The sequence below is a fragment of the Halorubrum sp. B53 genome (genome assembly GCF_059752395.1).
Map to the genome: position 1 here is coordinate 1 of NZ_MWTH01000004.1, position 54,368 is coordinate 54,368.

Annotated in this window: 70 protein-coding genes and 1 pseudogene (1 of these 71 running past the window's edge); 28 read left to right on the top strand and 43 right to left on the bottom strand. The window is 57.8% G+C overall.

Annotated features, from left to right (window positions below; translation table 11 throughout):
* Positions 1-780: FAD-dependent oxidoreductase (locus B4V06_RS02675; RefSeq protein ID WP_498167253.1), on the bottom strand; the 780-nt coding region annotated here is incomplete at its 3' end.
* A 78-nt stretch (positions 781-858) separates the two neighbouring features.
* Between B4V06_RS02675 and B4V06_RS02680 the strand changes: the two genes are divergently transcribed.
* A complete protein-coding gene (locus tag B4V06_RS02680; RefSeq protein ID WP_205252794.1) occupies positions 859-1,203 on the top strand; it encodes a winged helix-turn-helix transcriptional regulator in 345 nt (114 codons plus the stop codon).
* 101 nt (positions 1,204-1,304) lie between these two features.
* Complete coding sequence (locus tag B4V06_RS02685; RefSeq protein ID WP_205252795.1) at positions 1,305-1,859, top strand: peroxiredoxin; 555 nt, start codon at positions 1,305-1,307, stop codon at positions 1,857-1,859.
* Positions 1,860-1,901: 42 nt separating this feature from the next.
* Here B4V06_RS02685 and B4V06_RS02690 read toward each other — a convergent pair whose 3' ends face one another.
* The 20 genes from B4V06_RS02690 to B4V06_RS02785 form a co-directional block, all read right to left on the bottom strand.
* The gene (locus B4V06_RS02690; RefSeq protein ID WP_271932968.1) at positions 1,902-3,062 is read right to left on the bottom strand and encodes a hypothetical protein; all 1,161 of its coding nucleotides are present in this window, start codon (positions 3,060-3,062) and stop codon (positions 1,902-1,904) included.
* A gap of 169 nt (positions 3,063-3,231) precedes the next feature.
* Entirely contained in the window at positions 3,232-3,768 is a 537-nt protein-coding gene (locus B4V06_RS02695) for a hypothetical protein (RefSeq protein WP_271932969.1), read from the bottom strand.
* Positions 3,765-3,920, bottom strand: a complete 156-nt coding sequence (locus B4V06_RS02700; protein ID WP_271932970.1) for a hypothetical protein — start codon at positions 3,918-3,920, stop codon at positions 3,765-3,767. Before B4V06_RS02700 ends, B4V06_RS02695 begins: the two co-directional genes overlap by 4 nt.
* Positions 3,920-4,606 carry a DUF6166 domain-containing protein gene (locus tag B4V06_RS02705; protein WP_271932971.1) on the bottom strand — a complete coding sequence of 229 codons (687 nt, stop codon included), beginning with the start codon at positions 4,604-4,606 and terminating at the stop codon, positions 3,920-3,922. The genes B4V06_RS02700 and B4V06_RS02705 overlap by 1 nt, the downstream gene beginning before the upstream one ends.
* Positions 4,607-4,708: 102 nt before the next feature.
* A complete protein-coding gene (locus tag B4V06_RS02710) occupies positions 4,709-4,990 on the bottom strand; it encodes a hypothetical protein (RefSeq protein ID WP_271932972.1) in 282 nt (93 codons plus the stop codon).
* Positions 4,991-5,043: 53 nt separating this feature from the next.
* Positions 5,044-5,409, bottom strand: coding sequence for a DUF7568 family protein (locus tag B4V06_RS02715; protein WP_271932973.1), 366 nt, complete (start codon positions 5,407-5,409; stop codon positions 5,044-5,046).
* Between the two features lie 2 nt (positions 5,410-5,411).
* Positions 5,412-5,711 carry a hypothetical protein gene (locus B4V06_RS02720; RefSeq protein ID WP_271932974.1) on the bottom strand — a complete coding sequence of 100 codons (300 nt, stop codon included), beginning with the start codon at positions 5,709-5,711 and terminating at the stop codon, positions 5,412-5,414.
* 53 nt (positions 5,712-5,764) lie between these two features.
* Entirely contained in the window at positions 5,765-5,986 is a 222-nt protein-coding gene (locus B4V06_RS02725) for a DUF8129 domain-containing protein (RefSeq protein WP_271932975.1), read from the bottom strand.
* 121 nt (positions 5,987-6,107) lie between these two features.
* Positions 6,108-6,803, bottom strand: a complete 696-nt coding sequence (locus B4V06_RS02730; RefSeq protein ID WP_271932976.1) for a nucleotidyltransferase domain-containing protein — start codon at positions 6,801-6,803, stop codon at positions 6,108-6,110.
* Positions 6,804-6,805: 2 nt separating this feature from the next.
* Positions 6,806-7,471, bottom strand: a complete 666-nt coding sequence (locus B4V06_RS02735; protein ID WP_272045152.1) for an RNA polymerase subunit sigma-70 — start codon at positions 7,469-7,471, stop codon at positions 6,806-6,808.
* A 37-nt stretch (positions 7,472-7,508) separates the two neighbouring features.
* Entirely contained in the window at positions 7,509-7,790 is a 282-nt protein-coding gene (locus B4V06_RS02740) for a DUF7389 domain-containing protein (RefSeq protein WP_271932979.1), read from the bottom strand.
* Between the two features lie 19 nt (positions 7,791-7,809).
* Positions 7,810-8,214, bottom strand: a complete 405-nt coding sequence (locus B4V06_RS02745; RefSeq protein ID WP_498167262.1) for a DUF6166 domain-containing protein — start codon at positions 8,212-8,214, stop codon at positions 7,810-7,812.
* A gap of 79 nt (positions 8,215-8,293) precedes the next feature.
* Positions 8,294-8,689, bottom strand: a complete 396-nt coding sequence (locus B4V06_RS02750) for a DUF7567 family protein (RefSeq protein WP_498167467.1) — start codon at positions 8,687-8,689, stop codon at positions 8,294-8,296.
* A gap of 77 nt (positions 8,690-8,766) precedes the next feature.
* The gene (locus tag B4V06_RS02755; RefSeq protein ID WP_498167265.1) at positions 8,767-9,132 is read right to left on the bottom strand and encodes a DUF7568 family protein; all 366 of its coding nucleotides are present in this window, start codon (positions 9,130-9,132) and stop codon (positions 8,767-8,769) included.
* Positions 9,133-9,135: 3 nt separating this feature from the next.
* Complete coding sequence (locus tag B4V06_RS02760) at positions 9,136-9,627, bottom strand: DUF7995 family protein (RefSeq protein WP_498167470.1); 492 nt, start codon at positions 9,625-9,627, stop codon at positions 9,136-9,138.
* 197 nt (positions 9,628-9,824) lie between these two features.
* A complete protein-coding gene (locus B4V06_RS02765) occupies positions 9,825-11,861 on the bottom strand; it encodes an AAA family ATPase (RefSeq protein WP_498167268.1) in 2,037 nt (678 codons plus the stop codon).
* Complete coding sequence (locus B4V06_RS02770; RefSeq protein WP_498167271.1) at positions 11,854-12,789, bottom strand: hypothetical protein; 936 nt, start codon at positions 12,787-12,789, stop codon at positions 11,854-11,856. Before B4V06_RS02770 ends, B4V06_RS02765 begins: the two co-directional genes overlap by 8 nt.
* Positions 12,789-13,295, bottom strand: a complete 507-nt coding sequence (locus B4V06_RS02775; RefSeq protein ID WP_042661777.1) for a hypothetical protein — start codon at positions 13,293-13,295, stop codon at positions 12,789-12,791. The genes B4V06_RS02770 and B4V06_RS02775 overlap by 1 nt, the downstream gene beginning before the upstream one ends.
* Complete coding sequence (locus B4V06_RS02780) at positions 13,292-14,098, bottom strand: hypothetical protein (protein ID WP_498167274.1); 807 nt, start codon at positions 14,096-14,098, stop codon at positions 13,292-13,294. Before B4V06_RS02780 ends, B4V06_RS02775 begins: the two co-directional genes overlap by 4 nt.
* Before the next feature lie 60 nt (positions 14,099-14,158).
* A complete protein-coding gene (locus B4V06_RS02785) occupies positions 14,159-14,581 on the bottom strand; it encodes a DUF8025 family protein (protein ID WP_498167277.1) in 423 nt (140 codons plus the stop codon).
* A 245-nt stretch (positions 14,582-14,826) separates the two neighbouring features.
* Between B4V06_RS02785 and B4V06_RS02790 the strand changes: the two genes are divergently transcribed.
* Positions 14,827-15,987: a Fic family protein gene (locus tag B4V06_RS02790; protein ID WP_498167279.1), complete on the top strand. Its 1,161-nt coding sequence runs from the start codon at positions 14,827-14,829 to the stop codon at positions 15,985-15,987.
* Here the strand turns inward: B4V06_RS02790 and B4V06_RS02795 are convergent.
* The 6 genes from B4V06_RS02795 to B4V06_RS02820 form a co-directional block, all read right to left on the bottom strand.
* Entirely contained in the window at positions 15,984-16,634 is a 651-nt protein-coding gene (locus B4V06_RS02795) for a DUF6735 family protein (RefSeq protein ID WP_498167282.1), read from the bottom strand. The two genes, B4V06_RS02790 and B4V06_RS02795, sit on opposite strands and share 4 nt — an antisense overlap.
* A gap of 68 nt (positions 16,635-16,702) precedes the next feature.
* The gene (locus B4V06_RS02800) at positions 16,703-17,083 is read right to left on the bottom strand and encodes a hypothetical protein (RefSeq protein WP_498167285.1); all 381 of its coding nucleotides are present in this window, start codon (positions 17,081-17,083) and stop codon (positions 16,703-16,705) included.
* 106 nt (positions 17,084-17,189) lie between these two features.
* Entirely contained in the window at positions 17,190-17,378 is a 189-nt protein-coding gene (locus B4V06_RS02805; RefSeq protein WP_049983731.1) for a DUF8012 family protein, read from the bottom strand.
* A 144-nt stretch (positions 17,379-17,522) separates the two neighbouring features.
* Complete coding sequence (locus B4V06_RS02810) at positions 17,523-18,410, bottom strand: biosurfactant protein 1 (RefSeq protein WP_498167288.1); 888 nt, start codon at positions 18,408-18,410, stop codon at positions 17,523-17,525.
* Between the two features lie 99 nt (positions 18,411-18,509).
* Positions 18,510-19,436, bottom strand: a complete 927-nt coding sequence (locus tag B4V06_RS02815; RefSeq protein WP_498167291.1) for a transcription initiation factor IIB — start codon at positions 19,434-19,436, stop codon at positions 18,510-18,512.
* A gap of 225 nt (positions 19,437-19,661) precedes the next feature.
* Positions 19,662-20,558, bottom strand: a complete 897-nt coding sequence (locus tag B4V06_RS02820; protein ID WP_498167294.1) for a DNA-binding protein — start codon at positions 20,556-20,558, stop codon at positions 19,662-19,664.
* Between the two features lie 732 nt (positions 20,559-21,290).
* Between B4V06_RS02820 and B4V06_RS02825 the strand changes: the two genes are divergently transcribed.
* The gene (locus B4V06_RS02825; RefSeq protein WP_498167296.1) at positions 21,291-22,214 is read left to right on the top strand and encodes a helix-turn-helix domain-containing protein; all 924 of its coding nucleotides are present in this window, start codon (positions 21,291-21,293) and stop codon (positions 22,212-22,214) included.
* Positions 22,211-23,023 carry a DUF6036 family nucleotidyltransferase gene (locus tag B4V06_RS02830; protein WP_498167299.1) on the top strand — a complete coding sequence of 271 codons (813 nt, stop codon included), beginning with the start codon at positions 22,211-22,213 and terminating at the stop codon, positions 23,021-23,023. Before B4V06_RS02825 ends, B4V06_RS02830 begins: the two co-directional genes overlap by 4 nt.
* A gap of 165 nt (positions 23,024-23,188) precedes the next feature.
* Here B4V06_RS02830 and B4V06_RS02835 read toward each other — a convergent pair whose 3' ends face one another.
* From B4V06_RS02835 to B4V06_RS02870, 8 genes and pseudogenes are all read right to left on the bottom strand, one after another.
* The gene (locus B4V06_RS02835) at positions 23,189-23,512 is read right to left on the bottom strand and encodes a DUF7558 family protein (RefSeq protein WP_498167302.1); all 324 of its coding nucleotides are present in this window, start codon (positions 23,510-23,512) and stop codon (positions 23,189-23,191) included.
* Positions 23,512-23,802 carry a DUF8069 family protein gene (locus tag B4V06_RS02840; protein ID WP_498167304.1) on the bottom strand — a complete coding sequence of 97 codons (291 nt, stop codon included), beginning with the start codon at positions 23,800-23,802 and terminating at the stop codon, positions 23,512-23,514. The genes B4V06_RS02835 and B4V06_RS02840 overlap by 1 nt, the downstream gene beginning before the upstream one ends.
* 220 nt (positions 23,803-24,022) lie before the next feature.
* Positions 24,023-24,463, bottom strand: a complete 441-nt coding sequence (locus B4V06_RS02845) for a DUF8030 family protein (protein WP_123115086.1) — start codon at positions 24,461-24,463, stop codon at positions 24,023-24,025.
* A 74-nt stretch (positions 24,464-24,537) separates the two neighbouring features.
* A pseudogene (locus tag B4V06_RS02850) lies at positions 24,538-25,509 on the bottom strand (phage NrS-1 polymerase family protein); the annotation flags it as partial.
* A 311-nt stretch (positions 25,510-25,820) separates the two neighbouring features.
* On the bottom strand, positions 25,821-26,003 hold the full coding sequence (gene xseB, locus B4V06_RS02855; protein WP_277524657.1) for an exodeoxyribonuclease VII small subunit: 183 nt from the start codon (positions 26,001-26,003) through the stop codon (positions 25,821-25,823).
* Between the two features lie 2 nt (positions 26,004-26,005).
* On the bottom strand, positions 26,006-27,049 hold the full coding sequence (gene xseA / locus B4V06_RS02860; protein ID WP_277524659.1) for an exodeoxyribonuclease VII large subunit: 1,044 nt from the start codon (positions 27,047-27,049) through the stop codon (positions 26,006-26,008).
* Positions 27,050-27,133: 84 nt separating this feature from the next.
* The gene (locus B4V06_RS02865) at positions 27,134-27,694 is read right to left on the bottom strand and encodes a TATA-box-binding protein (protein WP_277524661.1); all 561 of its coding nucleotides are present in this window, start codon (positions 27,692-27,694) and stop codon (positions 27,134-27,136) included.
* A 75-nt stretch (positions 27,695-27,769) separates the two neighbouring features.
* On the bottom strand, positions 27,770-27,937 hold the full coding sequence (locus B4V06_RS02870) for a DUF1931 domain-containing protein (protein ID WP_277524665.1): 168 nt from the start codon (positions 27,935-27,937) through the stop codon (positions 27,770-27,772).
* 127 nt (positions 27,938-28,064) lie between these two features.
* Here B4V06_RS02870 and B4V06_RS02875 point away from each other — a divergent pair, with 127 nt between their 5' ends.
* Positions 28,065-28,358, top strand: coding sequence for a PadR family transcriptional regulator (locus B4V06_RS02875; RefSeq protein ID WP_277524667.1), 294 nt, complete (start codon positions 28,065-28,067; stop codon positions 28,356-28,358).
* A 118-nt stretch (positions 28,359-28,476) separates the two neighbouring features.
* Here B4V06_RS02875 and B4V06_RS02880 read toward each other — a convergent pair whose 3' ends face one another.
* Both B4V06_RS02880 and B4V06_RS02885 read right to left on the bottom strand, forming a co-directional pair.
* Complete coding sequence (locus tag B4V06_RS02880) at positions 28,477-28,866, bottom strand: SHOCT domain-containing protein (protein ID WP_277524671.1); 390 nt, start codon at positions 28,864-28,866, stop codon at positions 28,477-28,479.
* A 30-nt stretch (positions 28,867-28,896) separates the two neighbouring features.
* Positions 28,897-29,463: a DoxX family protein gene (locus B4V06_RS02885; protein ID WP_498167311.1), complete on the bottom strand. Its 567-nt coding sequence runs from the start codon at positions 29,461-29,463 to the stop codon at positions 28,897-28,899.
* A gap of 111 nt (positions 29,464-29,574) precedes the next feature.
* On the opposite strand from B4V06_RS02885, the gene B4V06_RS02890 reads away from it, so the two are divergent.
* The 3 genes from B4V06_RS02890 to B4V06_RS02900 are packed head-to-tail and all read left to right on the top strand — an operon-like array spanning position 29,575 to position 31,164.
* Positions 29,575-29,925 carry an ArsR/SmtB family transcription factor gene (locus tag B4V06_RS02890; RefSeq protein ID WP_144927678.1) on the top strand — a complete coding sequence of 117 codons (351 nt, stop codon included), beginning with the start codon at positions 29,575-29,577 and terminating at the stop codon, positions 29,923-29,925.
* 3 nt (positions 29,926-29,928) lie between these two features.
* Positions 29,929-30,204, top strand: a complete 276-nt coding sequence (locus tag B4V06_RS02895) for a DUF7521 family protein (RefSeq protein ID WP_211087819.1) — start codon at positions 29,929-29,931, stop codon at positions 30,202-30,204.
* 27 nt (positions 30,205-30,231) lie between these two features.
* Entirely contained in the window at positions 30,232-31,164 is a 933-nt protein-coding gene (locus B4V06_RS02900; protein WP_498167316.1) for an alpha/beta fold hydrolase, read from the top strand.
* Between the two features lie 4 nt (positions 31,165-31,168).
* Here the strand turns inward: B4V06_RS02900 and B4V06_RS02905 are convergent, their stop codons facing one another.
* The gene (locus B4V06_RS02905) at positions 31,169-31,489 is read right to left on the bottom strand and encodes a YHS domain-containing protein (RefSeq protein WP_119712794.1); all 321 of its coding nucleotides are present in this window, start codon (positions 31,487-31,489) and stop codon (positions 31,169-31,171) included.
* Between the two features lie 415 nt (positions 31,490-31,904).
* Between B4V06_RS02905 and B4V06_RS02910 the strand changes: the two genes are divergently transcribed.
* From B4V06_RS02910 to B4V06_RS02925, 4 genes are all read left to right on the top strand, one after another.
* Positions 31,905-33,377, top strand: coding sequence for an ABC1 kinase family protein (locus B4V06_RS02910; RefSeq protein WP_498167319.1), 1,473 nt, complete (start codon positions 31,905-31,907; stop codon positions 33,375-33,377).
* 72 nt (positions 33,378-33,449) lie between these two features.
* Entirely contained in the window at positions 33,450-34,178 is a 729-nt protein-coding gene (gene budC / locus B4V06_RS02915) for a meso-2,3-butanediol dehydrogenase (RefSeq protein WP_119713009.1), read from the top strand.
* Between the two features lie 179 nt (positions 34,179-34,357).
* On the top strand, positions 34,358-34,858 hold the full coding sequence (locus B4V06_RS02920; protein ID WP_310921675.1) for a CBS domain-containing protein: 501 nt from the start codon (positions 34,358-34,360) through the stop codon (positions 34,856-34,858).
* A gap of 59 nt (positions 34,859-34,917) precedes the next feature.
* On the top strand, positions 34,918-35,553 hold the full coding sequence (locus B4V06_RS02925; protein ID WP_487331461.1) for an adenylate kinase: 636 nt from the start codon (positions 34,918-34,920) through the stop codon (positions 35,551-35,553).
* 259 nt (positions 35,554-35,812) lie between these two features.
* Here B4V06_RS02925 and B4V06_RS02930 read toward each other — a convergent pair whose 3' ends face one another.
* The 4 genes from B4V06_RS02930 to B4V06_RS02945 form a co-directional block, all read right to left on the bottom strand.
* A complete protein-coding gene (locus B4V06_RS02930; RefSeq protein ID WP_498167323.1) occupies positions 35,813-36,913 on the bottom strand; it encodes a succinylglutamate desuccinylase/aspartoacylase family protein in 1,101 nt (366 codons plus the stop codon).
* The gene (locus tag B4V06_RS02935) at positions 36,910-37,527 is read right to left on the bottom strand and encodes a methyltransferase family protein (RefSeq protein ID WP_498167326.1); all 618 of its coding nucleotides are present in this window, start codon (positions 37,525-37,527) and stop codon (positions 36,910-36,912) included. Before B4V06_RS02935 ends, B4V06_RS02930 begins: the two co-directional genes overlap by 4 nt.
* Before the next feature lie 5 nt (positions 37,528-37,532).
* Positions 37,533-39,905 carry a copper-translocating P-type ATPase gene (locus B4V06_RS02940; protein WP_498167328.1) on the bottom strand — a complete coding sequence of 791 codons (2,373 nt, stop codon included), beginning with the start codon at positions 39,903-39,905 and terminating at the stop codon, positions 37,533-37,535.
* 123 nt (positions 39,906-40,028) lie between these two features.
* A complete protein-coding gene (locus tag B4V06_RS02945; protein WP_058365418.1) occupies positions 40,029-40,226 on the bottom strand; it encodes a heavy-metal-associated domain-containing protein in 198 nt (65 codons plus the stop codon).
* A 132-nt stretch (positions 40,227-40,358) separates the two neighbouring features.
* Here B4V06_RS02945 and B4V06_RS02950 point away from each other — a divergent pair, with 132 nt between their 5' ends.
* The 5 genes from B4V06_RS02950 to B4V06_RS02970 all read left to right on the top strand — a co-directional run bounded on the left by B4V06_RS02950 (position 40,359) and on the right by B4V06_RS02970 (position 46,093).
* Positions 40,359-40,949, top strand: coding sequence for an AsnC family transcriptional regulator (locus B4V06_RS02950; RefSeq protein WP_310909315.1), 591 nt, complete (start codon positions 40,359-40,361; stop codon positions 40,947-40,949).
* A gap of 93 nt (positions 40,950-41,042) precedes the next feature.
* Positions 41,043-43,649, top strand: a complete 2,607-nt coding sequence (locus B4V06_RS02955) for a heavy metal translocating P-type ATPase (protein ID WP_310909316.1) — start codon at positions 41,043-41,045, stop codon at positions 43,647-43,649.
* 17 nt (positions 43,650-43,666) lie between these two features.
* On the top strand, positions 43,667-43,891 hold the full coding sequence (locus tag B4V06_RS02960; RefSeq protein WP_080508364.1) for a DUF7123 family protein: 225 nt from the start codon (positions 43,667-43,669) through the stop codon (positions 43,889-43,891).
* On the top strand, positions 43,888-44,889 hold the full coding sequence (locus tag B4V06_RS02965; protein WP_142980868.1) for a DUF63 family protein: 1,002 nt from the start codon (positions 43,888-43,890) through the stop codon (positions 44,887-44,889). The genes B4V06_RS02960 and B4V06_RS02965 overlap by 4 nt, the downstream gene beginning before the upstream one ends.
* Before the next feature lie 28 nt (positions 44,890-44,917).
* The gene (locus B4V06_RS02970; RefSeq protein WP_142980867.1) at positions 44,918-46,093 is read left to right on the top strand and encodes an NAD(P)/FAD-dependent oxidoreductase; all 1,176 of its coding nucleotides are present in this window, start codon (positions 44,918-44,920) and stop codon (positions 46,091-46,093) included.
* Here B4V06_RS02970 and B4V06_RS02975 read toward each other — a convergent pair.
* Complete coding sequence (locus tag B4V06_RS02975) at positions 46,082-47,077, bottom strand: universal stress protein (RefSeq protein ID WP_142980866.1); 996 nt, start codon at positions 47,075-47,077, stop codon at positions 46,082-46,084. The genes B4V06_RS02970 and B4V06_RS02975 overlap by 12 nt on opposite strands.
* Before the next feature lie 79 nt (positions 47,078-47,156).
* Between B4V06_RS02975 and B4V06_RS02980 the strand changes: the two genes are divergently transcribed.
* The 10 genes from B4V06_RS02980 to B4V06_RS03025 form a co-directional block, all read left to right on the top strand.
* Positions 47,157-47,483: a DUF63 family protein gene (locus tag B4V06_RS02980; RefSeq protein ID WP_498167334.1), complete on the top strand. Its 327-nt coding sequence runs from the start codon at positions 47,157-47,159 to the stop codon at positions 47,481-47,483.
* A 165-nt stretch (positions 47,484-47,648) separates the two neighbouring features.
* Positions 47,649-47,846 (top strand): heavy-metal-associated domain-containing protein, encoded by a 198-nt coding sequence (locus B4V06_RS02985; protein WP_498167336.1) that lies wholly within the window; start codon positions 47,649-47,651, stop codon positions 47,844-47,846.
* Between the two features lie 53 nt (positions 47,847-47,899).
* Positions 47,900-48,886 carry a transcription initiation factor IIB gene (locus B4V06_RS02990; RefSeq protein WP_498167339.1) on the top strand — a complete coding sequence of 329 codons (987 nt, stop codon included), beginning with the start codon at positions 47,900-47,902 and terminating at the stop codon, positions 48,884-48,886.
* Entirely contained in the window at positions 48,883-49,548 is a 666-nt protein-coding gene (locus B4V06_RS02995; RefSeq protein WP_498167341.1) for a plastocyanin/azurin family copper-binding protein, read from the top strand. Before B4V06_RS02990 ends, B4V06_RS02995 begins: the two co-directional genes overlap by 4 nt.
* An 89-nt stretch (positions 49,549-49,637) precedes the next feature.
* On the top strand, positions 49,638-50,201 hold the full coding sequence (locus B4V06_RS03000) for a TATA-box-binding protein (RefSeq protein ID WP_498167344.1): 564 nt from the start codon (positions 49,638-49,640) through the stop codon (positions 50,199-50,201).
* A gap of 207 nt (positions 50,202-50,408) precedes the next feature.
* Positions 50,409-50,699: an NADH-quinone oxidoreductase subunit J gene (locus B4V06_RS03005; RefSeq protein WP_498167473.1), complete on the top strand. Its 291-nt coding sequence runs from the start codon at positions 50,409-50,411 to the stop codon at positions 50,697-50,699.
* 128 nt (positions 50,700-50,827) lie between these two features.
* Positions 50,828-51,130, top strand: coding sequence for an NADH-quinone oxidoreductase subunit NuoK (nuoK, locus tag B4V06_RS03010; RefSeq protein ID WP_498167346.1), 303 nt, complete (start codon positions 50,828-50,830; stop codon positions 51,128-51,130).
* A 125-nt stretch (positions 51,131-51,255) separates the two neighbouring features.
* Positions 51,256-53,850: a heavy metal translocating P-type ATPase gene (locus B4V06_RS03015; protein WP_498167349.1), complete on the top strand. Its 2,595-nt coding sequence runs from the start codon at positions 51,256-51,258 to the stop codon at positions 53,848-53,850.
* 50 nt (positions 53,851-53,900) lie between these two features.
* Positions 53,901-54,227, top strand: a complete 327-nt coding sequence (locus B4V06_RS03020; protein ID WP_119712909.1) for a heavy-metal-associated domain-containing protein — start codon at positions 53,901-53,903, stop codon at positions 54,225-54,227.
* A protein-coding gene (locus B4V06_RS03025) for a methyltransferase family protein (RefSeq protein ID WP_199708864.1) crosses the window boundary here: on the top strand, positions 54,221-54,368 show its start. The gene runs 548 nt beyond the window's last position; 148 of the gene's 696 nt are visible here — the first part of the coding sequence; the start codon lies at positions 54,221-54,223; its stop codon lies off the right edge, out of view. The genes B4V06_RS03020 and B4V06_RS03025 overlap by 7 nt, the downstream gene beginning before the upstream one ends.

Genomic DNA, 54,368 nt, shown 5'->3' on the forward strand with positions numbered 1-54,368 from the left:
GCCCTTCTGACCAGGGTCAGCACCACTGTCGGTAGCCACATCCTGAACCTGCTGGAAGTCGTTACTGGTCACGACGTCGATTCCTTCCTCGTTGAAGGCTCGTTGCATCTCCCGGCCAAGCTGACCTTCCATATCTGAGAGCACGTGATCGGAGCGCTGGAGAACCGTCACGTCGACGCCGACGCGGTGCAGGATCTGGCCCCACTCCAGCGCGATGTACCCGCCACCGAGCATCACCATGCTCTCGGGGAGGTCGCGCTCCTCGAGGATGGTCTCGCTGGTGTAGTAGTCAACGTCGTCGAGGCCGTCAATGGGCGGCGCCCACGGTGAACTGCCGGTCGCGACGAGCGCTTTCTCCCCAGTGATGCGCGCGCCCTCGTCGGCGCCGTCGACGACCTCGATGGTCGTATCGTCGACCAGCTGGCCGTACCCCTCGTAGATGTCGGTCTCGAAGTGCTCAGCGACGTCGACGTAGTTCTCCTGCCGGAACCGTTCGATGAGTTCGCCGGTGCCGTCGAGGGCGTCGGCCCAGTCGACAGTCGGCTCTTCGGGATATGTGACGGCGTCGAAGGGGTTCTCCGACGCTGCAGCACTACTCTCGGCGACGGCGAGCAGATGCTTACTCGGGACACAGCCGACGTTCACGCACGTCCCGCCGATGGGCAAGCCCGTATTCACCATCGCCGTCGAGAGGTCCCGCCGGCTTGCTTCAGTGATCGCGGCGAAGGCTGCGGCGCCCCCACCGAGAATCACGAGATCATAGTCGGAGGTGTGAGTCATCTATACCGATACTTTACGACAGGAAGTTCTTATACTCCAGAGTCCGAAGCTATGGAGTAGGTTGGAGGCCACGAAGCTATGGCAGATACTACTTCATCGGCGCCCGCGTGCGATATCGACGGGACGTGCTACTGCCCGCTCACAGGAGTTATCGACACGTTGAGCCGAAAATACGCGATGCAACTCGTCAGCATCATCGGCGCACACGACTCACTGCGGTTCGCGGAGATCGAAGACCACCTTCCGACAGCGAGCACGTCGACAATCTCGAAACGCCTCGACGAGTTCGAGGAAGCAGGACTCGTCTCACGGACGCAGTACAACGAAATTCCGCCACGCGTCGAATACACGCTAACTGATGAGGGGGATGAGATTCGTTCGAGATTAGAACCCCTTCTTGAGTGGGCGACGGCGAACTCCTGACGTACGGACTCCAGTGAATTTCATCCCACATCTGAGGCTCCTCCATTCAGGTGGGGGTGTTAGCCCCAAGACTATCCTTTCTTCGTGTGCTACTGTGACGCATGATAAACAAGGGAGCGTCTGCACCGTCATTTACTCTTCCAGGTCTCCGTGACGGAGAACAAACCGAGTACAGCCTGGATGAGACAACTGCGGATGATCGGGCTGCGTTGCTGGTATTTTACCCGTTTGATTTCAGTCCTGTTTGTACAAACGAACTGTGTGCGATTCGCGATGCAGAGTGGTTTCAGCTGACGCCGGCGCTCGATGTCTGGGCAATTTCAGGTGACAGCGTCTACGCCCATCGAGCATTCGCCGAGGAATACGGCCTCAATTTCCCGCTACTTAGTGATAGTTCCGGGCGGGTTGCCGAGTCGTATGATGTCTGTTATGACGAATGGGAGAACCACGAGCGCGTCCCGCAGCGTGCCGTGTTCCTTATCGACTCCGAGCAAACGATTCGATACGCCTGGGCGACAGAAGATGCACTCGAGAAGCCGGATTTCTTCCCTGTCAAAGACGCTCTTGAGACGCTGGAAGCGGAACGCGATGAACTCGGTCCTGAGGATGTCGAATTAGTAGTCGAATATAACGAGGAACCGGAACCTCTCACGTAAACTGCTATTTGAGGATCGTTTCAGTGAACGCCGCTCCGACAATCAGCTCATCGCATCTTGGAACCGCTCACGGAGCGCATCCTCACGCTCCTCGAACTGGTCGACCTTCTCCTGTAGATCATCGTTGACGCGCTCGATGCACGCGAGCGCCCGCTCGCCGGCAAGCGACGCCTGCGACCCATCATCGCCATCCGCTTCCAACTGCTCCTCGTAGGCTCGCTCGACCCGCTCGATGGTGCCCTCTGGGTTGAACAGGATGTCGTTGGCCGTGCGAACGTAGCCGTCCAGCGACGCACCCTCCTTGCCTTGGAAGAAGTGGGTGAGCGCGTATGTCGCGCCGGAGTGCAGTGTCCACATATCGATTTCGAACGGCGACGCTGCGTTCGCCTCGGCATCTTCGGCAGCACGCTCTGCGAGATAGTCCGGGAATCCTAGCAGGCTGTAAAACTCGGTGACGGTGAACGGGAGCTCCGAGAAGTCGAGGTCGATGTCCTGGGCGTCCCGGATGAACTCGAAGAGGTCGTCGGCGACGAGTTCGACCTGTGCGAGGATCTCCTCCCACCAGGTCCGGAAGTTCCGCACGTCGCCGACATGCTTGATGACCTCCTTGTCGGTGAGCGAGCGCATCGTATTCGAACAGTACCCGTCCTGGGCGAACCCCTCCACGTAGACGGCGTGCTCGCCGAAGAAGTCGTACCCCGACGTGACGCCCATCGTGATCGGGTCCGACCGGCCGGGGAGGCGCACCTCGAGGCCATCGAACATGATGTCCATATGGACTTCGCCGCCGCCCCGGTAGCGCCGAATCTCGCCGAACATCACCTCGCCCAGCGGCGTCTCGTCGATGGTCTCCTCGCGGAGGACCTCCTCCAACGGCCCGTAGACGTCGATTGGATTGATAATCGCGTAACTGTCCGTAGGGACGTGAAATAGTGGGTCTGTGTCGGGCTCATCGTCTGTCGCGTGGTCGCGCGCTCTCGTCGGCTCGACCAAGGCGTTGAAGCGCTCCGTTTCGACCCACTCGTCGGAGTAGGGATTCCAGTATGCGACTGTTGTCTCGACGGCCTGCGGGAGGTCACGAATCGCCTCGGCGAAGGTTCTCGGTTCGTCGACCGTTTTCTTCCTGCGGTACCAGTCAGGTAGTTCTGTATCGGTTCGTCCATCGACGCCAGCGAATACGGTTTTGGATTCTGGGTCTTTCATTGCAATCACCTCGAAATTGAATTCGTCACCAGCGACGGCGCTCTCATCACGCGCCCTGCGCCCCTCTCACGGGCGCAAAAACAACCTCTTAACCAACATCCCGCCCACGAATCCAGTACTGTTGGTTAAACATCTGGACGGTCTCAACACCTGGCTTCGACTCTCAGGTTCACTCGTCGGCTTGGCGTCGACGGCGCACCTGTTCAGGATTCGGTACCCACGGATGTGTGTCCCAGCAATGGAGGGCGTGCTCTCGTGCCGTGTCGAACAGCGCCTCACACGACCCACATTCGTAGGCGGTCTCGGGCCAGCGTTCTGTGACGAACATTGCCGTCACCGTCGACCTGACTGGATCTGGTGCGGCCGACCGCTGAACGTAGTCATAGCCGATCACTGTCCGTCGACGAAGCGCCGATTGCGCCAGCCGGTCGGGCTTGTCCGCCGGGAGATACACCCACCGGACGAACGCCTCTTCTGAGTCCTTCGCCGAGGGTTGAAGGATGAACCACCGGTCATGATCGTCGCGGAAGAGATACCGTTCTGTTCCCCGATTTTGGAGATAGAGCGGATCGCCGCGCCCGGCAATCACCCGCAGACCGATGGACGGGGAAATTGGGGTGAGGAGTCGCTCTTCCAGCGTGAGCGAGCGGGACTCACCGGCCGAATTCTCGGTCTCGAAGTCGTCAAGCGTCGCTTCGTCAGTCATGATTCGCCGGGATTCGTCTCGCCGGTGTCTTCCCCGCCTGTTCGCTCATGCCGGTCGTTGTATCGCTTGAGTTCTCGACCGATACGCTCCAGCCCCGTGACGGCGCGTTCGATGAGCTGGTACGTGGCCCGCGAGAGTCGGATGTTCTCCATCAGGTCCCCTCCTCTGGCTCGATGAGGTCGTTACTCTCAGCGACGAGTGCCTGAACGGCTGAAGCAGGATCGTTCTCGACCGGAAGTGTTCGATGGTCGAGTGGGGCGGGATACGCCCGGTCCCCCTGCGCACAAAGTATGATCAACCACTTTTCGCTCCCTTCGGCGAGGACGACGTAGTGGTCGATATCCCGACGTTGGAAGACTGTCCGATCTGTCCGGCTCACCGCACTCCAGTTCGCCGGCAGTGACGCCGACGGGCCGCCACCGTCCGGCGTGAGGGCGTGGTGGTCCTGGAACTCACCGAGTGCAGCTTTGATGTCGTCACCGGTAAGATGCCAGCAATCAGCCGGGCCATCGCACGCCAATTGACTGATCACCTCGTTTCGGAACTGGATGTAGTGTTGGTGAGCGACGTTCTCGTCGTCATAGTAATCGAGGAGGAGCGCACAGGCGAGCTGCGCCGGCCCGCTCCCCACGTAGCCCCAGTCGAATCCCGCCGGGCTGTGTCGCACGAGCTCGAGGCTTCGATCCGGGGTGAGACGCTCGTGCTCTGTGAGCTTCAGCACCACCGGAGTTCCGTCGACGCGCATACCCACGTACTCGACGTGGTCTGCGTTGGTCTGGCATTGCTCACTATCATCCTGTACTGCCGCTCGTGGATGGTTGGTTGAATCCGTCTTCATAGGTCGAATGCGGGTTATTGGATTCCCCGCACCCCTCTTGGGGGTCGAAAAACTCTGCCGGACGAGCGTACTCGAGGAGACTGATACGCTCTCGCTGAACGGTCAGTAAATGTAGAAGATTATCTTGTCCGGGCTCTCCCCCATGCTGAGGCCTGTACCGACGCAGTAGCTATCCGCATCTTCGATGGCTTTGATGATGGGCAAGAGGTCTTCGGTGCCGTTCTTCGCCTCGACGGGTTCCTTAATCTCATCCGCGTACTGATCCAACTGGGTGACCTTGGACTTTGATGGGTCAACATTCGCTGTTCCGTGCTCAAGGATTGTTTCAGGAACATCGAGATCCATTGTTTCGTCGACCGGCTCACCGCACTCTGTACAATCCATGGTGGATCTCACGACGCCGGTTTTCTAAGGCTTTGTCTGTTCTACTGGGGGAATTAGCACTCGGCGCCGTAGACGATTGCTGAGCGGCTTTCGTAGCCGCACTCCCGACACTCGAACCACCGTTGGACTTTCGCGTCGTCAGCATTCTTCTGGCCGACGACGACCGCGTCGTTCGGACACTCCGGGCAGCGTAGCACGGGCTCGGGACGCTTTTCGAGTTCGTCACGAAGTGATGTGGCTTCCTTCGTCACGAATCCGCGCGACCATACGGGATAGCCGTCGACGAGAATCGCGGCCCGCCACGTATGCACGTACGAGTCCGGCGCTCGATGAAGCACCGCGTGTGCCGTGGTTTCTGTATTCCGGTACGTCAGGGTCGGAGTACGGCTCTCTCGGGTCCAATTGATCAGTCGTGTCATAGTTACTCCTCGAAAAGACAGCGAGCAGCTGTGTCGTCGCCGGCAAGCGTCTGCTGGTCCTCGGCTGTGTCGGCGAAGAGACTGGACTGCTCACCCTCGGATGGTTGCTCAACTTCAGGCCGGTCGTCGACGCCGAACTCACTCGCCTCGGGCCGATCGAGACGTGAATCCCGGTCGCGATGATCCACGTCAGCACCGTAATCCTCGAGTGAGGTCTCGACGCTCGTTTCGGTCACTTCGAGCTGGCCATCATCACCGAACGCGGTCTGCTGTTGAATCTCGATCTCGGGCCGCTCGCTCATTTGGATTGAGCCTCCACCCACCGAGGCTCCGACAGACACCTCCGAGTGTCGCGTCAGTCGTCTTGTGAGCGGATCTCGGTGGCCCGCTGTTTGAGTCGGCGGAGGATTTGGAGCCGTTGCTGATTCGCGTTCTCGTAGGCGACGCACGCTTGCAGCGTCTCCATGTCGGTGATCGTCACGATACCGGCGTTGATGAGTCGCGTATTCGGCGGTTCGAGCCGTTGTGCTGGCGACAGTTCGTTCGGGTCTGGGTATTGTTCTCCTGTGTCGCTCACGGATGGTCGCCTCCGCTCCTGCTGAGGCGAGGACAAACAGCATCAGTTCTCCCTGGTCGCTTCTCTCTCAGTGACAGCTATGCACAGATGCCGTCGGTGCTGGACTCACGTGGGGGCTGTCTCACGTTTGTTGTCGTTTGAGGAACTCGAGGAGCGTCTCGATGTCTTCGGCTGATGCTGACGATTGGCCGAACATGCTCTTGAATCGGTGATCCAACCCGCCTTCTTCGATGAAGGCTTGTGCATCACCGAGTTGTTCACGAAGCGCATCAGCGTCTCCGCGATGCAGATGTGTTTCGACCGTGTCGAGGTCAATTGAGGGAATCGCTGCAAGCACATCCGCGAGATCCGTTTTTCGACCACTATGGAGTTTGGCGGCGACGAGCACTTCTCCATCCGCTGCGCGTGCGGTCGTTGATCGAGTCCCGCCTGAAATCACCGTCGGAGAACTGTGTGTGCGCAGATAGTCGAACGACCACTCTGCCTTGGTTTGTCGGCAGCCGAGGCCGTTCACGAGAATATCCACGCCGACCGGATGTGGCAGCCCTTCAGTGCGCTCAAAGAGTTCGATTTCACGATTATAGATGGTTTCCTCCGGTGGGACTTCGAGGTCAGCCTGCCGTTCGAACCCGCGCGCTTCGAGGAATGCAACGACTTCATCGTAGTCGTCCGGAGCGATGACGAGGTCAAGGTCAGTCGAGAACCGCGGTTCGAACTGGCTGATCGCGTACCCACCAATGAGGACGAATCCAATGTTTGACTGCTCCAGTTCATCGAGGACTTGGATGAGCGTCTCACTGCGGTCTTCCTGGCTCATGCTCAGGCGGGCTCCCGGCGATAATTCGCATCGGTGTCGACGTCGTCGTACATTCGGCCGAGCATGTCGAGGGCAGACTGAAAGGTTGCGTAGTACTCGTTCGCGAATGCCACGGTTTCCTGAAGCGGGATGACAGGCCGTCCGTCGACCATCTCGGCATCGATCTGTGGCCGGGGCTCGAGGACGACCTGAATGGCACCATCAAGGTCTTCAGCGGGCTGGCGTTCTTCCGCAGTCGGGATTCCGAACCGATCGAAGAACGTCTTCCAGGCGTCGACGTCCTGCTCGCGAACAGCGATGAACAGGGGATAATCTTCCGGGTCGCGAGCGACCTGATAGCCACCGCGAGTCCAGACGTATACTGCATCGATGGATGTGAATGCATAGTTCAGGCCGGCGAACTGGGGGAGGACGTACGCCTCCGAGATCGACGGCGGCGAGATGTCTGCTGCGGCCGTCAGGAACTCGAGACCGACGTCGCGGACCGTCTGATCGAGGAGCTGGAGGCCATCATCGTACGCGACGTAGTCCGCCTCCTCAAGGCGATTCACGACGCGCCGAATCGTCTCGCGGTTCTCGTCGATCTTTCGCGCGACGCCGGAGATGGAATCTCCTTGGTCAAGCGCGAGGATGACCTTGAGTTCCTTTTCACCGCATACTTCGTACATCCTATGCTTACACAATTCTGTGCAACACGCAAAAGAATTACTCTTCGTGTAGATCTGCTGGCTGGATTTGGCGAGCGTCCTCAGCAAGATCGTGGATGTACTCCCGGAGGATTTCCATGTCCTCGCGGGCATCTTCGAGCGTCTTGCCTTTCGCTTTGGCCACGATTTTGTCCTGATCGCGGGTGCCAGTCCCGCGAGTGAGCTTCACGGTGAGTGAGACGCCGACATCGCTTCGCTCGACGTACTCGGTTGGTGCCTGTCGCTCAGTGTTCTCCGTCGATTCGGCGGGCGTGTGCGACTGCCGAGTGGGTTCTGCCATGGATTGCTCTCTGTGATCGTTAGTTGATGGTCGGTGCGACTGGCTCGTCAGTCGTCTCACGAAGGGCTGCGTCGATCTCGCTAGAGGTGAGTCGCCAGTACTCGTCGGACCCCGCGCAGCCCAGTTGGCTCACGACCTCGGTTTTGAATGCCTGGTAGTGGTCGAGAGCGAACGCTTCGTCATCCGTGTAATCGAGGAGGAGTGCGAGCGCGAGTTGTGCCGGACCACTACCACCGTATCCCCATTCGAACCCCGAGGGACTGTGGTTCACCAGCGCGAGACTCCGCTCTGGTGTGACCCGTTCTTGGCCGGGACGTTTCTCAACGATAGCCTGCCCGCTCTGCCGATACCCGACGTAGGCGATGTCGCAGTCGCTCGCTGGGCGTGTCTGTTCAATCGAGTGTGTGTCGCTAGGTCTACTCATCGGTCTGTTCGGGAGCTACTCGTTCGAGCACCCCCGCACCCCTCAGGGGGCGAAAAACAGCCACAGGAACTGCTTTCCCCTACGCGAGATGGGAGACATCGGCTGGTTCGTCGACATCGTCGAACTCGCCTTGTTCGACCGGCTGCCAGTCATCGCCGGGTGCTGGACTCCACCAGTCGACCTTGTAGGCACCCGGTGCGCCGAGGATTTTCACCCGTGCCGACCCATCGGGTAGATCGCGACGGAGCTTTTCGTCGACGTGGAGGTTCCACGTTGAGTGGGTGTCGAAGCAGGCGAGGACGGCCTCCTCGTAGCCGCGTGTCTCTCGGGATTCTTGGAGTTCGACCTGTGTGTTGCAGTTCTTGCAGAACACTCCCTCAAAGGGAATGTGACTGAATACCTCGTGCCCGCAGACGGGACACCAGAGGAACTCGAACAGTGCTTCGCTGTGGCGGTCGATGACTTCCAGACTAATCTATGGATCTGGCCCGATTGAGACGGGCCACCCATTCCGGCCCAAAATAAACGTCACCGTAGATCCGCACCAATCAATCAGCGCTCGGCGCCGTACACGATTCTCGAGGATGCTTCGTACCCACAGCTCCGACACTCAAACCAGCGATGAACCTTCGCGCCGTCAGCCGTTTTTCCGCCGATTGCCACGTCGCTGTTCGGACACTCGGGACAACTCAGTTCGGGCGCTGGCCGTTCCCGGAGCTCATCACGGAACGATTTCGCGTCTTTCGTCTCGTACCCCCGCGACCACACTGGGTAGCCGCCGACGAGGATTACGCCACGCCACTTGTAGCGGTACGAGTCCGGTGCTCGGTGTAGGACAGCCCGAGCTCCGGTCTCGGTATTCCGGTATGCAAGTGTGGGTGTGCGACTCTCGCGCTTCCAATTTGTGATCCGGGACATCTGTTAGAAGTGGACGTCGGCGGGCACGATCCAGAGCTCCTCGCTCTCCTCCAGCACTCGATCCAGCTGCTCACGGTGACGGATACCGTTTGCGTATTCGTTGTACAGGAAGATCGTTGGCCCGTCGTAGGCGCCGACCTGGTGGAAGGCGTGCCGAGCGAGATCTTCGTCGCGCATGATCTCCTCATCGGAAAGTTCGTCAAGTGCCTCCCTCACCCGTTCGAGATTCCGCTCGAACTCCTCTTTCGTCGCCTTCCAGCCACGCTCAAGCAGGTCTTGGCCGTCGTCAGAGTCGATGGGGGCCGCGGTCGGGAGCTCACCCCATCGCGCTGTCCCCGCAACGGACGTGTCCTCCTCATCAAAACAGACGTAGTAGTCGAAGACGGCGCCGGCGTGTGGGTCCGCACCGACCAGGCGGTCGAACACCGTCTTTCCGGTGGCCAGGGCGTCGTCGTGGGTCGATGCTTCTACGAGGGCGTAAATCACCATGTGCATCTCGAACACCTTGAAGCGCCGACGCACCGGGAGTGATTGCTCATTCGCTCCTGCTGCGCCGGCACCCATCGCCGGCGCTCGAAAAACCCATCTCGAACTACGTGCGTTTCAGACTTTTCCGCACGCTCAACGGATGGAATGCTCCCAGATTGCTACCTTTGTTTTGGCTGTTAAATCCCTATGAACGGTGGTCTAAGTCAGAAATCCTCAATCTGATATTTCTCATTCAGCGCTGAACGATCCGATAACGCTGAATCTGTCACCGTCACAATCACCTGATACTCCGGCAATTCTTCTGGCAACGCCAATACAAAGTTTGTAATATCGGGTGCATTTCCTGTGTCCGGGATATCGAAATATGGAGAGTCAAATATGAACATCCGGATCGGCAGCGTGTTCGACTGCTCTGCCAGCTGCTTCAAGACGGCCGTATGGAACAGTAAGGCCAGAATCTTCCCCTCGTTCGAGTACTCGTTATGCCGATCGGACGGGACATCATTCCCGTCCTCGATCACGACGGTGAAATCGTAGCCCCCCTGTGGATTGAACACAACATTCTGGGCATCGGCAAACCGACCGTGTTCGAAGTAGGAGAGAAGGTCATTCATCTCCTCCCGTAAGTTGTTCTTGAGATCAGTTCGCTCTTCCTCAATATGCCGACGAACGATCCGCTCGAAAGTTTGCAACGCTTGTCGTTTCTCCACCTTCTCACGGCGGCGTTCGTACGCCCCTTCTAAATCTTCAATACGTTCAGTAGTGTCGTCAAGTTCGTCCTCCTTGGCATTGATCTCCACTTGGACCGATGTCGCATCCCGCTCCAGCGAAGATATTTCTGTCTCCAATTCATCCCGCCGGTCGATTAACTGGGTGACATCGCTCTCCGCGATCTGTGATTCTATCGTTTCCAGCTGTTCCTGATGATCTTGAATCCGTGACTCAAGAAGATCTAGTTCCCCCTCGAGTTTTCGTTCCCGGGATCGCAGCTCGGTCAGTTGCTCTTCCACCTCTTCGCGTTCCATGGCCGATTCACGTACGTCCCGCTCGGTGGCCTTTTCAATCCTCTTGTCTGGGACCTCCTTACGACACAGCGGACAATCTCCATCATTCAACAGCCGGCGGCGCTGCGAATCATCGACATCGTTTGTACAGATTGGGCACCGTTCCGGGATGCTCATCATCTCCTGCAGGTCCTGAGCTGTTGAATGAACCTCTTCTCCCATCTCCATCTCCTCATATCGCTCGATACTCAGCCGGGTTTCCCGCAAATCACCGCGTGTCTCCCGTTTTTCGGACTCCAAGTTGTTTATTTGCCGTTGCAGCCGCAGCTTCTCTGACTCCAGCTGTTCCAGCTCATTATCCTGTTCTAGCGTTTCATTGATAGAGCGAAGTTCCGCTCGACGATCCGCTAATTTTGTTTCAATCTCCTTCTTGTTCTCCTGCAATTCGGCCAGCCGTTCCGCCAATTTCTTCTCTCGGCTCTGGGCGGTTTTAAGCTCTTCTGCGGCTGTTTCTTCTTCTTCGGTCAGCTCATACTTCTCAGATCGACGTTTCTTGCTCTGGTTGATCGCAGCGGCTAGGTTAATGCCGAACAGAAGGTCAATGAAATCCTCTTTGTCCTGCCAGCGGAGGAACTTCTTGTACTCTGGCGCCATCAAGCAGAACAATGAGAAAATGTTGTACCGACCAAACTCCCGGGATTCAACCGGCCAGATACCGAACGCCTCGGAAACATCCTGCTGTGTGTTCCGGGCTTGGAAGGGGATGTCATCCTCCGACGATGGATCTGTATTCAGCTTTGGCCGATCGTCACCTGAATACCCGCGGCCGTCCCGGTTTAAAAGCCGTTGAACCAAATAGTGGTTCGTATCGACCGACCAATTCCCGGTTGTTTCTAGCGAGTCCTGCTCGGACTGGATCGGATCGGTCAGTGTAATTCGTTGTTTTTCCTGACGGCCGAACAGGTTAAACCGAATTGCCTCAAGGATCGCAGTCTTTCCCTGATCATTTGGGCCGTAGAGAGCTGTATCAGTGTCATCTAGCCGGACCACCCGGTCATCCAGATTTCGGAACTGTTGCGCCCGAATCCGCCGTATCGTTACCCTATCAACGGGAAACTCCGGTTCGTGGTAGTTCGCTTCGAGCAGCTGGCGGCACTCGTCAATCTGATCCGGCTCCATGTCCTCTGCCTCCAACGCCTCAATGATACTCACAATGATCTCCTCACGCTCAGGCATGTGCGAACTCCCCCGTTAACTCGTCTAAGAACTCGATTTCGTTCGCTTTGAATTTTCTCCGCGGGCCGACGAGGAGTTCTGCTCCAGTCGAGGCCTTCTGGAGACGGTCCCCCTCACTAATATATTGAACAAAGTCATCATGCGTCATGTGGGCGATTTCGTCGATTACCGTTTGCTGGGCATAGTTCCAAGATGAGAGCATCATACTATCGGCGTGTTCGATCCGGTCGTAGAACTCGTTCACCATGATTTCGCCCGCAGGCGCTAATTCGACACCATAGCGGCGTTCGTGTTCTCCGACCTCCCCCGTCCCCTTCTGACCGATAACAGGTTCCTCAATTAGTTGCCAGGCGAACAAGCGGTTCTTATCTTCGTAGACGTCGGACGAGAAGGGGCCGGAGCTACGTTTCGTGAAGCGGTAACGGTATCCAGTACGGTCAAGCATTCCGAGATCGCCTTCTAATTCTCCGATGGCAGCGTAGTCATCTTGTTGCGCGATCCTACGGTTCACGAGGTAGACCAGCTTCTGTAGGCGGTACCGCGATTCAATCATTCCAGTGTCGGACCGGTCGCCGTAATCCTTCACCAGCTTCAGTAGCATTGCGAGGTCAATGAGCTCGTCAATCCGGAACCGGAGCTCGTTCCACGTTTTCACCAATTCGTCGCTGGCGATCGTCCCGTCGCGGAATGCAGCCAGTTGCTCCTCCGAGAGCCCGAAACTGCTGAGGGTTGAGATGACGCGGTCGTCCGAGAACACCTCTCGATTCAGGAACGAGTAGTACTCCTCTCCGAATTCCTCAAACTCGCTCCTAGTCGCCATGGCCTCGCCGTAGACTTCGGTGATGATCCGGACGTATTCCTGCCGTTGCTCGGGATCCAATTCGAACCGGTCAACTGCGCGTTCGAGGACTTTCCATTCGTTCGGCATCAGGGCACCCCCAGTTCATCACAAACCTCGTTGTTCCACTCGATCACCTTTTTCGTCCCACCTGAACAGGCCGGATTCGCTGTGTTCAGGTGGCCCAGCGCGTACGCCACGAGGTATTCCTTTGACGGAGCGACGGAAACTCGCGGATAGCGAGATCCAACTGTTTCCGCCTTGTCAGAGCCGTTGACGCAGAGAATAATCTCGCCTTCATTTGGGTAACTCCGCGTCTCAAGATAGTGCTTGAGATGAGGATACGGTTCGTTTTCAAGGCATTCCTGCCAATGGATGATCCAGACGCTGTTCTGAATCAATTTGTCTCGGTCTACGAGGTTGTCTAGTGAGTGGAAGTATTCCTGGATCAGGAGCTTGTCGCCGTGGATTCCGTCCCGGATCTCCTGCACGATGTCGGTGAAGTCTTGGCCGTAGCAGCCGCCGCTCTTGGTGAGAATCAGTAGATTTTCTTCGTGCGGGACGGCATCTTGTGGCGAGTTATACCGGGTAATCATTTCTGTTCTCCAGCGATAATCCGGAGCCTTCGTTGGATCGATTCCAGTTTTTGATGCTCCTGCTCCAAACGTTCATTCTTGTTCTCTCCTTGTCCTTTGATAATGGTTTCCTTCGACAGTTCACTGTGCGTCTCAAAATCGTCCCTCCATGTCTCGAAATCACGTCGTAGCTGTCTCCCGTGAACCGTCTTTGCGTTCGATAACAGTTCTGATAAATCGTTCATCCGATCAGTGAATTCATCATATGCGTCTTGCTTGGCGTGGCTACGATCGTCCTCGTTGACCCATGCGAGGGAGTCTTGCCACGCTGTGACTGTCCCAGTGATAGTCTCGCGGTCGGGTTGTTTGTCAACGACCCGTGCGTGGTACCCGACGGCGAGTAAGGCGGCGAATAGGGTAGTGAGCATTACGGAGAAGACGTAATCCAGACGGCCGATACCAGTTCTACCGGTTGTGGCGAGAATGAGGAGGAGGTAGCCAAATGTGATGACAACGCCTGATGCGGCGATGTAGCCAAGGATGGAAATGGCGAGGCGACGCACTTGTTGGAGTGGTGGGGAAAAGGTGCGTTTCCTCATTTTGGCTGTGAACAGGATGAGGATGCCAAGGAAGATGACAGAAGTAGCGGCGTAGACGCCAATGAAGAAATTGGGGTTTGATATTTGGAGGAGGAGGGAGCTGGAGAACTGGAAGGTAAGAAAGACGGAGGCGAATTCAAGGAGAAGAACTTGAAGGAACAGATGGATCCCGTGACCGAATGTTATGTGATCGATGAGGCGTTGGATTGTCCGCTGAGCCTCCATATGGATTCCATGGATGCACCTGACATATAAAAAAGTGGACCTGCCCCAGAGTTTCCTTTCTCAGGCCTCCTCCACTCGTTCGACAGTGATGGTCAGGTCGCCCGATTCGTAGTCGGCCTCGAAGTCGACGGTGAACGCATCCGAGTCGTACGCGGCGTGGTAGGCACGGTGTCGTTCGAGCGACCCCGTCGCCTTGAAGTGGAAGAACGCAGCTGCAGTGTAGGGCTTGCTCTGAGTCTCGACCTGCGTCTCGACAGAGGCCGGGAGCGCGATTTGTGGTGTGTCCGTGTCGATACTCGCAGCGAACGCCTTCGCTTCCTCGACGGTCGCCTGCGAATGTGCGGGCGTCTCGCCGGTTAGCACGTTTACCGGCGTCTCGGTATCGTCTGTGAACAGGACATCGTGGAAAGTGCGTGTCCCGAGGACTGCGTCGGGATCTAACTCGCAATCGTGGAATGGGTCGTCATCTGGTTTCTCGGGCATCCAATCACGAGCCTACGGTGGGGCTCAGTCCTTTCTGCCCCAGAAAAACCACCATCTGCTTCGACACAGATCGGTCTACGAATGTATAGAGGCAAGCCACGCCACGCAAATCTACTGGCGAAGCTCTGGCTGATTTGGATAGGCTATTCGAGACAGAGCTATCTTAGAGTATACTTCCACAAATTTGGATAGAGAATTAGCCATATCGTTATCTATATCTGTGTCGGGGCGTGAATTGGATAACAATGCGGCCTGAAGACTTTGCTGAAAACCCGCCTGGCGAGGTTGAGATGGTCGATGGGATTTTTGCCTTCAGCCCGGATCCGCTCCCACCGGATCTTGGGGCGACCCATGACCTCCTTACCGAGAACGGGGATGCGATGTACGCCGTGGGCCAGCTCTCGGATTTGGACACGTGGCTCGATTCACCGGAGGTCATTCTGAGTCCGCTCATCCACCGCGAGGCTGTGGATTCCTCGAATATTGAGACGACGACGCGGCTCACACTCTCGGATATTTATCGGCGAGAAGCTGGCGAGGAGCCTGGGACGACTGCAACAGAGCGTGCTGACATCACGGAGGCCCAGAATTATGTTGAGGCGATCACAACAGGGATCGAATCGCTTCGGGAGGGTGCTGCGTTGGATCGGGAGTTACTGTGCCGGCTACACGAAATTTTGTTACAGGGGGCCCGTGGTGAGCAGAAGAACCCAGGCGAATTTCGTGAGGATCTTGTGGGTATCGATGAACCAGGGACACCACTTAGTGAGGCACGGTTTGTCCCAGCACCGCCGGCGAGTATTCCGTATGCTCTCCGGAGTCTGCTCCAGTACATCCGATCAGGGCCGACATACGCACCGTTAGTCGATTTGGCGCTTATACATTATCAATTTGAGACGATCCATCCATTTCAGGACGGTAACGGACGGCTCGGTCGCCTCCTTGTGATGCTGGCGCTCTACAAGTGGGATCTACTACCTGGCCCGTATCTCTATCCCTCGTCGTATTTCAACGCGAATCGTGATGCCTATCTCAACAGACTCCTAGCCGTGAGTCGCGACGGGGCCTGGACGGAGTGGGTATCGTTCTTTGTGCAGGCGATTGCCGAACAGGGTCGTGAGGCGTATACTGTTGCTCGAGAACTGCTTGCTCTCCGTGATCGCTACCGGGAGCAGTACCAGAGCCAAGGTGTCGTCATTCGGGAACTCATCGATTTTATCATCGAACATCCCTATCTCACCGAACCACAGGCAGTCTCGGCGCTCGACCGGTCACAACCGGCGGTCAATCAGGCTATCCGCCGCCTCTGGGATGACGATGTGTTGCGAGAGACAACTGGTCAACAGCGCAACCGTCGATATGAAGCCCCCGCAGTATTGGAGGTCGTCGAACCGTACAATCCTTAATCGGGACGAACCGGGTTGTGAGAGGAGTTGGGGATGAGCAACTCCTGGCGCTTCCCGATCCACTCGCCGAGCTTCTGCTTGAGGTACTGGCGAGCCGTCGACTGGGTGAACACACCCTTGTTGACCATATCGCCAACGACGTCTTTCAGTGCCCGGAACTGCCCCTTCAGATGTCCGTCGCCGACCGGCTCGCCGTCGTGCCACCGAACGGTCGCGAGCGCGCCGTTCCCGACCGTCTCGCCGTGGTCGATTGTCTCCGAATCGTACTGCAGCCCGAACCACAGCGTCCGATAGGCGGTCACCTCGAACGTCGTCGACACCACGAAGAACGCCTCGTGGTGGAGATAGTCGAGATGGTCAGCGACGATCTCGTCGAGGGTAAGCCCGGTGGCGCGGGGCTTCGGCTCGACGACCGTCGACGGGCGGTCTTCGCCGGCAAGGTAGCCGTCGACGGCATCTGCCTCGAGGCCATCGGCCAGCTCTGCGAGAAGCTGTTTCGCCCACTTGGAGTCGGTGTCTTCGCCACCGAACGGCGACTCAGCCGAAATCCGGTGCTTGAGCTTGAGATTCGCTGCACCCCAATGAGAGTAGTGGAGCGTGTACTGTCCGTCAGTTCGTTCGTACGCAACGAGTGCGCGGTGGCCCATTGAACAATCACCTCGTAGGACGACCCACGACTGGATCGCCCCGCACCCCTCCCAGGGGACGAACAACGCTACTCGTCGATCAGGTCGGGGGAACTGAGGTCCGCGTACAGCACCTCACCGTCGCGGACGACGTACCGTTTCGCCAGCACGGGAAATCGGCACTTGGTAAATCCGGCTGTCTGGATGTCGAATTCTTCGTCCGGTTCGAGATACTCCGCGAGCGACCGGAGGAACTCGTGGGTGACGATGCCACCGTCGTAGTCAGGAAGCCCGTTCTCACGAGCCTCGTACACGTCGAAGCTGTCGTAGCCCCAGATGATCAGTTCGCCGTCGTCGTCCACCTCCCAGTTGAGCGTCCCGAAGCAGTGGTTCTCACAGAGCTGGCGGACGGCCTGTGGGTCTGTCACGAGCGCGCCGGTCGATGTCGTTGCGGCTTGGAGTGTTGCCATGGGTTGTTCTCGGGAGCTGTCTCGCGCCCCCGCACCCCTTCAGGGGGCGAGCAACTGCTCACGCTGTGACGGCCACATGACGTTGCGCTGCCGATGCATCGAGCTGTCAGGATTCTCTGTTGACGTCACCGTCCCTCGTCGTATTCGGTTGGGTGAGAACATCCACCTGCTCGAGGAGCGTCGTCGCGGTGCTAATTCGCTCTTGATCAGCGGGCTCCAATTGGTCGCTGTCGATACTGGTGAGGCTACTGAGCGCGCGGTGGAGTCGATAGCCGGGGGTGTCTCGTGGGTCCATGTGTGCGCCTCCGCCAATTTACGGCGCGAAAAAACACCGGCGGGCAGTCAGCAGGTGAGGTATCGTCGGGTGGTCGCGAGCTGGCTTCTGTTAACCAACAACTCCGAGCCGAGACCAGGATTGTTGGTTAATTTGACGTCGTCTTTACTGACCGGCTTCGGGTTCGGGCCCGTAGCGTGGCGTGCCGCACCGCTGACAGCCCCACATTGGCTGCCCGGTCCACTCGTCATCGGGGACAGCCTCGAACTCGCGGAATCGATGCTTAGTCTCCCGATCACACTCTCGACACTCGAGGTGAGTTCTGTTTGGGCACTCGCGTCGTGGCTGTTCGGTATCGGTCTTGTCAACGGATTCTTGGAGCGCAATCGCTGGCACCAGCCAGAGGTCGTCGTCTGCATCCTCACGAAGGCTTGCAAGACGAGCTTCGGTGCGAACCTCGCTCCCGGTTTCGTCGTAGAGAAACGTCGCGTGCTCGCCGTCGTGACGGGACTGCGTCGTCTCTGTCCACGCCGTCCGCTCACGAGCAGCCGCGAGCAGCTGATTACCACATTCAGACGTGACCCGTGTCGCCGAGGGGAGCGAGGGCCACTGATCAACAAGCTGTGGGGCCGGTTCCTCGTCGAGATCGTAGATTAGCTTGCGGTCATCGATTACTGGGTCATCATCTCCCTTCGCGAGGAGGGTGGCCGCAGCAGATCCCTTCCCGACGGCGCCGTAGAACGTCGACGCCTCTACGAGCAGCTGGATGACGTGGAGAAGAGTCCGTTCGGCATTCGATGTGTCCTGGTCGTCGGCTCCTTCGAGATGGTTCGTGAGACAGAACCGGCACTTCGACTGGCCAGCGGGGATTGACGCTCCACAGGAAGCGCACTCGGTCTCATCTGCTGTCGGGTCGTCTGGATAGTCCATGTCGACGCCACCGGAGCGCTGCCGCCGGGGCTCGCCACTACTACTGGCGAGTTGGTCGTCGGGAACGTGGGTCGCTTCGCCGAGCGGTCGGAGGGCTTCGTAGTCGGCGTACTGGTCGGTCATAGAATGATCTGGCCGTATCATGCTTCGTCTTCGGATTTAAACAATGGCTCTCACATCAATCAGACAACAAAATACAACCGAAAATCAGCAGTGGGGGCGTTAGACAGCCAGTTCGTCCAGTGTGTCGCGGTGGGTCCGCACGGTGACCACCGAGACGTTCGCAACGTCGGCGACGTCCGACTGGGTGAGCCACCGTCCGTCTTCGCGTCCGGCCTTGTACAGACAGGCTGCGGCGAATCCGGATGGCCGAACCCCCGTGGTTGCTCCGGTCGATTCGGATGCTTCCGCCAACTGCCGAGCCCGCTGCCGGATTTGACCGGAGACGTCGAGCTCCGAGGCCAACCGCGGAACGAACGCACTCGGCGTCACGGGCTGGGCTGGCAGGCCAAGTTCCGTATTCAGCGTCGTATATGCGTTCGTCACCCGCGATTGCTCGACGCGCGCCGACTCGGTGATGTCGTCGAGCGTTCGTGGTCGCCCGTTACACCGACACGCGCCGTAGACGCTCGCGGCGGCCATCGCCTCGATCGACCGGCCCTGCAGGAGGTCCTCGTTCTGGGCACTCCGGAAGAGCTGGCAGGCCTGGTCACGAAGCGTCTCGGACAGTTCGAGTGCACTACTGATCCGGCGAATTTCACTGAGTCCGTGTGCAAGGTTGCGTTCGGCTTTCGACTGAAACCGCCCACGCGTCTGTTCACGGCGCATCCGGAACAGCCGGCGTCGCTTCTGCTCGGAGAGGCTGTTCCCGTTTGCATCGGTCCCACGGCCGATCTCCGTCGACAACCCACGATCGTGCCGCGCCGCCGTCAACGGAGCGCCAGTCCGTTCGCGCTCGTCTTCGTCGAATGCCCGCCACTCTGGCCCGTGGTCGATCCGCTGGTCGTCGATGACGAGCCCACACTCCTCGCAGATGGTTTCGACTGCGTTGGTAGTGACCCGCCCGTCGCACTCGGGGCACTGGTTAGGGTTCGACTCCGTCTGGCCGTCCTCGTCGAAGTCAGTTTCGTAGATGTCTCTGATTGCCATGGATACTCACGAGGGGACTCACGCGGATCGCGTCTCTCGGAGTGCCCCTCACCCATCAGGGGGCACATACACACCACACGGGACAGCGCTGACACTGATGGGCTGCGGTGGCGAAAGCCCGGCCGCGCAACGGCGCGTGAGCGCCGTGAGCAGCCCGGACCGTGGAGGTGGTGGGAGGTGGCGGTGACCGCGTACACACCAGCAAAAAAGGGGTGCGCCGACCGGCTATTCCCACCACCGACCGCGCTCAGGGAACATAATCGTGCTCCACCCAGTGACAGCCAGTGAGACGCGCCCCTCGTACCAGTTCCGGGCTACCTTGTGAATACGCACCTGCTCGCCCTCTTCAATCCACGGCGCATCTGATTTCTCCCAGATCGTCACCTTCGTTTTTCCACTGTCGTCTGCGATCAGCCCGACTTGAGCGATGGCCGGCGAGTCCGCATCCCAGAGTACTTCGACTCGACCCTCGATGCTCACCTCTTTGCGATTGACGTCCTCGAGCTTCCCAATGGGGATCACCGTCCCAGGCGCCGTCTGCAACTCCTCGAACACCCCGACGACTGCACTCGTTAGGTCTTTCCCACCGACGACGGCTTCACCCAACCGCCGGCCAATCGCTGCTCGCGACCAGCCATCCAGCTTCTCCGCCAGTCGCATCGACTGCTTGTTCACCGCCGCCAACTGCTCCTGCGTGAGCTCTGCACGAGGATCGTCTCGCTCCGGGTCAGCCATCGGATTCACGCTCGCTGCCCGCTTCTGGAACTTCACACGCCGCTCAGCGCTTCGCTTCGCTGCGACGTCTCGCGTCCGCTTCGCACGCCCCTCCTGCTGACTGAGTTCTGCCTGGGCACTGATGTGTTCCAACTCAGCCTCTCGTGCCTTGATGCGCTCTTCCTGTTCGAGGGTCTTCCCGAACATGTGATCCGGGCCTTCCTCGATCCGCGCATCTGGATGATTGGAATCGACTTTCGCCTGCACTTCCATGTCGACTGTCGCCCGGAACTCCGGGGTCTCGTCGACGACTTCGAAGCCGTCCTCGTCGACCTCGACGTCATCGTGTTTCTCGAAAGCCTGTTCATCGACCGAAACCTCATTACTGAAGACGTTCTTACTCGACATTGGAGTTCAGCTCCTGAAGGCGCTCACGCGCCCGACACCGCGATGCTACAACATCGCGGATTTCCTCGACGACAACGACCGACAGAACCATCTGCGCGCTCTCGCTCGCGCCTTCGCGAGCGCCCTGTGGGCGCGAGCGAGAGCGCGCCCGAGGAGGCCACTCAACCAGCACCGCGCGCCGACCCGCCCGGAGCGAGCGGCCAGCGGGATATGCCCGTTCGTGTCCGGCCCGATGTGCGGGTCCGTGTCCAGGGCGACTGTCGCCGAGAACGCGCGCCGCGGTGTGGCGCGCGACAGCGCAGGCGGCACAAAGCGCTGGAACGCGAAAGCCCGCAAGGGGCGCAACCGACGGGGATACCCGCTGGCGTCGAGGGCACATCCATTTTAGCCCGGAACGGGCGCGGGCGGTGCGGAGAGCGCCCGCACGCCCGGAATGGTCGGTCGCGAGCGACGCGGAGGGCGGAACGCGGCGAGCGGGGCGGGCCATAACGGACACACTTGTCAGCCGGCCGCGACACTCGGCGATCCAGCTGACGTCCTGGTGGACTCAGAAAGGGCGAGGCCGTCTCGGTCACCGGGAAAGCAAGCTCTCCCGAGCTAACGGGCGGCGCGCCGCCCGTGAACGGCCGAGGGCCTTCATCGTGTTGCTCACCCAGCAACCTCAGCTGAGTCAGTTATACTCGTTGCGAGATAGCGAAGTTATTTAAATATCGATTCGTATCTACGCAACAGATGCTTACCGAAGGCGAGGTTCGTGCGCTCACCGTCCTTCACGGTGAGCAGACAGTCTCCGAATTTGCGACCCAGTTGGACCGCAGTCTCAGCTACACGTCTGAACTTGTCGATCGTCTCGAAGCGACCGGACTCATCGAGACGCGTCGACAAGGGAAAACAAAGCAAATCCGGCCATCGGACGCGAAAGCACTCGAACTCCTCGCAGACATCACCCAAGAGTATTCGCACATCGACTGGCCTGAACTGTTGTCAGGTGCGACGCTCCGCGTTCTCTACTATCTTGAAACACCGCGGGTCGTAATGGAGCTCGCACGCCGGGCCAACATTCACAGGAGTACTGTCCATCGCGCCCTCGATCCACTTCAGCATCGAGGGATCATCTACGAAACTGACGAGGATGCATATGTGCTGAACGAGGGATTCGAACAACTGAGTACGCTTGCTCGGGAACTCGTTCACCACGACCATCGCCAGACCGTCGAACAACACACCGACACCTACACGATTCTCTGGGAGTCACTCGACGAGTTCCTCGTCCAGACCGCAGATGAGATTACCGCCGAGGACTTCCTTTCGACGGGGCCAGAGCGTTTTCAGACCTACGACCTGCCCCTTCTGGCCCGCGACCGTCGGTACTATTTCCATTCAGAGACGATGAATGATCTCTCGCCGGCGATGCTGTGCTGTCATATGCTCGTAATCGATTCGGGCGCACGTACCCAGTCATACTGTCTGCTCCTGCTCAGCCACGTTGACGTCGACCGTGACGAACTGCGTGACCAGGCCACAAAGTACGGCGTCGACGATCTCGTCGAGGACTTGCTCACGTATCTCGACACGAGTGGCGAGGAGCGGGCATCTCGACTTCCCGAGTGGGAAGAGTTCCAAGAATTGGCTGAGGACTACGGGGTGTCAGCATGAGGGCGCGATTCGACAGTTCGTACATTCGGTCGGAACTCGAGCGCATCGGCGAGCAGCTAGACGACCCGCTCACTGTCTTCTTGATCGGCGGTGGGGCAATGGCGTTCCAGGATCTCAAGACCACTACCAAGGATATCGATCTCATCGTCGCATCCGGTGATGACCTCGGGCAGCTCCAAGCAGTACTGCTCGAACTTGGTTACGATATCGTTCGGGAACCGGACGAAGAATACGAAGCGCTCGGTGCTCAGCGAATCCTCGAGAACGATGATGGGTGTCGAATCGACATCTTTCACCAGCAGGTAATCGATAAACTGGTTCTTTCTGACGGGATTCGGAAGCGCAGCGAGCGGTACCTCAACCCCAGCAACTTGGTGGTCGAACTCGTGAGCCCAGAGGACATCTTCCTATTCAAGGCGGTCGCCGGACGGGTGGACGATATCGAAGATATGTTTTCGCTGCTGCAGACTGACCTCGATTTCGACGTCGTCGAAGCAGAACTCGCCGCGCAGATCGACCTCTTGGATCAAGAGCTATTCGTAACATACGTGAACGAGGCGTTGGCCGATCTCACCGAGCAACACAACGTGAGGACACCCCTGCATGAGCCGGTCGCGGAGATTACAGAGCGCGTATACGAGGAACTCGAAGTGTTTCACGCCCTCGACGAACCGAAATCTATGCCTGCCCTCCAGCAGGAACTCGATTACACCACGGTTGAACTACAGGATATCGTGAGTCGTCTCGAGGAGAAAGACGCAGTCAAGGGAACCGCTGATCGCATCGAGCGTCTTTCGACGACGATCTGACGGCGAGGGATACCGGAATCTGTGGCGTAATGCCAAGCGGTGCGGCTTATTGGATTCTTTCCCTATCCATGGATAGGGAGACTCCCCATTAGTCGCGGTCAAGCGCGACGTCGACTTCGTCAACGAGGTCCTCCATGGAAACGGTGTAAGCGTCGGCAACATGTCTCACTCAACGAGATGCTCATCGAGGTCGTGCGTCCAGTACGTCGCGGGCCCGCCAGGACTACATCGCGCACACAGCTGCAGCGGCCCCTCGAGATGGCCGAGTTCCACACGGAAGCGCGTGAGCGCCGCGAGGGCGTCGACGACGAGCCCACAGCCATCGCAGGCGTAGCGATCGCGCTCGTCGGGATCCGGCATCATCTGGATCGCGCAGTCGACGCAGATAGGGTGGGTGACCCGCTCATCTTCCCCCCAGGTGTGGGCCTCACCAGTCTCGGTGCTGGGCGGAGCGTCGCAGAACGCACACCCTGTAAGCGTCTGCTGCATTACTCCGCCTCTGTGTCGGCGTCGCGGCCGGCCGTCCAGCCACGGTGGAAGACGGCCAATTGCGTCGTCGAGTCGAAGGTAGTAACACTCGGCTCGTGAACGAGAACGCGATCCTCGGGAACGGGTGTGACGACGTCCGCGTCGATGAGGTCGTCGACTAGGCTGCGGGCCGTTGCGTCGTCGACGTCCGCGGTCGCGACGCTCGCGGCGTCACGGTCCTGTGCGAGGAGTTCGGTTTCGAGCTGTTCGTGGTCGGCACTCGTGTCGTCGTGAGGATCGGGACCAACCATGGTGAATCACGCCGCGCACGCTCTCGCGCGTTGCACGCCTCCCGGCGCCGATAAACAGCCCAGTCGGAGGGCGTCAGTCCGACCCTGGGTCGCGATACTCGAAAACGGCAACGTCGCGGAGGGATAGGGCGGTGGGCGGGGGTTGAGGGCATGAATTCTGGCAACGTCGTTAACCAACACTTCGACAGAACTGGTCCCGAGTGTTGGTTAAGAGTGTGGCCTATGGAGTCCGGAGTTCCTGAACCGGCTTCACGGTGAACGTGTCCGGCTCGCTGGCTGCTGCTTCTCGTGTGCGTTCCGCTTGTGAGGCTGCCGACCGGGTGAGCTGGGTGACGAGTTCGTCGCGAACGATCTCCCGAGGAACGGTTGTCTCGTGCCAGCCCAGCCGGGCGTCGAAGTGCCGCTTTTGGAACTGCTCGCTGACGTCGTCGACGGCGACGTACTGCGTGCGGTTTGTCCCCCGGACCTGGTGAGTGACGACAACTGCCCCCACGTGCTCGTGCGTCAGCTCGATTAGGGCACACTCCACGAGCGCGACGAGCGACGCGTGATCGCGGTCGTTCGGGATCGCCACCTCGAGGTCTGCCCACGGAGCCTCCCCGTCGGAGTTGGTTGCTGCTTGCTGTACCGTCTGCGTTTGGGTCGTACGTTCCGAAGCCATCGTCTATCGGGGGCACGTGATGTACCCCACCGCCCCCTGGCGGGGGTGACAGACGTGCCGCTGCGGTCGCAACGCTACTTGGAGCGACCGCCGAATAACCGACCCAACAGTGAGGATGACTCTGACTCACTACTGTTCTCACTCGTAGTAGCGGCGTGCTCGCCCTGGCACTCCTCCTCTTGGCCACGGGTGGCGAGTTCGTCAGTGAGTCGCTTGACCTCCGCTTCGAGAGCGTCGATGCGCTCGGTTTTCTCCGTGAGTGTCGCCTCGAGTTCGTCGACGCGGTCGCTCAAGATCTGATTCTTCTCGGCGAGATACGCGCGACTCCGCTCCGAGTCAGCAGCGCCGACGTCTGGAGACGATGTGGCGGAGATATCATCTGCGGTATCGTCGCCGGCGTCCGGGTCGTAGAACTCCGAAGTAGTCGCAATTGCTCGCTCGATGGTCTTCTCCCCATACGTCGACCCATCAGCGTAGTGGACCTCGTCCCACTTCTCCCGAAGCAATCCTGACTGGCGAAACAGGTGATCCATCTGCGTCCGGTCGCCGCCGGTCCAGAACGCCAGCAGACAGCACAGCGCCATGTCGGCCTCGGACTGGCTGTCGTAGCCGGCTGTGTTCCCGTTCCAGAGCCGCTCGAACTTCTCGCCGTTCGATGCATTCCGCGCTTTCTCGAGGAGGTCCTCGTCTTCGAGGTCGACGTCAACGGCGGCTCCACCGGGCGTCGGTGACTCGTCGTCAGTGCTACCACGCTGTTCGGACTCTGCTGCCGTGTCACGCTCTGTCTCCTGAACGTACTCACGGTGAATCGCTCTGAGCGCGTCCTGTCGACGTGCAACGCACGTTGGTGTCCGCTCGACGTGATCGCCAGTGACGGTGAAAAAGCGTGCCGTGTCGTACAGTTCGATGCTCCCGCGACGGTTCCGCCCGTCGGGAAGTTCGCCCCTGATGAGGACGTGATAGCCGGTGCCGGACGGTGACACCTCCGTATAGGAGTCGAGGCGCTCGATGATGTCTAGTGCCGCGTCGTCGACGTCGCGAAGCTCCATCTCGTCTCGGAGGGCGCGGCGATAGAGGGCGGAACCGTTGATATGGCTGTTCCACGTCAGATACAGATCATCGATGTCTTCGATGGTGACTGCCCGTGTGATCATATGTGCGGGGTGGGTATGCACCGGTTGAGCCCCGGTCCATGGTGGTGCGATAGCTAGAAGATCGGTATATGCTTTCTGGCCACCAACTGGCGCAAAAATCTAAAGTAAATTATAATCCGAGAGCTCGTTCACCTTGCAAGGGTTCCGTTAACCAACAATGGAGTTAGATGCCGTTGGCTGTTGGTTAATATTGGTATGGGATTCTACTCGAGTTCCACGACGTCTCCACGCCCGTTGTCGAGGATTTCTCGCACCTCGGCCAAGAGTTCCCGACCTTCCTCGTGGAGCCTTGTACCTTCATCGAGGCCACACTCGTCCGCATCGAGCTGCTCAATGATTTCTTCGACACGGGTCAGCCGGTCATGGATCTCTTGATCGTTTGCCACGCTTAGATCACCCCCAGCCAAAGCCCAGTGATGACCAACAACAGCAACAGCAGCACAGCGATTGCGGTCTTGTAGTAGACCGGCGGGAGGCCCTCGGGTGCGGCCGCCTCGTCGACAGCTTCGACGAGTTCCTGTTCGTGTTCGTGCTCCTGCTGGAAAGTTTCGTACGCAGCCTCGAGTTGCTGCTCCAGCGGTTCGACCTCACTCGCAAGGAACTCCTCGCGAGAACTCACGATATACTCGCCGGCGGCGGTCGGCGTGATCGTCGCGACGTCCGCCACCTGGTCCGCGATGAGCCGGTCATCGGTGTGTCCAATCGCGGTGACTACGGGGGTATTGGCGGTGAAGATCGCCTCCGCGACCCGCTCGGTGTTGAAGGCTTGGAGGTTGGAATCACTCCCACCGCCGCGGCCGACGATGATCGCGTCGACGTCCTCCGAGCGGTCCAGATGGTGGATGCCGTTCGCGATGGACGTCGGCGCCTCCGATCCCTGGACGGTTGCGTCCTTCACTAGGATGTCGACGGTTGGATCCTGCTCGTGGATCGCGTTCTGGATGTCGTACCGGGCGTCTCCTCGGAGAGAAGTGACAACACCGACTCGCTCCGGGAACGCCGACGGGCGCTGTTTCTGTTCGTCGTCGAACCAGCCACGCTCTTCGAGTTCGCTTCGTAGTCGCTCCACGGCAGCCGCCTGGTCGCCGTCGCCGACGACGATCACTTCCCACGGTTTGAGGTCGATTTTCCCACCTTCGACCCAGTACTCGATATCGCCCTCGAGGATGACCTCGGTTCCGTCTTCGAGTTCGGCGTCCATATCCCGGTAGCGGTTCGCCCAGATCATACAGGGGAGCTCGGCTTCGCCATCCGTGAGCGTAAAATAGAGCGCAGTACTGTTTTGGTGGAGATCGGTAACTTCTCCGATACAGCGGACACTGTGGAGGGCAGACGTTTCTTCGATAGCCGATGCAATCCGCTCGTTCAGCTCCTGCACTGAAAGAACATCCCCGGAGCGAACTTCATCTCCCTCGCGTTCAGCATCAGCCATCGATCCGACTTAAAAAGTGAGTAGGAGAGACAAAAATGTACTCCCAGTGGCGGCGCCTCCGACGACCTGGTTTGAGTCCCCAAATCAGTCCAGTAGCCCGAGATCGTTGAGCTGGTCTTCGATCTTCGTGAGGGCTTGTTCGGCGTCATCAAGTTGCTTGCCGCCAGTGATGACGAGCTTCCCACTGCCAAAGAGGAGCGCGACGACGTCCGGATTGTCGAGCCGGTAGACGAGTCCGGGGAACTGTTCGGGTTCGTATTCGATGTGTTCGAGCCCCAAGCCGATAGCGATGGCATTCAAATTGAGTGTGTGGTCGAGGTCGCCACTTGAGACGATATTCTGGATTTCAATCGCCGGAGAAGCAGCGACATCGACGCCCAACTCGCGGAGTTCGTCGAAGACGTGCTCAAGGGCGGTCGTAACGTCGTCAACGCTTTTCGCACCTGTACAGACGACTTTCCCCGAGCGGAAGATGAGTGCTGCGGCTTTTGGATCGTGCATCCGATACACGAGACCAGGGAAGTTATCGGGATCGTAGTCGGTCGCCCCTAGGTCTTCGGAGAGCGTTTCAAGATCGAGTTCCTGGCCGATATCGGACGATGCAACCACGTTCTCAACTTGAATTGACTCGGTTGTGACACTCATAGCTGTACCTTCCAGTCACGAACATCTTAAAACAGGGAGTGAATTCGAGCAGAGGGATAGTTCGTTCCGAGCGACCTAGAGATCGCGGGGCTGGACAGTTTTCCGATCGTTTGCCTCGGCACGCCGGGCTGCATCTTGGAGCACTTCAGTTACCTCATCGTCCAGCGCCTCGTAGAAATCCGCCGAGACGTTGTGGTCATTGAGCGCTTCTTTCACGGCCGATTTGACGATCAGGTCTGCCATACGCAGCGACATTTCTCCCGTCCTCTGTATAAACATACAGGTATCTGATTCAGTATCTGTGGGGTTTTACTGCGCTTTGAGGGGCAACAGACGTATGCGATAGTGCTTCGTATCAGTGAGCGGGACGATGTACGACCTGACCGGCTTCCAGCGCGACCTCCTGTACGTGATCGCTGGCCTCCAGGAACCCCACGGCCTCGCCATCAAGGAGGAACTCGAGGATTACTACGAGAAAGAGATCCATCACGGACGACTTTACCCGAATCTCGATACGCTCGTCGAGAAGGGCCTCGTCGAGAAAGGCGAGAAAGACCAGCGGACGAACGTCTATACGCTCACGCGGCGCGGCCGCCGTGAAATCGAAGCCCGCCGTGAGTGGGAGCATCAGTACATCGAGATTGGAGAGTCTGCGCCTGCGTAGGTTCTCTCGTACAGATCAGCTACTCCATTGTCCATGAATTATCTGAAAATCCGCGATGGGTGTGATTTCCATCTCGGATGATGTCGGTAGTAGCTCTCCTCTTCGGTAGCGACGTATGTTAGCGATTCGTCGTGAGGCGGCCACGGCGGCGTTCGAATTCTTCGTCGTCGATCTCACCGCGGGCGTACTGCTCACGGAGAGTCACGAGGGCTCTATCCTCGGCGGGCCCGTCAGTCTGAGATCGGGTAGCCAACCAATAGACGAGATAGATGGGTAGACCAATGATGAGGGCCATCCAGAGGAGGCCGAACAGCATCATGCCCCATCCCCATAGCCCCCAGCCGGTCATGTGGCCGTCGTCCCACATTCCGTAGTGCCAGTCCCACATCACCGCGTCCGGGACGGCTGCGTGCGTTAGGGCCATACCCCCGATAACCGCGACCGTCAGCGCACCGACGACGATCAGTCCGAGGGAACGAGTACCGCGTGGTTGAATTGAGTTTGTCATGTATATTTCTCCTGAAATGGTTCGGCGTGGTTAGCCGAGGATGTACTCGAGGACGGGGTAGCGCTCGACGAGTGCCTCGCCGCCGACCTCGTACTGTTCGATGTACTTGTCGAGCCCGAGGATGCGGCCCGCACCGAACGCCGCAACCGCGAGGAACACGAGCATGTACGCGAAGTCACCGTTGATGACGCCGTGAGCGATGTCCCAGTTCCCGAAGTAGAACATGACCATCATGAGCGCGCCGAAGAACGCCGCGAGGCGGACGAACGCGCCGACGAGCAGTCCGAGACCGATGAACAGCTCGCCGTACGGCACGGCGACGTTCGCGAACTCGACGAACCACGGGGTCGAACCCATCCACGCGAATAGTCCCGCGAGGGGGTTGCCGTTGGTCGCCGCGACGTTCGCCAGATAGCCACCCGCCGAGAACGGCTCGGCGGCAACGATCTTCGTGAATCCCGAGTACGCAAACGCGTAGCCCATCATGAGCCGTAGCGCGAGCACGAACCATGCGCTCAGGCTGTGGACACGACCACCGATGGTCAGTCCGCCGACCTTGCTCTCTAGCTGGTTGACTCCAGAGGGAATCGTAGACATTGTTACTTCACCGAGTGAGTGTAGGCAGGGAGAGACGATATACCGGTGAGCCAGTGTTCTGAGTCAGAAAACCGGGCGGCTATTTTACCCCACTAGGACGAGTATGCGAGTGTGACTGAGGAGTTGAGCCCACCAGCCGTCTTTGCCACACTCGACGACGAGTACGCTCGCGATATTCTCGTGGCGACGAACACGGACCGACTCTCTGCAAAAGAACTCAGCGAGGAATGCGATATGTCACGCCCAACCGTCTCTCGTCGCGTCAACACACTCGTCGAGCAAGGACTTCTCGAAGAGTACACGCACGTCGATCCCGCTGGTCGGCACTATCGGGAGTATGAGGCACGTCTCGAACGTATCGAAGTCCTCCTCCAAGACGAGGGGTTTGACATCCAGATCGATGTCCGGCCGGATCCCGCGGACCGGATCACCTCCATCTTTGAAAACATGCGGGGAGACTGATTCATGGAACACACATTATTCGTCATCGCCAAGTTGTTCATGACCGCGTTGGCTCTGGTTATCGCGTACCAAGCCTATCGCGGCTACCAACGCCACGGAACACAGCTGATGCTCTACGTCGCCCTTGGGTTCGCACTAATTGGCCTCGGTGGACTCCTTGAAGGAGTTCTATTCGAACTGCTCCAGGTATCGATCTTTCAGGCGGGTCTCGTGGCTGCACTAGTCGCGGCGGCGGGAATGCTTTCCATCCTGTATGCGCTCTATGCGCCGAATCCCTGAATATCCCACTCGACAAAGTGTTTCGGTATGTCCTCATCTGACTTCCCTCTGGGATACGTCAAGTTCGACGATGTTCGAGAGTCGGTCCCAGAATCGACACTCATTCAGGTGTCAGAATCAGTCACACTGGAGACACTGCATCTTCCTGGTCCAGACCCAGCAATCGTATTTGTCCACGGTGGTCTCGGGTCACTTTGGAATCCGTACCCACAGCTTGACGCTTTTAAAGGGAGGCACAAACTAGTCACGTACGCGCTCGCCGGCAACGGAGAATCGACCACACGCCAAGAGCAGACCCTTTCGGGACATGTTTCCGATCTCGCGAATCTCCTCGATGAACTCGACATCGAGTGCCCTATCGTCCACGGCCACAGTTATGGTACCGCCCTCGCAATCGAGTACGCGAAGCGCAACCCGACGGCCGGGCTCGTTTTGCATGCTGGGGGTGACCACGACCTAACACCCACGTGGGAGAAACCGCTCTTACGACTGTTTCTCGCACTACAACTCTACAAGATTCCCGCGAACGACGCGCTCATACGGCAGTTAGCCTACAGCGTAGGCTTCCACGAAGGGACGTCACGTGCCGTTGTCGAAGATTTCCTGCAATCGAACCCACTTCCCCACCGTCGCTCAGCGTGGACGACTGTCACCGAGGCCTTCTGGGGGTACGACGGTCGCCTCGATATTGAGCGAGTCGATGCCCCAACGCTCGTCATCCACGGACCAGCCGACGGTATTGTTCCCATCGAGCGGGCACGCGGAACCGCGAGGCGGATTCCTGAGAGCGTTTTCTGCAGGCTACAGCGTACCGGTCACGTCGCTATGATTGAGCGCCCGAATGCGTATAACAGTCTGCTTGAAGCACTCATCAAGACGGTTCGAGAGGACCGGGATTTGGAAATGACGGTTCGAGAATCGGTCGACGAAAACGGTAGCGAAGTATCCGAAGTTCGCTAAGGAATCACGATCGTTCTGCTGCTTTATTCGCCCGTTCGAGATCGAACTGAAGGTCGGTATCGTCCTCGAGACCGACGCTCAGCAATTCCGGGTCGGCGACCGTCAGGTTGAACTCACCGACGGCGCGGCCGTAGTGCAAGCGCGGTACCATTACGCCACTCGCATCACAGAGGTGGGGTCGTGGCTCGTCGACGAATCGCTTCGGGTGCTCTTCGAAGAAATCACGACAGTCGGACGAACAGAAGTAGAACGTCGTCCCCTCGAAATCGGCGGTGATTTCGCTTGAGTCGCTGGCTTCCATACCGCAGACCGGCTCAACTGGCATACTGGCAGTACGCCTCGCCCTTCCATAAACGTCAGTCGGCCATTTGCTACTGTGCGTAGGCTCCCTACTCGGTGTATACTGCGGGCTGTTTCTCGAAGCGCTGTCGACATTCTTCGCTACAGAGATAGTACGTCACCTGGTCGTGCCGGACTGAAGCTACCGCTTCGTCAACTCTGAGTTGCATACCGCAGACGGGATCCCTCGGCATTCTGTTCACAGATCCGTCTCCAAGCCGATTGGGTATTTCGAAGTAGGTCGACGGGCACGTATTAAGGGCCGTCGGAAGAACTCTATGACAACGCCCATGGTTCGATTTCTTCTCCGTCTAATTCGTATTCTTGGGACGTTCACCCCGTTCATCCTACGCTTTCTCCGTGATCGGCATCGGTTTCTGATCGTCGGTGGGTCACGCATTGTGCCACGGGACCAGCACGAGCAGCGTGCCCGCCGTCTACGGGAGGCGATGCTCAACCTTGGGCCGACGTTCGTAAAGATCGGCCAAGTTCTCTCGACGCGCCCAGATCTCGTTCCGCAAGTGTACGCGGAGGAGTTCGCAGTGCTCCAAGATGCGATCCCGGCGGGTCCGTATCGAGAGATGATTCCGGCTCTCGCCGAAGACGTCGGGTATCACTCGTACGACGACTTCGATCCCGAACCCATCGCCGGCGGATCGCTAGCACAGGTCTATCGGGCGACCTATCAGGGAAAACAGGTGGTCGTGAAAGTAAGACGCCCCGGAATCAAGGACCTCATCGAGACCGATCTGCGCATTATTCGTCGCCTCGTTCCCCTTGCACTGTTTCTCGCACCTGATCGGTTCAGTTTCTCACTCCGGAACATGGCGGACGACTTTGAGCGCATCATTCTGGAGGAACTGGACTTCGAGCGAGAGGCCCAGATGATGGAGGAGATTCGGGAAAATTTCGCTGCCGACGAGAATGAGACCGTTACGATCCCACGCGTATTTCGTGACGTCTGCTCCGAACGTGTCCTCACCATGGAGTACGCCGAGGGAACGAAGGTTACTGACCTCGAGGAACTCGAAGCGAAGGGCTACGATCCGGAGAACGTCGCCCGACGAGTGGCGAATGCCTACTTCACGATGGGACTCGATCACGGTGTGTACCACGGCGATCCCCATCCTGGAAATCTCGCTGTCGACGATGATGGCCGCATCGTATTCTACGACTTCGGGATGAGCGGTCGGTTCACGCCGGCGATGCAAGCGAGCGTGATCAACCTCTATCTGGCCGCTGTCAACCGGGATGTCGAATCCATTATCGACGAACTTGTCGCCCTTGGTGCACTCGATCCCGACGCCGACAGGGCCGCCGTCGGCCACGTTCTCGAGTTAGTTTTCGATGACCTCGAAGGGAGTGGTGATGTGAACTGGCAGCAGATAATCGACGTGGTCGTCGGAATGCTCCGAGAGTTTCCGTTTCGTATCCCGCCAGACGTGATGTTAGTCATTCGGGTGGGATCGATCGGTGAAGGTGTTCTTAGACAGCTCGATCCCGAGTTCAATATCCTCGCAGCTGCGCAGGCGTTCCTCCGTGAACACGGCTTCCTCCAGCGAGCAGCCCGGATGAAACTCGCCGAAGCTCAGTCCGACATCGAAACCTCCCTCTGGGCCCTCCTCCGGCTACCCACGAAATTGGATCGTGAACTGGACGCACGAGAACAGGAACGCACAGTGATACCTCAGGAGATCGCACAGAGCCAACGACGGCAGACTCGTTCGATCGGGTACGCCATCCTCGCAGGAGGAACATTTGTAGCGAGTGGTCTCGCATTATCCGTAAGTCAGATCTCTGCTACTGTTGGGATCGTCGTCGCACTCGGCTTCACCATTTTATTCATTCATTCATCAAGGCAACAGCGTCGATAACTGGTATCTCGAATACGGAGTACCCCCACGACGCCTCAAACTATTTTGTGGCGTCTATGCGAAGTACCTGATATGCTCAAAGATAAAGTTGCGATCATCACTGGTGGTGCAACCGGGATCGGCAAAGCAATTGCTTCGAAGTACATTGATTACGGAGCCGAAGTCGTTATCGCAGGTCGCACGGAAGAAACCGGCCGAGAGACTGCCGAAGAACTCGGCTGTGAATTCCACCAATGTGACGTCACGGAGTATGAGCAGGTAGAGACCCTCGTCAACAGTACGGTTGACGAATACGGACAGCTTGACGCAATCGTAAACAACGCTGGAATTGGCCAAGTAGGGTCCATCGAAGAAATGTCGCTCGAAGAGTGGGATACGGTCATTCAAATTAATCTCACAGGGGTTATGTACGGCTCGCGAGCGGCGATCCCGTATCTCAAAGACAGTGAGGGGTGCATCATTAATGTCGCGTCGATTTATGGCCTCGTTGGTGGTCCTGGATCACCTGCCTATTCGGCAGCAAAAGGTGGTGTCGTGAATTTCACACGAGAGCTCGCCATCGACTACGCCACAGAAGGGATACGTGTCAATAGTATCTGCCCTGGATTCGTTGAAACGCCGATGACAGACGACTACCTCGACCAGGAACAGTTCTACGAGTTCGTCCGAGACGAGACACCCATGCAGCGAGTGGCCGAACCCGAGGAGATCGGCGGCATTGCGATGTTTCTCGCCTCTGATGAGGCGACGTACATCACAGGCACAAACATTCCTGTCGACGGAGGCTGGACTGCCCACTAGTAACTACGGTCGCACATTCACCACACTTGGTTCCAACATTACGCGGGAGACCAGTCGGATAGTAGCAGCGCAAAACGTGCTACTATCTACCGAAGGCAAGCACCGTAACTCCCTGCGTTGCCTCTCTGAAGTGAGGAACTGCCGCCATATTATTTAGTCTCTCTAACCAATCCCCCAGTATGGAACAGAATCGATCCGATCTCACACTACGTGTTGGGAGTATCGCCGACGAGTCAGTTGGTCGCGTTACTCCGGATACGTCGGTAGCAGAGGTCGCCCAAACGATGGTCGCGCAAACCAAATGTGCCCGCTACGTCGTTGTGGAAGAAAACGACCAGCTTGTGGGCATCATTACAGATCGAGATTTGATTGGCGCGCTCCTCACGCCAGATAGTGAGTTCAACGTTCTCGCAACGGATCAGAGCGAATCCAACATAACCGCCGGAGATGTGATGACCTCCGACCCCCTCACCGTAACGCCTGAGGCGGAGGTACCGAGGGTACTGCGACAAATGAACGAGGCGGCTGCCCGCCATGTTCCCGTTGTCGAAGATGGCTCAGTTGTGGGGATCGTCACCCTTGACGATCTCATCACTCACCTCGCGGGAGAAGCTGCCCATGTCTCCGCACAGATGGACAATCTCTCCGGGATCATCCGGTCAGAGTCCCAGAGAAAGTAACCTCCGCATCTGAGACTCTCGATACGTGTCTTTTTCGTGACTGACATCAAAAGAGAGACATGGCCGAACCACGGATTCTAATCCTCGGTGGACCAGGCGCAGGAAAGGGGACGCAGAGTAGAAAGGCTTCTGAGGAGTTTAATGTAAAGCATATCACTACCGGGGAGCTCCTTCGGGCAAATAAGGACAGGGATATTTCAGAATTTGAATCAGAGTATGATGTCCCGCGCACATATATGGATCAAGGTGAGCTTGTTCCGGACGAGGTTGTCACTCTGCTCGTTAAAGAGGCTCTATCGCAAGTCAATGGCTTTGTTCTGGATGGGTATCCCCGCAACGTAGAACAGGCTGAGGAACTCAATAATATGACCGACGTTGACGTTATTCTATATCTTGACGTAGACGAGGAGGAACTTGTTCAACGACTCACGGGTCGCCGTATAGACCCAAAAACAGGGCACACTTATCATATAAAATACAGTCCGCCTGAAGATCCTGAAGTTGAAAGACGACTTGAGCAGCGGGATGACGATACCGAGGAGACAGTCCGTGAACGTCTACGTGTATTTCGTGAGACCACTGAACCAGTTATTGAATACTACGAAGAACGAGGTCAACTGGAACGTGTCGACGGAAAACAGTCTCCTGATGAAGTCTGGGTTGACGTAAGGAAAGCGGTTGAAAACGCGCAATAGGTCGCGAAAAAGTCGGGGTGAGCGTTACTATACCGGGCATCACCTAGCAGATCTGTACAGTTTACACACTGGCACCCGGCGAGTCTGTAGTTGAGAGGGCACGATCTTGCTGAGGTGATCTCGACGATGTTCGATAAAAGCCGACCATCATACCGTACGAATTAGAACTTGGAACGGTTATTGGCCGAAGAACGATCCAGTAGGCAATTATGGGGGGCTCTCCGAACCGATGAAGAGCCTGTCAGCAGACGCTGGCCCGTCAAGAGAGCGGATCTCGTCCTTCATACTCACCGCTCTCACCATATTCCGGCCGTTGGAAACCACCCTCACGGTAGACATCGAACTCACCCCGCTCGATGTCGTCCTGGATGATGTCTGCGGTCGTTTCGTCGACGCTCACGAAGTGACACAGCGGATGCCCTGGGTACGCGACTGCGTTCTCGAGGACACCGACGACGAGGCCAGTTGACGGTGCACGAACGACTTCGACTTCGTCTTTGAAGTGATCGGAGATAGTGAACAGTTGTTCCCCGCCCTCAACGAGTGGCTGTGGGCCCCACTTCATCTCGACGAGTCCGCCGGTGGCAGCACGAAGCCACGTCTTCTCACCGTCGCGTGCGACCACACGCGTCCAGCCAGGCCAAGAGACCGGTCGATCTGGCAGAACCTCGTGTTCAGCGAGGACACTCGCCACGCAGTGAAGGGCGCGTTCGAGATGCGTCGATTGGAACCTGTGGGCGCGCCCCATCTCCACAGTTACAGTCGGAACCCCCGTCTTCGATGCTGCCTTTCGGAGCGTCCCGTTTGAGCCTTCACCGTCGAGAATCACGCTCGTTCCGAATGTACGGGCGATGCGTTCGACGTCAGAGTCGCGCATATCTGCCCGAACGTGATACATCGTCGTCCTGTTGCGCGTCGAGGTGTGGAAATCCAGCCCTAGGTCGCACTTCGAGACGAACTCCTCGAAGATAGTATGGGCGAGACGTTTTGCCATCGTTCCCTGTGGATTCCCGGGGAACGACCGGTTGAGGTCCTCGTCATAGATCGGGATGTAGCGCTGTTGGGCCATGAATCCCGGGACGTTCAGCACGTGGAGGCAGACGAGTGCCCCGTGGATGTCCGGGGGACCGTAGGTTTCTGCGACCTCTTGGACGATCTTGATGCCGTTCAGTTCGTCGCCGTGCACGGCAGCACTGAGGAACATCGCCGGGCCATCATTGTCTCCGTTGACGACCGTGACCGGAATGTCGATCCGGTCGCCGTGGAAACTTGTTCCCACCGAATAGCGGAACTGGCACTTCTCTCCGGGTGAGATGGTTCGGCCGCCGACCTCAATCGGTTGTGTCGCGGGTCCAGTCATTGAGAATCACTCTCGGACTGCTCTGAATGTGCCTGCGCTGCACGTCCACTGGTTCTACCCAGGAATCGTGGAACCGCCTCGCAGTATGACTCGTATTCACCCCCGTACTGCTCGCGGAGCCACGGCTCTTCGGCTAGTGGTGCGAGCAGGAACCACAGGATTCCACCGATAACGAGAATGACCGTTTGAATCGAACCTGCGAGGAGGCCTCCGCTGGCGAGCATGGTGATGAACCCCACATACTGTGGATTGCGAGAGAAGCGATACGGTCCCTCAGTTTGAAGGTGGCCTTCGAGACCACTGCTCTCCCAGAATCCGAGTGTCCACATCGCCCAGATAGACAGCGTTGTGCCTGCTACGAAAACAAGCACACAGACGAGTTGCACCACCACCGGTGGTTCGTACCAGTGCCACCAGTCGAGGTATGCAATGCCGACCAGACCCACGACGTATAGCGTCCAGGCGGTCCAGCTGACCCAGAACGTCCAGTTTCGCGTCCCGTGCGGCCAGAACCGGAATGTCGGACTGACGATGGTGGCAAGGAGGCCACCCAGTAGGAGTCCCCCGGATAGGAGACCGACGTTGAACCACACCGGTGACGTATCGAATGGCATGGCGATCACGCACTCACGCTGGGCACGGAAATATCGGTGTTGCGGAGGCGACGGGCGTTAATCGCAACGATGATCGTCGACAACGACATGAACACCGCGGCGATCGCTGGCGACAGGAGGATTCCGATAGGCGCGAGAATCCCTGCCGCGAGCGGGAGGGCGAAGACGTTGTAGCCGGTCGCCCAGACAAGGTTCTCCTGCATCTTCCGGTAGCTCGCCTTCGAGAGCTTGATGAGCCGCACTACGTCCACCGGATTATTGTCGACGAGGATGATATCGCCCGACTCGATGGCGACGTCAGTCCCAGAACCGATGGCGATACCGACGTCGGCTCGTGTGAGCGCGGGCGCGTCGTTGACGCCGTCGCCGACCATCGCGACCAGTTTCCCCTCGGACTGGAGCTGTTCGACCTTCGTATCCTTCTCGTCGGGGAGTACCTCCGCGAAGTACTGGTCGATGCCAAGTTCCTCCGAGACAGCCCGTGCAACGTCTTCGGAGTCGCCGGTGAGCATTGCCACCTCAATATCCATCGCGTGTAGCGCCTCGATGGCCTGCCGGCTTTCCTCCCGAATAACGTCCGCTAACGCGAATGCTGCAACGACTTCGGATTCGTCGTGAACCAGGTAGATAACCGTCTCTGCGTTCGAGCCGGCTTCCTCCGCGAAGGCAGCGATGCCGTCCGATCGTTCGATACCGAATTTCTCAATCAGGTTCGGTCCACCGATATGAACCGTCTCGCCGTCCACAGTGGCTCTGACGCCGAGACCGCGGAAATTCTCAAAGTTCGAAACCTTCGCTCGCTGGATATCCCGTTCCTCGGCGGCGTCTCGGATGGCGCGAGCGATCATATGCTCGGAGTCACCCTCGACACCAGCGGCGACTTCGAATGCTCGCTCTTCAGTCCAGTCGCCTGCCGTCTCAACGCCGACGACGCCCTGTTCGCCCTTCGTGAGGGTCCCGGTCTTGTCAAACATCACCGTGTCCAGATTTCGGGATTCCTCCATGGCGATGCGGTCGCGGATGAGCATCCCGTTTTGGGCAGCCGTGGAAGTGTTGATCGCGACCACGAGCGGGACGGCAAGTCCAAGTGCGTGGGGACACGCGATGACCAGGACCGTCACGACGCGCTCGAGGACGGTGATGTTGTACCCGGTGGCGACGACCCACGCGACGGCCGTAATCGCCGCGACGCCGAGTGCAATGTAGAACAGCCAGCCAGCTGCCTTGTCGGCGAGCAACTGGGTTCGAGATTTGGATTGCTGGGCCTCTTCGACGAGTCGCATGATGCCCGCAAGCGCCGTTTCGTCGCCAGTCTTCGTGATTTTGACGCGGAGACTCCCGTCCTGGTTGACCGTCCCGGCGACCACCTCTGATCCGGGCTCCTTCCCAACTGGTCTGGATTCGCCGGTAATCATCGACTCGTCAACGGACGACTCGCCCTCGACGACTTCGCCGTCGGCAGGCACGCTCGCGCCCGGGCGAACGAGCACGACATCGTCCTCGCCGAGTTCGGAGACGGGCACTTCCTCGGTATCCCCACTCTCTGTGATGCGCTCGGCAGTGTCGGGCATGAGTTTCGCCAGTTCGTCGAGCGCCCCCGAGGCCGCCCGGACCGACCGCATCTCCACCCAGTGGCCCAGCAGCATGATGTCGATCAGCGTGACGAGTTCCCAGAAAAACGGTGTCGTCCCTTCGAGAAACAGACTCGCGATCGAGTAGACGAACGCCACCGATATCGCCAGCGAGATGAGCATCATCATCCCCGGCTCGCGGTTTTTCAGCTCCGTCCGGGCCATCGAGAGGAAGGGCACGCCACCGTACGCGAAGATCACGACCGCAAGTACCGGCGTTATCCACGTACTCCCGGGGAACGTAGGGGCCGTATAGCCGAAGACGTCCTGAATGAATTCGCTGAAGACGATGACCGGAATCGAGAGGACGAGCGACACCCAGAACCGCCGCCGAAACATCGCCTCGTGGCCTGAGTGATCCGTGTGATCGCTGTGATCCCCGTTTCCACCCCCGTGTCCCTTCTCGTGGGCGTTACCACCATGGTCGTGCTCGTCGTGTACGTGCTCTGCTTCTGTAGAGTGAGCGTGCTCGGCCGCAGCGTGGCGGTGCGCGTGTTCGGCTTCGTGGTCGTTATGTGCGTGTTCGTCCGTGGATTCGGACTCCGTGGTGGCGTCTGCCGCAGTGTGAGTGTCGTCCTTCGGGAGTTTGGACTCCGGCTCGGATGACGCGTGGGCTGTTGCTCGCGCTTCAGCATCTGCTTTCAATCGGCAAATTCGACAACAGTAGACGGGTCCTTCGGATTGATGCGAGGGGTGCCCCTCTTTAGAGGGATTTTCGGATGTCTCGTGGTCTGGATTGTTGCTCATGGCGTGGGTATTGGTGCCGTCCCTTATTATGCTGTCCAAACCCTGATACTGCGCGGCGCAATCGAGAGGGCCAGAATCGAACGAGAACGGCGGGGCGTTCGTTGGCGTGCGTTTTGTCGTTTCTCAGGCGGAGGCGGTGTAGCCAGCGTCTTCGACGGCTTTGACGAGTGCTTTGATGTCAGCATCGCCATCGACGCTCGCCTGTTCGGCCTCGCGGTCGGCGGTCGCGTCGGTCACGCCACTCACCTCTCGAAGCGCGTCTTCGACTGTCTGTTCACAGTGACCGCAGGTCATTCCTTCGACAGTGATGGTCTGCGTCATACACTGGTACATACGGGAGGGGAATCTTTGTCAGTTTCTGCTTCGAATCCAAAGTCTATCTTGGACGTGAAATGGCATTCAAAGCTTGGAGTTGGGAAACAATATTGTGGTTCGGGGGTTCAATGGGGAGATATGCGTGATTTAGACGAGACAGACATGGAGATCCTCTCGCTACTAGCAGAGGACGCGCGACGCCCGTTCAGCAGCATCGGTGAGGAGGTGGATCTCTCGGGGCCAGCCGTATCAGACCGCGTGAAACGGTTAGAGGAGGCCAATATCATCAACGGCTTCACCATCGACGTGAATCGCGCACAACTGCGAGCTGGTGTTCCGGTATTCATTCAGGCTGAGATTGGATCTGAGTCGCTGGAACCAGCCCGCAAGCAGGCCCGAGAGTCAGATGGTGTCGAACACGTCTTCATGACCTCTGAGGGGGATCTCTGGTTTTACGCACGTGTCGAAGCTCATAACGTTCGTCAGTGGATGAATGGACTCTTCGATGAGATCAATATAGCAGATTATACGGTCACGCTAATCGACGCAATGGAATGGACGCCATCCGTTGATGGTGCCGAGTTTGCCCTTACTTGTGCTGAATGTAACAATACCGTCGATACTGAAGGAGAGACAACACGGATTGACGGCGAGGTTTACCACTTTTGTTGTCCATCTTGTCTCGCACGCTTCGAAGACCGCTATCAGCGACTCGAAGAAGGGGCGTAGTATCCTTTTAGATTTCAAACTTTCGCGGGTCCAATAACCACCCTCTCGAAACAGTAAATCGCGTAAATATAGACCCCGTATAGTAATACGAGCATGACAAGCCAAACAATACATCTCGACATTACGGGAATGTCCTGCGCCAACTGCTCGGCGACGATTCAGGACACTCTCGAATCACTTGAGGGGGTATCGGAGGCGGATGCGAACTTCGCCACCGATGAGGGGTCTGTTACCTACGATCCCGAGACAGTATCGCTTCACGAAATCTACGACGCAATCGACGAGGCGGGCTACGGTGCAGTCTCGGAGACGGTGACCATCGCCATCTCCGATATGACGTGTGCCAACTGCGCCGAAACTAACGAAACTGCTCTCGAAAGTACACTCGGAGTCATTACCGCGGAGGTAAACTACGCGACTGACGAGGCGCAGGTGACCTACAATCCGGCAGAGGTGTCTCTCGATGCGCTGTACGATGCCATCGAAGACGCCGGCTATTCGCCAGTTCGCGAAGACAGTGGCGATGAGGGCTCGGGGCAGGATGCGCGTGATGCCGCCCGCCAGGCTGAGATACGGAAACAGCTCAGGCTAACCCTCTTTGGGGCAGTATTATCAGTTCCACTGCTCTTCTTCCTCATCGACAGCTATCTTCTCGGTGGCGTGTTCGTCCCTGAAACCGTTTTCGGCGTGGAACTCGGCTGGGTCGAGTTCCTGCTCGCCACGCCGGTACAGGCGATCCTCGGCTGGCCGTTCTATAAGAACTCGTACAAGGCGATCGTGAAGAATGGCCGCGCCAACATGGACGTGCTGATCGCGATCGGGTCGACAACGGCCTATCTATACTCTGTGGCAGTCCTTGCTGAACTCATCGCGGGTGGGCTCTACTTCGACACGGCAGCCCTCATCCTCGTGTTCATTACGCTCGGTAACTATCTCGAAGCTCGTTCAAAGGGTCAAGCGGGCGAGGCCCTCCGGAAGCTCCTCGAAATGGAAGCCGAAACGGCGACCATTGTCCGTGAGGATGGTAGTGAGGAAGAGATTCCACTTGAAGAGGTCACAACGGGTGACCAGATGAAAGTCCGCCCCGGTGAGAAGATCCCAACCGACGGGGTCGTCGTTGACGGGCAGTCCGCCGTCGACGAGTCGATGGTTACCGGTGAGTCTGTCCCTGTAGAAAAAGAGGAGGGAGATGAGGTCGTCGGCTCGACGATTAACGAGAACGGCGTTCTTCTCGTGGAGGCCACTAACGTCGGCGAAGATACTGCCCTCCAGCAAATCGTTCAGACCGTCAAGGAAGCACAATCGCGCCAGCCAGATATCCAGAATCTAGCAGACCGCATCTCGGCGTATTTCGTGCCGGCAGTTATCGCGAACGCTATCCTCTGGAGCGTTATTTGGTTCCTGTTCCCGGAGGTGCTGGCTGGCTTCGTTGACTGGCTCCCGCTATGGGGGCAGGTGGCGGGCGGCCCGGCAGCGGCGGGCGGCACGGTCACCGTCTTCGAGTTCGCAATCATCGTCTTCGCGTCCTCGATCCTCATTGCCTGCCCCTGTGCGCTGGGGCTGGCGACGCCCGCGGCGACGATGGTCGGGACGACCATTGGGGCCCAGAACGGCGTCCTGTTCAAGGGCGGTGACATCCTCGAACGCGCGAAAGACGTCGACACGGTCGTCTTCGACAAGACGGGCACCCTCACGAAGGGTGAAATGGAACTGACCGACGTGGTCGTCTTCGATGGCGATGGAAATGCGGTGACTGACGGGGGCGAGCCGACACCAGATGGTGGACAGCTCAGCACTCGTGACCGCCTCTCAGAGGACGACGTGCTGCGGCTGGCGGCGATCGCAGAAAGCGGAAGCGAACACCCCCTCGCGCGGGCAATCGTCGAAGGGGCCGAAGAACGCGGTCTGGACGTGACTGAGCCTGACGACTTCGAGAACGTTCCGGGCCACGGGATCAAAGCAGTCATTGGTGACAGCGAGGTGCTGGTCGGCAACCGCAAGTTGCTGCGAGACAACGACATCGACCCGTCTCCCGCCGAAGAGACGATGGAACGCCTCGAAAACGAGGGGAAGACGGCGATGCTCGTCGCTTTCGAGGGCGAACTGGTTGGTGTAGTGGCTGACGCCGACACAATCAAAGAGAGCTCCAAGCAGGCCGTTACGGCCCTACAACAACGGGGCGTTGACGTGATGATGATTACGGGCGACAACGAACGAACTGCTCGTGCGGTCGCCAAACAGGTCGGTATCGATCCGGAGAATGTCCGAGCAGAGGTCCTTCCCGAGGACAAGTCCAACGCCGTCGACAGTATTCAGGACGAGGGTCGGCAGGCGATGATGGTCGGTGACGGCGTCAACGACGCGCCGGCGCTCGCGGTCGCACACGTCGGGACAGCCATCGGCTCCGGCACGGACGTCGCCATTGAGGCTGCGGACCTTACGCTGATGCGCGATGATCCGCTCGACGTGGTGAAGGCGATCCGGATCTCGGACGCGACACTCAAGAAGATCAAGCAGAACCTCGTGTGGGCGCTCGGCTACAACACGGCGATGATCCCGTTAGCATCGCTCGGCCTGCTCCAGCCCGTACTCGCTGCAGCAGCAATGGCGTTCTCCAGCGTGTCGGTGCTGACGAACAGCCTGTTGTTCCGGCGGTACACCCCCGATCACGACTACAAGCTCTTCGGTCGCCTCCGCTGAACGTCACCTCTATATCAATGTCAAATATTTCCCGCCAAACGGTTCGGAGGTACCTCGTCGAGACAGCCAGTAGCGAACCGACATACCTCCGGGCTCGCGAGATCGCCGGCGACCTTGACGGATCGCCGAAGGCCGTTGCACAGTACCTCAGCCAACTTCAGGACGACCTCTCAAACGTCTCACTCGAACAGTGGGGGCGCTCGAAGAGTACGACGTGGCGATTGGAGGTGAACGAGTCGTGAGTACTGTCACCCGACGCGTCGAAACCGTCCTTCCGGAGACCGGCTCACGCGAGTGGTGGGCGCTGTACCTGCTCGCCCCGCTCGTCCTCGTCGGTGCGGGCCTCCTTGTGTTCCCGACGCTGGTCTACGACCGGTTCATCTGGCAGTACCTCTGGGGGCCAGTCGTCGCCGACGCCGTTAGTCAGCCAGTCACGCACGAGGGGATTCGTGCTGTCCGGGGCTACAATGCGGTGAACACGGTAACCTACCTCGCGGCGGTCGTGTACAGCCTCCCCGGACTGCGGGCGTATCTCGACCAGCTCGATGTCACGTTCGACGCACGCCTGGCTTACGGATTCGCTCCGATCATTATCGCCGGCGGCGCGATGCGAGCGCTTGAGGACATCGGCCTGCTGGGAGACTACGCGGTGTGGTTCATTACGCCGTCGATCTACTTCGTCGTCACCGCTATCACCGTCCTCGCGCTCGGCGTCGGTGCACTCGTGCGTGACCAAAATATCGGTTCTATCCCGCTAACAGTCGGGCTTGTCGGGTCGGTGTGGGCTGTCAGTGCCGTCGGGTGGGCAGTTTGGCACGGCCTCTCGACGTCGACCCCACTTCGCCTATGGGTTCCTGTCGCGACGACGGGAATAGCTCTCGGAGTGACCGCGCTCTACTACTGGGGCGCGAGTTTCGTCAACGTCACACACCTTCGACACCCGCTAATTCTGCTGGCCGTCTTTGGCCAGCTGTGGGACGCTGCGCAGAACCTCATCGGTGTGACGTTCATCGGCTACTCCCCCAAGTTGTTCGTCACGAATCTCGTGTACCAGGCGACTGGATTCTCCGGATCGACGTTCGTGCTGAAACTTGTCGTGACTGTCGGCATCGTGTGGTATCTCGCTGATGCGAAAGAGGAGATGAATCACACGTGGTGGTGGCTTATGACGTTCTTCATCGGAGCGATCGGACTTCCGATGGGCGTTCGGGGATCACTTCGGATGCTGTTGGGAGCTTAACGATGGTCTCAAAGATTGGTACAAACCGATGACTCGAACATGCAGAATTGCGATAATAGGTGGAGGGATGGCCGGGCTTGCAGCAGCTGCTGGATTTGACGACGCTGGGTTCGACGTCGAACTATATGAGCGGCAGTCCTACGATAGCAAACGCGTTAATTGCGGAGAAGCGATGACAGCGGTATCGAAGATCCCACTCGAGCCGACTGTAGAGAACGGCTTTCTCAATCCGCTGCCAGCGATGGAAGTGGAGGTGTATGACGGAATCGACGCCGATCGCCACCGCACTGGAGCCGGCACCTTTCCTGCTGCGGATACATATATAACGGACCGAAATGTCGTTGAGCAGTCCTGGGCAGAACAACTCTCAGAGAAGGGTGTTGACATCCACGAAAACCAGTCTATCACACGGACAGATTTCCACGAGTTCACCGATGAGTATGATCTCGTCGTTGATGCAACCGGTCAGCCATCACTCTCTAGTAAAGCGCTCGGAACAACCAACGAGTATTCAGGATATATGGTAGCGCTTAACAGTGATGTCGAAGGGGACTTCACCGAGTTGTACCCGAACAGCCGGATAATTCTGGAGAACTATACAGGGTACTCGTGGGCATTCCCGAAGACATCGCAACGAGCCAACGTTGGTATCGGCTGGACGGTCAGTGACCGGCCTAGTGATTATATGAAGGCATTGAGGGAAGCCTGTAAGCGGAATGGGTGGGCAGTCCCGTCGCAGGAACGGACGAACGTCGCAATCATTCCCGAGGGACCAAGCCTTGATCCCGACAGAACCCATCTACCGGAGCATTCCGTCGTACGAGTGGGTGATGCTGCAGGTATCGCAAACCGACTCACCGGAAAGGGGATCTCACAGGCCGTTGAATCCGGATTCTTGGCCGCAGAGCTGGCTAACAGAGGCCAATTACACAGTTATCCTGACAGATTATATCAGAGGATGAAAACGGAGTACATTTTCGCCACAGTTGTGAGATACTTTCTTGAAACTCGTAATCCCAAGGTTCTGGGAGCAGCAATTCGTGCCGCTGCCGGGATCGATATTGAAGACGTTGACCGGTCTCCGAGTACAGTTCTACTGCGTCTCCTCCGCCACCCTGTTTTATTTGCCCGTATTTTCTCGAGACGACGAGTTTTAAACCGTGTCTATGGAGGAATGACCAACCAGTGGGAATTAATTGATTGACTTCCTGTTCTGTTTGGACTTCCGACAAAAAGTATACGGGTGCTTTTTCAATTCAGCTGTCCTGCGGTTAATCGTCAGAACGGGGTAATCTGCTTCCTCGATCACTTGAGCTGCGACACTTCCCTGTAACAGTCGGCGAATACCAGTCAATCCTCGTGTCCCCATTGTAACAAGGTCGATGCCATTCACCTCAGTATATTTGAGAATCTCCTGTTGAGCTTGACCATAACTCAACGTAGTTCGGACAGGAACGTCTAAGGTCGCTGCCTTCTCCGTAATGTCCTCCAAGAGCCGAGTTCCCCGCTGTTCCCAAGAGTCAGTAACTTCCTCCCACGTGAATCCAGGCCGACTCGAATAGGACTGTTCGGAAATAACAAGAAGTCCATGTAGGGTCGCATCATACCGTTTAGCAATTTGTAGCCCATGTTTGAAAGCCACAGATGCCTCATCATATCCATCCGTGGGCACGAGAATGTCTGTGAACTGGCTAGTAGATAACTCTCCAACCGGATCAGGTGGATCCCTATCAGGTATCGTCAAGACAGGAAGAGAGATATTTTGAATGATCTGGCTGGAGACATCTCTCCGGAGAATTCGTGCTAATCTAGTCTGTTTAGGTTTCTGGTGAACAAGCAAATCAATATCATTCTCTTCAGCGTACTCCCGAATAACACCTGGAGAGTGCCCACAATCCACTGCTGGTATCACATTGAGCCCGAGCGAGTGGGCCTGATCCACCACGGGTTCAATTACCGCTGCTGCGTCCCACTCCTCTTGTTTAGTGACTTGGTCGGATTCCACCTCCGTGCGTTCCTCATCTTGAATAGATAATACGTGGAGAGCCGCATCATACATTTCCGCAAGTGATAGACCATATTGGACCACTGAATCCACTACATCAACTCCGTAGAGTGGAATGAGGATCTGGTTGTACTGGTTGATGTCCGGACCTTCTCGAACTTCTAGACGGCGTGGGGAGCTCATACATATCTATACGTAACGATGATTTACCGCGCTTTCTGTTAAGAATCGAAACCGGCCAAATGGTCTCTGGGATAGTGATTTGAGAGGGTCACCGCGCGTAGCCCTTGCTGGATCACTCCCGTTTCGAAAGAAAACAGGGGGCGAGAGTGTAGGACTGACGTGTCTTAGCTCATCAGAATGTAGCTGCTGCGAGCAGTATGAATCATATTTTCGCGAGAATATCACCGGCTTCGCTGGCTCGACGTTCGTCCTGAAGCTGATTGCCGTGACGGCTGTCGTATGGATCCTCGCAGACGGCGAGGGAGAGATGGACTACACGTGGTGGTGGCTTATCGCGTTCGTCGCGATGGCCGTCGGTCTTCCGATGGGTGTTCGTGGATCGATTCGGATGATGCTCGGAGTCTGACAAAGAGATGGATGCGACTGCCGTAGTTTCTAGCTCTGCAGTCGGACATTCGATTCAACGAATCACACGGTAGTAAAGCAGCATTCTTCAAAGAACACACCGCCCAATTCTGTCGTATTATAATAGAAACTCACGTGAAAGAAGAAGGTGTATGATATGACGACGATGAGTCTCCAGATCACTGTCAAAGGAATGACCTGCGACGGATGCGAACAGACCGTTCGAGAAGCACTCGAAGGCGTATCAGGAGTCGAACGTGCGACGACCGACCGAGCGACTGATACCGCAACGATTGACGGTGATACCGATCTCGAGAACCTTCGGCAGGCCGTGGAAGACGCTGGCTACTCCGTTGTCGGCTAAACAGTCGATAGCGAGCGCCCGCCGAGTCTCCGATCCAGACACGATATCCGCCAATGATACCCCCGAACACAGCACCCACATCCATCCGGTGGCACTCGGAATCCGAAGCAGAAACATCCCCTACGCACCGCTCCACATGTGTCGAGTGTGATGGAACGGTCATCTATTCCGAGGATAAAGGGGAGTACCATTGTGACGCATGCGGGTTGGTACTCGAAGAGTCGAACATCGACAGAGGGCCCGAATGGCGAGCGTTCACTGAACGCGAGACTTCGCAGAAGTCCCGTGTCGGTGCTCCCGTAACGAACACCCTCCACGACAAGGGACTCTCGACGATGATCGGCTGGCGTGACGAAGATACGTACGGAAACGCGTTGAGCAAACGCCAACAGCAGAAATTCCAGCGACTCCGAACCTGGGACGAACGCTTTCGCACGCGGGATAGCAAGGAACGGAATCTCAAGCAGGCGCTCGGCGAGATCGACCGAATGGCATCCGCACTCGATCTACCCACCTCGATTCGTGAGACTGCGAGCGTGATTTACCGCCGTGCCCTCGAGAAAGACCTACTTCGAGGACGATCGATCGAAGGGATTGGTGCTAGTGCATTGTATGCCGCAGCTCGGCAAGCGAACACGCCCAGGAGTCTCGATGAGGTGGCTGCGGTCAGCCGCATCGACAAGAGCGAACTTGCGCGAACCTATCGATACGTCGCTCGCGAACTCGCGTTGGGGATTGCGCCGGACGATCCAACCGACTACCTCCCACGATTTGCATCCGACTGTGAGGTTTCGGTCGAAACCGAAACTCGTGCCAGACACCTCCTTGAAGTGGCGGCAGAGCAGGACGCATTGAGTGGGAAAAGCCCGGTTGGACTTGCGGCAGCCGCGATTTATGCAGCAACGAGACGTACGGAGGACAGTCTCACCCAAGCCGACGCGAGCGAGGTAACCAATGTGAGCAAAGTCACAATCAGAAATCGCTATCAAGAGCTGCTCGAAATTGCCGATGATGCGGATCCAAACCAACTAGAGTCATGAAAAGACGAACGTTTCTGCAAACAGCGGGAGGACTCGCAGCGGCGAGTACTCTCGCACAGCCGACAGCCGCACAGGAAGCCAAGACAGTCCAGATTACCATGGAGGGGGGAGACTTCTTCATGGACCCAGTAGGCCTGTTCGTCGAACCGGGTGAGACCGTAACCTTCGAGATGGGAGCGGCGGCCCCACACTCCTCAACCGCCTACGAGGACCGCATCCCAAGCGATGCAGATCCCTGGGACAGCGGGTTACTCGACGAAGGAGAGACGTTCGAACACACGTTCGAAGTCGAGGGGACATACGATTACTTCTGTTCCGCTCACGTATCGTTAGGACAGGTCGGTCGGATCGTCGTTGGCAGCCCCGGCGGACCGGCAACAGAAAGTGACATCCCGAACAGTCCACCGAGCGGACAAATGCCAGACAGTCAGACCATTGTCGAGCAGGGATCCGTTGCGTTCCCCTTCACAGGAAGTAGTGGCGGTGGTGGCGGTAGTGGCGGTAGTGGAGGTGGCGATGGCGGAGGGGGTGGGGGTCGGCCCGCCCTGGAAGTTCCGGATAGTGCGAAGATGCTGGGAATCGCAACAGCGACCGCCATGGTGTCGGTACTCGGGTTGACGTACTTCTTCCTCAAATACGGTGGTGACTATGGACCCGAGTAGAAAGTCTACCGAGTCGCCTCAGCCCACATCGCAGCCGTGGTTTATCCACGGTATCAGTCCCGGTACATTTAGGCAGTGTTCGACCACATATGACTGATCCCAAAGAAACCCTCGAAATACAGAACGTGGTTGCCTCGACCGAACTCGGGCAAGAGTTACATCTGGAGGAGTTGGCGGACGATCTGTCTACCTCTGAGTACAATCCAGAACATTTCCCGGGACTCGTCTTTCGCATTCAATCCCCGAAAGCCGCGACGCTCATTTTCCGCTCTGGAAAAGCCGTCTGTACCGGTGCAAAGAGCGTTGAAAACGTTCATCGAGCATTAACTATTGTCTTTGACGAACTGCGAGAACTCGGAGTGGAGGTCGACGCAGATCCCGAAATAACCGTACAGAATATGGTATTGAGCGGTGATCTCGGACAGCAATTAAATCTCAATGCAATTGCTATCGGTCTCGGTCTCAAAAATATCGAATACGAACCCGAACAGTTCCCGGGCCTCGTCTATCGAGTCTCACCACCAGACGTGGTTGTGCTGATGTTCGGCAGCGGTAAGGCCGTGATTACGGGCGCAAAAAGTATTGAAAATGCGAAAACAGCACTCGAAACAGTGCAGTCACAATTGCAAGAAGTAGACCTTATCAACCGATGAGACACGCACAATACATGGCCGTCGTCTATCACCCAACACGGCACCGATACGGTACTCAACGCACAGAACCTGAACGATCACAACACGAACGTGTGCCGCGATTAGGGTCAGCAGTACTACGTTTTAAAGACTTGTTGCGCCGAAGTGAATCATCTGCTCGATGTGGAGTGTATTGGAGATCGCAAAAGGCGGGAGGGCATTAAACCAATGACGCAACATCTGGAACTGGCTGTCTTCGTGTTCTTTGCTTTGATCACACTGGGGAGTGCCCTTGCAATGGTTCTCGTCGAAGATATGTGGCACTCTGCGTTACTAATGGGTGTGACACTTCTGAGTGTTGCAGTGCACTATGTGATGCTACAAGCCGAATTCGTCGCCGCAATGCAGGTGCTGGTCTACGTGGGGGGTGTACTCATCTTGATTAGTTTCGCGGTGATGCTCACACGCCGTCAGCCCACACCTGAAACCACCCCTGGAGGTACTACTGACGATGATTGACAATCAGTCCGTTAGAAGCAAACAACGTCGTATCGGCTGTAATAGAAATCTCGCAGTTTCAGTCCGGAACTGGTCGATGACATCTGGTCGATACACGCCACCATCGGGCTCGCGGAGGGAAATGTGAGATGGTCGCGATCCAATACTATCTCCTACTCTCGGCGGGCTTATTCAGCATCGGGTTATTCGGAATATTGACCCGCCGCAACGCGTTGATGTTCCTGATGTCCGTCGAACTGATGCTCAACGCGGCGAACATCAATTTCGTGGCGTTCTCGTACCAGTGGGGGAATCTCACCGGCCAGACGTTCAGCCTCTTCGTCATTGCCCTTGCTGCTGCAGAGGTTGCTGTCGGCCTCGGAATTATTCTGGTTCTGTATCGGAACTTCAAGGATGTCGATGTTACCAAGGCAGCAACGATGCGCTGGTAACTCAAACGAATGATTTCTGACATCTTCGCCTTCGATGTAAAGAAATGGCCATGCTGAAAACCAGACTGTCTAAAGAGAAAATCGCTTGAAATAGCCCCTCATAGATAGACTATGGTGATATTGACGTGAAATCCAATTTAGCGATCCAGGGGATGTCTTGTGCGACGTGCGCCTCGACAATTGAGGATGCCGTCACCAAACTCGATGGTGTAGACTCGATCGACGTCAACTTCGCGACCGACGAAGCTACCCTTGAGTACGATCCGGACGACGTATCCCTTGCAACAATCTACAAGGCAATTGAGGATTCGGGATACACGCCAGAGAAGGTAACTGCGACTGTCTCGATCATGGGGATGACGTGCGCGACGTGCGTCGAGACGAACGAGACGGCCATCGAAACTGTCCCCGGCGTCATTACCGCCTCCGTCAATTTCGCGACCGATGAGGCGACCGTCGAATTCAACCCAGCCCACGCGTCGCTCGACGACATCTACGACGCCATTGAGGGCGCCGGTTACGACCCTGTCCGCGCAGAAGGGGACGGCGCCGACCTGAGTAAGCAGCGTGAGGAGGCAGCTAAACGGGAGCTGCGCAAGTACTGGCGGCTCATCACGTACACACTCCCGTTCGTCTTGCCCTTCTTGGCGGTGATGACTGACTATTACGTCCCGTTCCTCCCCGAGGAGATCTTCGGGATCTCAACGGACTTCTGGGAATTCGCTCTCGTCACGCCGGTGTACGTCGTGCTGGGACGCGTGTTCGTTCGTGGGGCGTACAAAGCGTTCAAGAACAGTCGTCGGGCCAACATGGACACACTGGTGGCCGTAGGGACGTCCGCTGGCTACTGGTACAGTGTGGCCGTTACGTTCGGTTTCATCACCGGCGACGTGTTCTACGAAGCCGTCGCCATCATTCTCTGGTTTATCATGTTCGGCAACTACCTCGAGGCGCGCTCGAAAGCGCAAGCCGGCGACGCATTGCGCGAACTCCTCGAGATGGAGGCCGACGAAGCAACCGTCATCCGTGACGGCGAGGAAGCCGTCATTCCCGTCGATCAGGTCGAAGTTGGTGACGTGATGAAGATTCGTCCCGGGGAGCGAGTCCCGACGGACGGCGAGGTCGTCGGGGGTCAGAGCGCCGTCGACGAGTCGATGGTGACTGGCGAATCCGTCCCCGTCGAGAAGGGCCCGGGAGATGAAGTGATCGGGTCCACGGTCAACGAGAACGGCGTCCTCGAGGTGAGAGCAACGAGGGTCGGCAAGGACACTGCATTACAGCAGATCGTCCAGCGGGTGAAAGACGCTCAGGCTCGCCAGCCCGACATCCAGAACCTCGTCGACAAGGTGGCCGGCGTGTTCGTTCCGGCGGTGATCGTCAATGCCACCATCTGGTCGATTCTTTGGTTCCTGTTCCCCGATACGTTGACGGGATTCGTCCAAGCGCTTCCGCTGTGGGAGCTGGTCGGCGGTGGTCCCGTAGTTGGGGGCGTTCCAGTCTTTGAGTTCTCGGTCATCGTGCTCGCGAGTGCTCTGCTGATCGCCTGTCCCTGTGCGATGGGTATCGCGACTCCCATGGCGACGATGGTGGGCTCAACGATCAGCGCCAAGAACGGAGTTCTCTACAAAGGGGCAGACATCCTTGAGAAGGCGCGCGGCATCGACACCATCGTCCTCGACAAGACCGGGACGTTAACCCACGGTGACATGCGCTTGACGGACGCCATTCCAATCAGCGAGGCCGTCAAGGCCGATGGAGGGACGGAAGCGACTGACAGTGGCGTCGTCGAACGAACGGTCGACGAGGAGGTTCTGCTCGCCGTCGCCGCGAGTGCCGAATCCGGGTCTGAACATCCACTCGCTCGGGCGCTCGTCGAAGGGGCAACAGAGCGAGGCGTTCGGCTCGACGAGCCGACTGAGTTCGAAAACGTTCCCGGGCACGGGATTCGGGCAACCGTCCCACAAGGAAACGTGCTGGTCGGTAACCGGAAGTTAATGCGGGACGAGGGAATCGATCCCTCACCCGTCGAAGCGACAATGGAGCGGCTGGAACGCGAGGGCAAGACGGCCATGCTCGTCGCCGTCGACGGTGAGTTACTCGGCGTGGTAGCGAACGCCGACACGATCCGCGAAAGCGCGAAAGAGACGATCGATGCACTCCACAAGCGGGGACTCGAGGTCCTGATGCTCACGGGGGATAACGAGCGGACTGCCCGCGCAGTGGCAGAGCAACTCGGGATCGTCCCCGAGAACGTTCGCGCAGAGGTCCTGCCGGAAGACAAAGCCGATACGGTTGATGAGATCCAGGCCGACGGGTCGCGGGCGATGATGGTCGGTGATGGTGTTAACGACGCACCGGCACTGACGACTGCACACATCGGTGTGGCGATCGGGTCGGGTACGGACGTCGCCATCGAGAGTGCAGATATCACGCTCATGCGCGATGACCCCGCTGACTTGCTCAAAGCGATCCGGATTGCCGACGCCACCATCAACAAGGTCTGGCAGAACCTGTTCTGGGCGTTCGCCTACAACGCCACGATGATTCCGATTGCTTCGCTGGGACTGCTATACCCAGCGTGGGCGGGGCTGGCGATGGTCTTCTCTAGCCTCTCCGTGATTGGGAACAGCCTCGGATTCCGGAGCTACGATCCCCACGAACCGTACACATATCTGCCGTTCCGACCGTTCGTGTGGGCCTACCGCCAGATTGCCGGCTGATTACGCCGGAACACAGTTCAAACCATCCCTAGCAACATCGACTCATAACTATGGAAACGATACACGCCGACATCCACGGGTTGAACTGCCAGAACTGCGCTCTGAAGCTCGAACGAGCGATTGGCGCACTTCACGGGGTCCGTAACGCACAGATCGAGTTCGAGACTGAAACCGTGACGCTCGAATACGATCCTGACTCCGTCTCGATCGAGCGAATCGTAGCGACGATCAGGAGCTTCAGGTGTGACTCGGAGTGTCTCTTCACGAACGCCGACGATCGGTCGTACGGTATTGGCGTTCGCGAGCCAGGTACCGATGAGAAGCCGTCCAATTCCGGGCAAGGGTGTTGCCAGGTCGGCGTGGACGACGTATGGTGACCATGCCGCTGGTCGCCGGTATCACGGGACGGGGCGATGCATTCGGTCACTCTGGCGCGTGGGCCCTCGCACTAATCGCCATCGTGGTCGTCTCGTGGCTATTTTATCGCTACTTCGCACCACAGCGCTGGCGCGAGTGGG

Coding starts and splice junctions, on each gene's coding strand:
- B4V06_RS02680 (WP_205252794.1), top strand. CDS start 859: ATGGCAGATACTACTTCATCGGCGCCCGCGTGCGATATCGACGGGACG.
- B4V06_RS02685 (WP_205252795.1), top strand. CDS start 1,305: ATGATAAACAAGGGAGCGTCTGCACCGTCATTTACTCTTCCAGGTCTC.
- B4V06_RS02690 (WP_271932968.1), bottom strand. CDS start 3,062: ATGAAAGACCCAGAATCCAAAACCGTATTCGCTGGCGTCGATGGACGA.
- B4V06_RS02695 (WP_271932969.1), bottom strand. CDS start 3,768: ATGACTGACGAAGCGACGCTTGACGACTTCGAGACCGAGAATTCGGCC.
- B4V06_RS02700 (WP_271932970.1), bottom strand. CDS start 3,920: ATGGAGAACATCCGACTCTCGCGGGCCACGTACCAGCTCATCGAACGC.
- B4V06_RS02705 (WP_271932971.1), bottom strand. CDS start 4,606: ATGAAGACGGATTCAACCAACCATCCACGAGCGGCAGTACAGGATGAT.
- B4V06_RS02710 (WP_271932972.1), bottom strand. CDS start 4,990: ATGGATTGTACAGAGTGCGGTGAGCCGGTCGACGAAACAATGGATCTC.
- B4V06_RS02715 (WP_271932973.1), bottom strand. CDS start 5,409: ATGACACGACTGATCAATTGGACCCGAGAGAGCCGTACTCCGACCCTG.
- B4V06_RS02720 (WP_271932974.1), bottom strand. CDS start 5,711: ATGAGCGAGCGGCCCGAGATCGAGATTCAACAGCAGACCGCGTTCGGT.
- B4V06_RS02730 (WP_271932976.1), bottom strand. CDS start 6,803: ATGAGCCAGGAAGACCGCAGTGAGACGCTCATCCAAGTCCTCGATGAA.
- B4V06_RS02735 (WP_272045152.1), bottom strand. CDS start 7,471: ATGTACGAAGTATGCGGTGAAAAGGAACTCAAGGTCATCCTCGCGCTT.
- B4V06_RS02740 (WP_271932979.1), bottom strand. CDS start 7,790: ATGGCAGAACCCACTCGGCAGTCGCACACGCCCGCCGAATCGACGGAG.
- B4V06_RS02745 (WP_498167262.1), bottom strand. CDS start 8,214: ATGAGTAGACCTAGCGACACACACTCGATTGAACAGACACGCCCAGCG.
- B4V06_RS02755 (WP_498167265.1), bottom strand. CDS start 9,132: ATGTCCCGGATCACAAATTGGAAGCGCGAGAGTCGCACACCCACACTT.
- B4V06_RS02760 (WP_498167470.1), bottom strand. CDS start 9,627: ATGCACATGGTGATTTACGCCCTCGTAGAAGCATCGACCCACGACGAC.
- B4V06_RS02765 (WP_498167268.1), bottom strand. CDS start 11,861: ATGCCTGAGCGTGAGGAGATCATTGTGAGTATCATTGAGGCGTTGGAG.
- B4V06_RS02770 (WP_498167271.1), bottom strand. CDS start 12,789: ATGCCGAACGAATGGAAAGTCCTCGAACGCGCAGTTGACCGGTTCGAA.
- B4V06_RS02775 (WP_042661777.1), bottom strand. CDS start 13,295: ATGATTACCCGGTATAACTCGCCACAAGATGCCGTCCCGCACGAAGAA.
- B4V06_RS02780 (WP_498167274.1), bottom strand. CDS start 14,098: ATGGAGGCTCAGCGGACAATCCAACGCCTCATCGATCACATAACATTC.
- B4V06_RS02785 (WP_498167277.1), bottom strand. CDS start 14,581: ATGCCCGAGAAACCAGATGACGACCCATTCCACGATTGCGAGTTAGAT.
- B4V06_RS02790 (WP_498167279.1), top strand. CDS start 14,827: ATGCGGCCTGAAGACTTTGCTGAAAACCCGCCTGGCGAGGTTGAGATG.
- B4V06_RS02795 (WP_498167282.1), bottom strand. CDS start 16,634: ATGGGCCACCGCGCACTCGTTGCGTACGAACGAACTGACGGACAGTAC.
- B4V06_RS02800 (WP_498167285.1), bottom strand. CDS start 17,083: ATGGCAACACTCCAAGCCGCAACGACATCGACCGGCGCGCTCGTGACA.
- B4V06_RS02805 (WP_049983731.1), bottom strand. CDS start 17,378: ATGGACCCACGAGACACCCCCGGCTATCGACTCCACCGCGCGCTCAGT.
- B4V06_RS02810 (WP_498167288.1), bottom strand. CDS start 18,410: ATGACCGACCAGTACGCCGACTACGAAGCCCTCCGACCGCTCGGCGAA.
- B4V06_RS02815 (WP_498167291.1), bottom strand. CDS start 19,436: ATGGCAATCAGAGACATCTACGAAACTGACTTCGACGAGGACGGCCAG.
- B4V06_RS02820 (WP_498167294.1), bottom strand. CDS start 20,558: ATGTCGAGTAAGAACGTCTTCAGTAATGAGGTTTCGGTCGATGAACAG.
- B4V06_RS02825 (WP_498167296.1), top strand. CDS start 21,291: ATGCTTACCGAAGGCGAGGTTCGTGCGCTCACCGTCCTTCACGGTGAG.
- B4V06_RS02830 (WP_498167299.1), top strand. CDS start 22,211: ATGAGGGCGCGATTCGACAGTTCGTACATTCGGTCGGAACTCGAGCGC.
- B4V06_RS02835 (WP_498167302.1), bottom strand. CDS start 23,512: ATGCAGCAGACGCTTACAGGGTGTGCGTTCTGCGACGCTCCGCCCAGC.
- B4V06_RS02840 (WP_498167304.1), bottom strand. CDS start 23,802: ATGGTTGGTCCCGATCCTCACGACGACACGAGTGCCGACCACGAACAG.
- B4V06_RS02845 (WP_123115086.1), bottom strand. CDS start 24,463: ATGGCTTCGGAACGTACGACCCAAACGCAGACGGTACAGCAAGCAGCA.
- xseA (WP_277524659.1), bottom strand. CDS start 27,049: ATGGCTGATGCTGAACGCGAGGGAGATGAAGTTCGCTCCGGGGATGTT.
- B4V06_RS02865 (WP_277524661.1), bottom strand. CDS start 27,694: ATGAGTGTCACAACCGAGTCAATTCAAGTTGAGAACGTGGTTGCATCG.
- B4V06_RS02870 (WP_277524665.1), bottom strand. CDS start 27,937: ATGGCAGACCTGATCGTCAAATCGGCCGTGAAAGAAGCGCTCAATGAC.
- B4V06_RS02875 (WP_277524667.1), top strand. CDS start 28,065: ATGTACGACCTGACCGGCTTCCAGCGCGACCTCCTGTACGTGATCGCT.
- B4V06_RS02880 (WP_277524671.1), bottom strand. CDS start 28,866: ATGACAAACTCAATTCAACCACGCGGTACTCGTTCCCTCGGACTGATC.
- B4V06_RS02885 (WP_498167311.1), bottom strand. CDS start 29,463: ATGTCTACGATTCCCTCTGGAGTCAACCAGCTAGAGAGCAAGGTCGGC.
- B4V06_RS02895 (WP_211087819.1), top strand. CDS start 29,929: ATGGAACACACATTATTCGTCATCGCCAAGTTGTTCATGACCGCGTTG.
- B4V06_RS02900 (WP_498167316.1), top strand. CDS start 30,232: ATGTCCTCATCTGACTTCCCTCTGGGATACGTCAAGTTCGACGATGTT.
- B4V06_RS02905 (WP_119712794.1), bottom strand. CDS start 31,489: ATGCCAGTTGAGCCGGTCTGCGGTATGGAAGCCAGCGACTCAAGCGAA.
- budC (WP_119713009.1), top strand. CDS start 33,450: ATGCTCAAAGATAAAGTTGCGATCATCACTGGTGGTGCAACCGGGATC.
- B4V06_RS02920 (WP_310921675.1), top strand. CDS start 34,358: ATGGAACAGAATCGATCCGATCTCACACTACGTGTTGGGAGTATCGCC.
- B4V06_RS02925 (WP_487331461.1), top strand. CDS start 34,918: ATGGCCGAACCACGGATTCTAATCCTCGGTGGACCAGGCGCAGGAAAG.
- B4V06_RS02930 (WP_498167323.1), bottom strand. CDS start 36,913: ATGACTGGACCCGCGACACAACCGATTGAGGTCGGCGGCCGAACCATC.
- B4V06_RS02935 (WP_498167326.1), bottom strand. CDS start 37,527: ATGCCATTCGATACGTCACCGGTGTGGTTCAACGTCGGTCTCCTATCC.
- B4V06_RS02940 (WP_498167328.1), bottom strand. CDS start 39,905: ATGAGCAACAATCCAGACCACGAGACATCCGAAAATCCCTCTAAAGAG.
- B4V06_RS02945 (WP_058365418.1), bottom strand. CDS start 40,226: ATGACGCAGACCATCACTGTCGAAGGAATGACCTGCGGTCACTGTGAA.
- B4V06_RS02950 (WP_310909315.1), top strand. CDS start 40,359: ATGCGTGATTTAGACGAGACAGACATGGAGATCCTCTCGCTACTAGCA.
- B4V06_RS02955 (WP_310909316.1), top strand. CDS start 41,043: ATGACAAGCCAAACAATACATCTCGACATTACGGGAATGTCCTGCGCC.
- B4V06_RS02960 (WP_080508364.1), top strand. CDS start 43,667: ATGTCAAATATTTCCCGCCAAACGGTTCGGAGGTACCTCGTCGAGACA.
- B4V06_RS02970 (WP_142980867.1), top strand. CDS start 44,918: ATGACTCGAACATGCAGAATTGCGATAATAGGTGGAGGGATGGCCGGG.
- B4V06_RS02975 (WP_142980866.1), bottom strand. CDS start 47,077: ATGAGCTCCCCACGCCGTCTAGAAGTTCGAGAAGGTCCGGACATCAAC.
- B4V06_RS02985 (WP_498167336.1), top strand. CDS start 47,649: ATGAGTCTCCAGATCACTGTCAAAGGAATGACCTGCGACGGATGCGAA.
- B4V06_RS02990 (WP_498167339.1), top strand. CDS start 47,900: ATGATACCCCCGAACACAGCACCCACATCCATCCGGTGGCACTCGGAA.
- B4V06_RS02995 (WP_498167341.1), top strand. CDS start 48,883: ATGAAAAGACGAACGTTTCTGCAAACAGCGGGAGGACTCGCAGCGGCG.
- B4V06_RS03000 (WP_498167344.1), top strand. CDS start 49,638: ATGACTGATCCCAAAGAAACCCTCGAAATACAGAACGTGGTTGCCTCG.
- B4V06_RS03005 (WP_498167473.1), top strand. CDS start 50,409: ATGACGCAACATCTGGAACTGGCTGTCTTCGTGTTCTTTGCTTTGATC.
- nuoK (WP_498167346.1), top strand. CDS start 50,828: ATGGTCGCGATCCAATACTATCTCCTACTCTCGGCGGGCTTATTCAGC.
- B4V06_RS03020 (WP_119712909.1), top strand. CDS start 53,901: ATGGAAACGATACACGCCGACATCCACGGGTTGAACTGCCAGAACTGC.